We start from the raw sequence: 57,179 nt of genomic DNA, 5'->3' as shown, positions 1-57,179 counted from the left end.
GTAGGGCGAAGTAGCCGTTGCCACAGCCGATCTCTGCGACGCGGTCGCCCGGCGTCACACCCAGTCGCCGCAGTGTGTCTCCCGGCGTCGGCCAGAGTCGCCCCCACCAGTCCCAATCCGGCTGCCCCGTGTTCCGAAACCGGTCCATGCAAGACGTAGCGATCGGCCGCGCTTAGCGGTTCGGGTCCGGATCGAACGCGTCGAGTCCGACCCGCGAGTGGGAAGGGGTTTGTTCCCGGAGGCGAAACGGGCCTCTCAGATGTCCAATCGGGACGACCTGCGCGAGGCGGCCGACGCCCTCGCCGGCTCCGTCGTCGTCTGCGGCCTCGGCGCCTACGCCGACCGGCTCGCCGGCGTAACGTTTCGCGATGCCCGCTCCGCGACGGTGTCAGCGCTGCTCGCGGAGGCGAGCGACGACTCCGCTGGTGGGTCCCCGCCCGCGGCCGTCGTCGTCGCGCTCGATCCGGAGACCGTCGGTGAGGAGACGGACCCGCTCCGCGCGCTCAGCGGACTCGGCGCGTTCACGGTCGCCGTCGTCCCCGCTGGCGCCGCCGACGGCGACGCCCTGCCGGCGGTCCAGGACGCCGTCGACGCGGTGCTGCTCGCCGAGGGCGACGCCGTCGAGGCGGCGATCCGCGCGTTCCTCGCGACGGTCCAAGAGCCCGGCTTCGTCAACATCGACCTCACCGACGCCGAGACGGTGCTCTCGTCCGGCGTCGCCGCCCTGGGGACCGGGACCGCCGACCGCGACGCGCCGGGGACCGCAGTGGACGCCGCCTTCGGCGGGCTCCCGGAGGGGGTCGACGCGAGGCGCGCGAGCGCGGTGCTCGTGGACGTCGTCGTCGATCCGGACACGAGCATCGCCGCGGCGACCGACGTGATCGTGGCTGTCCGCGAGCGGATCGGCGCCGACGCCAACGTGATCTGGGGCGGCACCGTCGACGAGGCGGCCGCGGTCGAACTCGCCGTCAGGCTCGTCGTCGCCGGCGTCAGTCACGCACCGCCGCTCGCGGCCGGCGACCCCTGTCCGCGCTGCGGCGAGCCGTTGTCGACGTACCGGTTCGGGGCCCGAGAGACGCTCTCTTGTGACGGCTGTGGCTACTCTGGCATCGTGGTGCGGCGAGACTGACTCGTTGCGCCGGGACTGACCGGACCGTCGGCTTGTGAGAGCGGCGTTGCGCAAAGAATGAGCCGTTGGGGGTCCGCCGCAGCGGACCGCGAGTCAGTACGTGATCAGTCGTCGGACGGCGCCGACGAGCGAGTCTTCTGTGCGGAGTTGACCGCTTTCGCGTTGATGTCCTTTCGGCCGGCGTCCAGCTCCGAGAGAGCGTAGACGATGCCGTACAGGAGCACGACGCCGATCGGGAGCAGGATCAGCTGAGTGACGCCGGTGACGCCCCACGTCAGGAGCAGGAGCGCCGAGACGGAGAGGACGGTCACCGCGTAGTACATCTGCGTCCGCACGTGATCGATGTGGTCCGACCCCGTGAACGTCGACGCCAAGATGGTGGTGTCGGAGATGGGCGAACAGTGGTCGCCGAAGATCGCCCCGCTGAAGATCGTTCCCACGGCAACGGGGAGCAGCACAGCGGTCTCGCCGCCGACGCCCCACGCCAGCGGGATCGCGATCGGCGTCACGATCGCCATCGTTCCCCACGACGTACCGGTAGAGAACGCGACGAGCGCGGCCGCGAGCAGGATCACGATCGGGAGCAGCGTCGGAGTGACGAACTGCTCGGCGACGTTGGTGACGTACACGCCCGTGCCGAGGGCGGTCGTGACCGTCCCGATGGTCCACGCCATGACGAGGATCGAGAGCGCGGTCAGCATCATACTGAAGCCGTCGATGACCGTCTCCATGGCTTCGTCGAGCGAGGCGAGGCCGCTCGCGACGCCGAGCGAGAGCGCGACCGCGACCATGGTGAAGGTCCCCCACAGGAGCGCGTCGACGAACGCGGCGTTGCCGACGATGGTGAGGGGATCGGCACCGGCCTCAGAGGCCGAGAATCCGGTGTAGGCCGCCCCGCCGAAGACGACCGCGATGAGCGCCCCCACTGGAACGAGGAAGAAGCGAAGCTGCGGCGAGTCGGTCAACACGTCGCCGAGGCTCTCCTCCGCGCTCTGCATCGGAACCGCGTTGTCTCGGAGCAGTTTCCCCTCGGTCCACGACCGGTGCTCGGCCGTGAGCATTTCGCCGAAGTCACGCCGCGTCAGGACGATGATCCCAACCATCGCCACCGCCAGGATGCAGTAGACGTTGAAGGGGATGCTCTGTAAGAACAGCGCGAACGCGCCGGGGACGCCGTTCGATCCGGCGGAGATCCCCGCCGCTTCGTACCCCTGCCGGATCATACTCAGCTGGTAGACGACCCAGCTGGAGATACCGAACGTGGCGACCGGCGCGGCCGTCGAGTCGATAATGTACGCGAGCTTCTCGCGGGACATGCGCATCTCGTCGGCCATCTCGCGCATCGTCGTGCCGACGATGGCGGTGTTGGAGTAGTCTCCGAAGAACCACAGCATGCCGAAGATCCACGTCGCGAGCCCGACCTTCCGCTGGGAGTCGAGCCGCTTCGTCGCGGCGTTCGCGATGGCGGACGCCCCGCCGAGCCGCCAGATCAGCGCGACGCCCGCTCCGAGGAACAGGACGATCAGCATGATCTTCGCGTTGAACGTGCTATTACCGATCGAGTCGACTATCCAGTTGAGCGACTGGACCACGCCGATGTTCGCGGCGAATATCACGGCGCCCGACCAGATGCCGAGGAACAGCGAGAGAACCGGTTTACGCGTGACCATCGCGAGCACGATGGCGAACAGCGGCGGGAACAGCGAGATCGCCCCGTACGTCTCAACCGCCATGAGACACCCCACGAACAGAACGATTGTCAGGATCGGCACGGGCGTTCGTCGACTCCGCTCTCGAATCGTAACACGTACCAACTAGCATTTCAACCCTGAGTCGCGGTTTGTAAATTATAAGTGTGTTCATAGCTAGTGTGACACGTGGTAATATGTATTATTATAATATTAATACATTATAGATACGAGAGGGGTGACTCCGCTCCGCGCACAGGTTCGGTGAGTAAGTGGGCTCATCGCCCGCCACCGGTCTGAGTCAGCGTGCGCTCACGGGGCACCCCTCGGCCAGTCGAGGAAGGCTCGTTGATTCAGTCGTCGCCCACGGCCCCCGCAGGTTCGGCTGTCACGACCCTACCCTCACGCGGTGCGGTCGCTGACGGTCTGCGCAGCGCCTCGATGCCGTCGTCTGCGTAGAAGGATGAGCCGAGCAGGTCCGTGACTTCGGCGTCGATGGCGTCGGTCAGCGTTGCGTGTCTTCCGGCGCGTCTCGCTGCCCGTGGTGCGGAGTGGCCTCTTGCCGTGCGGGACCCGCCTCGTCGCGGTACATGCTGAGGAGCTCCTCGAGGACGACCGCGTGGCGGTCGCCTGGGACGTACTGGTGGTCGATGAAGTCCTCCGCGTCGCTGACGTTCCCGCGGAGCGCGAGTTTCCTGACGAAGGCGACAGACTCGAAGAAGGGCGGATGCTCCGCGTCGGCGTCGGCGTCGCCGCCGAAGTTGCGCTCGGTCCGAGGCATCACCTCTGCCCGGATGTCCTCGTAGTCGATGGTCTCCGGCTCGTACTCGTCGAGAATTTGATTCAACACGTAGTCGGTCGAGAACCGGTAGAACTCGGACTTGCTTTCGAACTGGCCCCCTTCGACCAACGACTCGATTTCGCCAACCATCGACTCGGGAAATCGAACCGTACTCTTGACCATGCGTTGACGAGACACCCCCACCGGTATTATCTTTTTGTCAGGTCCTCGAATCTTCCCGTCGACGATCCGCAACCAAGGCGGCCGCCGAACCGACTCCGTCGGGGCCGCTCGACGCCGGTGCAGCGGCTTGCACAGCCGACAGACGGGCAACTAATTTATACTGCTGAGTAGATGAGCATCCGTGTCGTACTCACGAGACCGAATTCGTCCCCAACAGGGCGTCTACGCGCTGGGGGCGCTCTGCTTCGGACTCGGGGTCGCGCACCTCCTGACGGACGGCGAGGGCGTGGGGACGAGCCTGGAGGCGTTCGTGATCTGTGCGATCGCGCTCGTCGTCGTCGTGACGGGGTACGAGCTTCCGGACCGGCCGATCTCTCGGTCGGGACGGTGGCGAGCCGTTCGGATCATGGTCACGGTGGCGGGATCGTTCGCGCTGCTCGCGCTCGCCATCTGGCTCATCTGGTACCTCGAAGGCGACCCGACGGAGTTCGGGTTCCTCGTCTCGTTCGCGACCACGCTCGGATCGGCGGTTGGCGCCCGCGGCGGGCTGTACGCGGTCGAGGCGGACGAGCGGCTCAGCGAGGCCGATGACCTGACCAAACTGTTGACGATCAACCAGCGCGTGCTCCGCCACAACCTCCGGAACGACCTCTCCGTCGTGATGGGCACCCTGGACAACATCGAGCGGCGCACTCGCGATCCGGAGACGATTGAGGACGTCCAGACCGCGCGAACTCACCTGCAGACGCTCCTTGAAACGACCGATCGCACGCGTGAGATCGTCTCTATCTGGAACGCAAAGCGACAGGAGACGTTCGATCTCCGGCCGCTCCTCCGAGATCAGATCGCGACGGTCGGATCGGCGTACCCGGACGTGTCGATCGCAGAGCGGTTCGACGGTGACTGTCACGTGGAGTCGCACGCGGCGCTTCCGCTGGCGATCGAGGAGGCGCTCCGGAACGCAGTCGAGCACTCGCCGACCGACGCGACGGTGACCGTCGGCCTCGACGCGACCGAGACGGGGGTGGCGGTGGTTGAGATCAGCGACCTCGGGGCGGGGGTCCCGAAGTTCGACGCCGACGCGATCGGGAGCACCGAAGAGACGCCGCTCGTTCACACCCAGGGGCTGGGGCTTTGGATCATCTACTGGACCGTCGAGATGTCGGGCGGGAGCTTCGAGTTGTCGGAGAACGAGCCGACCGGGACTACCGTCCGGATCACCCTGCCGACCGTGGCGGGGCGTTGACTCGTCCTAACGAGTCGGCGCGTATTCGTCGCAATCACGCGCTCTCGAGCCTGAGTCTCCGGATTTTATAATATTGGGAATATAGTACAATAGTAAGTAATCCCGGTGCCAACGTACGCCCATGGTAGCGATAGATGCCGACGAGACCGTCGACGCGAGAGGAGCCGCCTGCCCCGGTCCCCTGATGGACCTCATCGGAGCGATCCGGGGCGCCGACTCCGGCGCAGTGATCCGACTCCTGAGCGACAACGAGCAGTCACTCACCGACGTGCCGGAGTGGGCCGAAGAGGCGGGGAACGACCTGCTCGAAGTCGAAGAACACGACGACTACACCGCGTTCTACGTGGAGAAATCATGACCGAGCGTATCGTCATCGTCGGGGGTGGGACCGGCGGCTCGGTCCTCGCGAACGACCTCGCCGACCGGCTCGAACCCGAACTCGACGCCGGCGACGTCGAGGTCACCCTCGTCAACGACGGCCCGGAGCAGGTTTATAAACCGGTGTGGCTGTACGTCCCGTTCGGCCAGCGCGAGCCGGCCGACGGGCGGCGCCGTCTGGACGAACTCGTCGACGACGCCGTCGACCTCCGGATCGATCGCGTGACCGCTATCGACACCGACGCCAAGCGGCTCTCGTTCGACGACGGGCCGTCGATGGCGTACGACCGCCTCGTGCTGGCGACCGGATCGACGCTGGCGCCCGAGGCGATCCCTGGTCTCGCAGAGGGCGGACACGACTTCTACAGCGAGTCCGGCGCGATCGACCTCCGCGAGGAGTTGCTGTCGTTCACGGAGGGTGAACTCGTGTTGAGCGTGATCGGCACGCCGCACATGTGTCCCGCGGCGCCCCTCGAGTTCGTCTTCATGGCCGACGACTGGTTCCGCCAGCGCGGGCTTCGCGAGGACGTCGACATCACGTACACCTACCCGATCCAGCGCGTTCACGGCAACCCTCACATCGCCGAGTGGGCCGAGCCGATCATGGACGAGCGCGACATCGACGTCGAGACGTTCTTCAACGCCGAGTCGGTCGCTCCCGACGCGAAGACGATCGCCTCGATGGAGGGGACCGAACTCGACTACGACCTCCTCGTGACGATCCCGCCGCACGCCGGCGTCGCCCTGATCGAGGAGGCGGGGCTCGGCAACGACGGCTGGGTCGACGTCGACAAGCACACCTTGGAGACCGAGGGCGCAGACGACGTCTACGCGCTCGGCGACACCGCGGCCACCGGCGTGCCGAACGCGGGCAGCGTGGCGCACTACCAGGCCGGCGTCGTCGGTCGGCGGCTCGCCAGCGAGGTCCGCGGGCGCCCGGCGACGGCGACGTACGACGGAAAGACGCTGTGCTTCATCGAGACGGGGATGGACGCGGCCTCGTTCGTCGAGTTCGACTACGAGAACCCGCCGTCCCCGGCTCCGCCGTCACAGAAGCTCCACTGGTCGAAGCTGGCGTACAACGAGTCGTACTGGCTCACCGCGCGGGGGTTGCTCTGACAATGTCCGGGGACAGCGTCTCAGAGGAATCGGTCTCGGAGCGGAGCGACCTCGAGGCGGCGATCGAGCGGAACCCGGAGGCCGTCGCGGGCTTCGTCGAGCGGCTCGACGCGGTCAACGAACTGCTCGACGTGCTCTCGCTCGGCGAGAACGCGCTCGACGACGAGATGGTCCGCGAGCTGTCGGCGACGGGCGCGACGCTCGCGGAGTCCGCGGACGGGATCGCGACCGACGAGACGGTCGGGCTGGCCGCGGCGGTCGGCGAGAACGGCGACGAACTGCGGGACGCGCTCGAGACGCTGGTCGCTCTCCAGCGGAGCGGTACGCTGGACGAGCTGGCCGAGATCGCGGAGGTCGGCTCGCTGCTGACCGCCGCGCTCGACGACGAGATCGTCGCCTCGCTGGTCGGCACCGGCGCCGCGCTCGGTGAGGTCGCGCAGACGGCCGCGGACGACGACGCCCGCGACGGCGTCGAGACGCTTCTGCGGAGTCTCGGTGAGGCGGAAGGCGAGCCGGCCGAGCAGGTGGGTCCCGTGGGCCTGGTCCGCGGGCTGCGGGACCCCGACGTCCAGTACGGGTTCGGCTACCTGCTCGCACTCGCCGGCGCGATCGGTCGCGAGCGCGGCGGGGGGGAGAGCTGACGCGAACCGCGGGCCGAACGGTGCAGGGAGCGGGGCAGAAAAGCGGTATCGGTGCGAGGTGGGGGACTGAGCGGCGGTCGGTGGCGATTCAGACGAGGAGCTGGATGTCGGCCTCGACCATGTCCTGCAGGGCCGTCGCAGCGCCGACGCCGGTGGTGACGCCGTCGTAGAAGTCGTCCTCGTCGTAGCCCATGAGGTCGATGGTCATCTGACAGGCCTGGAACTCGACGCCCATGTCGAGGCTCGTCTCCAACAGTTCCTCGATGGTTGCGGTCTCGTTGTCCGCAATCCGTTTTTCCATCATCCGCGTCGTCACGCGGTCCATGCCGGGGAGCGCGGCGATGGCGTTCGGAACGGGCATGTTCGGGTTGCCGACGGAACTGAGCTTGAGGCTCTTCGACCGCTCTTCGTGGAGGATGTCGAGCCCCCAGAACGTGTGGAAGACGGTCACCTCGTAGCCGAACGCGGCGGCCGTGCTGGCCAGGATGAGCGGCGGGTACGCCATGTCGAGGGTCCCCTTCGTCGCGATGATGCTCATCTTCTTCTGGTCGTCTTCGGCCGTGGCCTCGGCGAGCGACGCCTCCAGTTCGCCGACGCGCTCGGCGAGTTCGGCGCGGGAGGGGACGTCGTCCATCGACGTGTCGGCTGCTTCCTCGGCCGGGGTGTCCGTGCTCATCGTTACTCCGTCTTGCGGACGTAGTGTTTGTACACGTCCCCGCCGTCCTCCTGGCCGAGGAGCTCGACGCCGGCGGTTCCCGAGGCCCAGCCGTCGATGTCGCTCATACTTCCCGAGTCGGTCGCCAGCACTTCGAGGACCTCGCCCGCGGCCAGTTCGTCGATAGCGCCCTTGGTCTTCACGACCGGCATGGGACACGATGCGCCTTTCACGTCGAGCGTCTCCGCGATGTCATATTCGGAACTCATTGATATCTGCTCCGTTGATCTGTATTGGAGCTACCACACAATATTCTCTCGGCAGTTAAAAGAATGTTGTTTCTTGGATGTGACGCGAACAACCGCTTTCGAACCGGATCCGAGAACACCGATAGAGCAGACTCGCTACACGTGTGAGGCCAAGTAGCCGTCCCTGATCGGACTCCTATATTGTGTGTATACTGAATTACTATACAAACTCTTTTGTACGCCCGACCGGTACCATGGGGTGTACGATATGGACGCTGAAGATTTCCCGACGCCGGACGTCGAAGTCGAATCGATCGCACCCGAAGCGCTGAAAGACAGCATCGACGCGGGCGAGGAGATCACCCTCCTCGACGCGCGGATGGGCTCCGACTACGAGGAGTGGCGCATCGACGGCGAGACGGTCACGTCGATCAACGTCCCCTACTTCGCGTTCCTCGACGACGAGATTGACGCCGACGTGCTCGATCAGATCCCCGACGACCGCGAAGTGACCGTCCTGTGCGCGAAGGGCGGCGCCAGCGAGTACGTCGCGGGCACTCTCGCAGAGCACGGCTACGACGTCGATCACCTCGAAGACGGGATGAACGGCTGGGCCAGCATTTACGAGACCGTCGAAGTCACCGGCTACGACGGCGCGGGCACGCTCCTGCAGTACCAGCGCCCCTCGTCAGGCTGTCTCGGGTACCTCCTCTACGACGACGGTGAAGCGGCGATCATCGACCCGCTGCGCGCGTTCACCGACCGCTACCTCGACGACGCCGAGGAGTTGGGCGTCGACCTGCGGTACGCACTGGACACGCACGTCCACGCCGACCACATCTCGGGCGTCCGCGACCTCGACGCAGCGGGCGTCGAGGGCGTCATCCCCGCGGCGGCGGTCGACCGCGGCGTCACGTACGCGGACGATCTGACCACGGCCGAAGACGGCGACACGTTCGCGGTCGGCGACGCGGTCATCGAGACCGTCGCCACGCCGGGGCACACGACCGGGATGACCTCCTACCTCGTGGACGGGAGCCTGCTCGCGACCGGCGACGGGCTGTTCGTCGAGAGCGTCGCGCGCCCCGACCTCGAGGAGGGCGACGACGGCGCGCCGGACGCGGCGCGCACGCTCTACGAGTCGCTCCAAGCGCGCGTCCTGACGCTCCCCGACGACACACTGATCGGGGGTGCACACTTCAGCGACGCCGCTGCGCCCGCCGAAGACGGCACCTACACCGCGTCGATCGGCGACCTCGTCGCTGAGATGGACGCGCTCACGATGGAGGAAGACGCGTTCGTCGACCTGGTCCTCTCGGACATGCCGCCCCGACCGGCCAACTACGAGGAGATCATCGCGACGAACCTCGGACAGAACGCCGTCGACGACGAGGAGGCGTTCACGCTCGAACTCGGACCGAACAACTGCGCCGCGAGCCAGGAGTCGCTCGCGGGTGACTGAGAGCGCCATCGATGCTTGATCCACTCCTCGCACAGACGGCCGCAGAGCTGTTCCCCGACGGGATCAGCCGCTACGCAGTCGGCGGACTGCTCGTCGGTCTCGGCGCGGTCGTCATTTACGTCGGCACCGGAATCTCCGCCGGCGCGAGCACGTTCCTCGAGTCGACGCTCTCGTACGTTTCGGACCAGTCGCGGTTCCAGCGGTACGTGGGATCTCGCGACTGGCGGCTCGTGTTCACGCTCGGGATCGTCCTCGGCGGCGCGCTGTTCGCAGCGACGGTCCAGTCCGGCGTTATCACGACGTCGCTCTATCACCCCGGCACGACCGGGCGCACCTACGAACTCGCGGGCCTGACCCTGTGGCTAACCGAGGTGCAGCCGTGGCGACTGTTCGTCGGCGGGGTCCTCGTCGGCGTCGGGACCCGAGTCGGGAAGGGATGTACGTCCGGGCACGGCGTCTGCGGCATCGGATCGGGGTCGAAGACGTCGCTCGTCGGCGTGGCAACGTTCCTCGCGGTCGCGATCGGGACGGCACAGGTGGTCGCGGCCCTGGGGGTGAGCCCGTGATGAGCGAGGACCGACATCCCCTGTTCATGCCGCTGATCCTCGTCGGCGGCCTGATCTTCGGATTCGGACTCGGGTTCAGCCAGATGGCGCGTCCGGAGGTCGTGCTGAACTTCCTCACATTCGAGGACTTCGGGCTGCTGTTCGTGATGTTCGGTGCGGCCGTCGTCTCCGGAATCGCCTTCGCGGTGATGCCGCGGATCTCGGACGCCGCGCCGCTGACCGGCGACCGGTACGAGAGACGGCTGAAGTCCTTCGACAGGAACGTCGTCATCGGCGGCGCCATCTTCGGCGTCGGCTGGGGGCTGTCCGGCATCTGTCCCGGCGCGGCCTACGCGAGCCTCGGCGTCGGCAACATCACTATCCTCTGGGCGATCGGCGGGATGTTCGTCGGTGCGTATATCCAAGGGGTCTGGCGGAGCCGGACGCCCGCTCGCAGCGCCGCGCCCACGAGCGGCGACTGAACCGGAGTCGGGCCGCTTCGCGAGAGGTTTTTAAATAAGGTGTAACGGACGAGTGGCTACACCGGCGCGAGCGTTCGAGCGGTCCGTCACCCGACACTCGCGGCGAGCGGCGGGCTCATCGATTCTTCGAGTAGAGCGTCGCCGGTCACCGGTTCGCCGCTCGTCCGCCGGTGACTCGCGGGTCGAGCAAATCGCGTCTCGACGGCCGTAACCAACTCATAAGTTATGGATGGTTGCGAGGAGGCCATCGGAATATAGTATTGTACAGTGTGTTCAAAACCGTTATATGGGCACGCCGGGTAGGATGGGTTGAGCAGAAATGTGCCAACAGCGAAATAGTGCGGATCGATATCGGAGGGTGAACTGATGGCCGGGTTAGAGATTCCGTCGTGGGACCCGCAGACGGCCCTGCTTATCGGGACGATCCTACTGGAAGCGATCGTCCTGTATGCGGGGTACGCCGGGCTCGAACGGCTCCTCGGTCCGCATCTGATGCGGTTGTTAGTCGGAGGTGACCGGAGTGGTCAGTAGCGCGTTCGAACTGCTCGGAAGCGGGTTCGGGATTCTCGACGTGGGGCCGGAGATGCTCGCGCTGTTCGTCGGGTTCGGCCTCGTCGTCGGGGTGCTGTTCGGCTTCTTCGGGATGGGCGGGTCCTTCCTCGTCACGCCGGCGCTGTTGATGCTCGACTACGAGCCGTCGGTCGCTGTCGGGAGCGGGATGGCGTTCGTCTTCGGAACGGCCGTCATCGCGACGCTGAAACACCACGACCTCGGTCAGGTCGACTACAAGCTCGGCGCGATCATGATCACCGGGACGACGATCGGAATCGAAGTCGGGCGCGCGAGCGTCTACTACCTCCAGTCGATCGGCCTCGCGGGCGCGCTCATCAGCGTCGCTTACGTCGTCCTCCTCGGCGGCGTCGGCGCGATGGTCACCAGAGACGCGTTGAACGGCGACGGCGGCGGCGTGGACCACGAGACCACCGATAAGAGCCTCGACGAGTACGAAATCCCCGAAACCGCGAAGAAGATCCAGCGGACGATACGGATCCCGCCGATGGTCTCACTCCGTGGTGACGTTCGCGTCTCCGTGTGGGTCATCACCGCGGTCGCCTTCGCGACGGGGCTCTTGTCGGGGTTCCTCGGCGTCGGCGGCGGGTTCATCAGGATGCCCGCGATGATCTACGCCATCGGCGTCCCGGTGCCGGTCGCCGTGGGAACCGACCTCTTCGAGATCGTCTTCTCGGGCGGTCTCGGGAGCTATCTCTACGGACAAGGCGGCGGCGTCGACCTCGGCATCGTCGTCCCTCTGCTGTTCGGGAGCGCGCTCGGCGCCCGCGTCGGCTCCGCCGCGACCGCCGTCGTCGACGCCGACGGCATCAAGGTCTACTTCGGCGGCATGCTGCTCGTCGGTGCGATCGCGGTCGGCATCGGTGAGATCGGGACCTATCTCGGGAGCCCGACGTTGGAGATGGTGGGACTGGTCCTCGTCATCGGCGCGGCGGTCGTCGTCGCGGCCGCGATCCTCTACACCTCGGTCGTCTCGCTCCGCACGACGCAGAATCGACAGGCGACGACCGCGGACTGACCGCCCCGTCCAGCGTCGAGATCTTGCGGCTCCGTGAGCCCGTGAGAGTGCCTGATTCTCACGAAATTGTGCGATCCATACACAAATCTTTTACGTGCACGATGCGTACTTTCGCCTCATACGATGCCTGATTCGATGTCCGAACAACTCCAGCGAGATATGGTGTGCGAGGGGCTCCTCGAGTGTTTCCACGGGCTCAAGCAGCTCGACAAGCGGGTGTTCCGCGAACTCGTCCAGACCGAGACGCCGCTGACGATCGATGAAATCGCCGAGGAGGTCGACCGCGAACGATCGACCGCGTACCGCTCCGTTCAACGGCTCCTCCAGGCCGGCTTCATCCAGAAAGAACAGGTGAACTACGATCAGGGCGGCTACTACCACGTGTACAGGCCGACCGACCCCGAAACTATCGCCGACGACATGCAGCGGATGCTCAACGACTGGTACGCGAAGATGGGACAGCTCATCCGAGAGTTCGAGGACAAGTACGAGCGCCCCGAGGGCTCGACGCCGACGGTCGAGAGCTAACCCCTCCGACGTTCGCCGGCGTGCTCCGAGCGGACCGTCGCCGACCGATCGACCGCTAACTGCGGTGAGCGTGGGACTAATCTGTAAATCTGTAAATCTGTAAGCCGTCACTGCTTTCTCTTCAACCGATCGGTCCGTGACACGAGCACCGTCCGTGAACACCCGACCGTCTGATCGGTCGGACGACCGTGGACTTTAGCCAGCGGGCGCCGCTATGTTATACCATATACATGTCGGACACCGACCGATCCCACGACGTCGTCGTATGGGGAGCGACCGGGGTCGCGGGGCGCCTCGTCGCCGCGTACCTCACCGATCGATACCGACCGACAGACCTCTCGGTCGCGCTCGGCGGCCGGAACGAGTCCCGCCTCGACACCCTCGCGGCCGACCTCCTCGACCGTCGCGAGGGATGGGACGACCTCCCCGTCGTGCTCGGCGACGCGACGGATCCGGCGAGCCTCCGCGACATCGCTCGCGACACCCGCGTCGTCTGTACCACCGTCGGCCCGTACACGAGATACGGAACACCGCTCGTCGAGGCCTGTATCGATGCGGGGACGGACTACTGCGACCTGACGGGCGAAGTCAACTGGGTCCGCGAGATGGTCGATCGGTACCACGACGCCGCCGTCGCGGCCGACGCGCGGATCGTCCATAGCTGCGGGTTCGACTCCGTGCCGGCGGACCTCGGAACGCTGCTCGTCCAGTCGTTCGCGCTCGAGCGACACGGCGTGCCGTGCGATGCGGTCCGCATCTACCTCGAATCGGGCAGCGGCGGCATCAGCGGCGGGACCCTCGCAAGCACGGCCGAACTGTTCGAGGCCGCGGCGACCGACCCGCTCGCGCGGCAGGCGCTTCGGAACCCCTACTCGCTGGCGCCGCCCGGCGAGCGAAGCGGCGTCGACGAGGGGATGCACCAACGCCCCCGGCGAGACCTGCTCCGTGGCGAGTGGACGGCACCGTCGCCGATGGCCGCGACCGACGAGCGGATCGTCAGGCGCAGTAACGCGCTCCTCGGGTATCCGTGGGGGCGCGAGTTCCGCTGCTCAGAGGTGATCTCCACCGGAAGCGGCTTAAAAGGGGCAGCCGGCGCGACGCTCCTGACCGGCGGGCTTGGACTGTTCGCGGCCGCGATGTCGGTCGGCCCGGTCCGAAACGCGCTCCGGCGATACGTGTTCCCCGCACCCGGCGAGGGACCGACCGAAGAAGAGGCCGAGTCGGGGAATTTCAGGGTCCGACTCCTCGGGCGCGGCACCGCTCCGGACGGTCGCTTCACGGTCGATGCGACGGTCGGCGCCGACCTCGACCCGGGGTACGGGGCGACCGCGCGCATGCTCGGCGAGACCGCGGTGTGCCTCGTTCGCGAGGACGTCGACTCCCCGCTCGACGGCGGCGTGTTGACGCCAGCCTCCGGCATCGGGCTCCCGCTCGTCGAGCGGCTCCGCGACGTCGGCTTCACCGCGACCGTCGGCGACGCGGCGACGGGGAACGCGGACGGCGCGTAGCCGACGCCCGCCGAGGACGAGGCTCGTGGATGCTCCCCAAACGGGTGAGCTTAGTCGGCTTGCGGGTCCCTTGCCGATTCATCTACCCACCAGTGGAGGGTGAGGCTGACGGCCCTGTCGAGCCCGAAGACACCGGACGTTCGGCCGATACTCGCGGTGTGCGGGTTCCCGAGTACGACCCGAGACCCGTCGTCGAACTGGATCACGATTCCGGAGTTGGTTTCGTCGACGGTGTCCACAATCGAATCCAGTCGCTCGATCAGTTCCAACCGGGACACGGTGGATTCGCTGTGCCCCGACCACCGGGCCACCCCGCCGAACACCGGGTCAACGTCGACGTCGCTGGAGCGGTTCGAGAACACCGCGTTGATCGCCGCTCCGACCAAGAGCAGCAGCCCGATGATGTAGAGCCACGTCAACAGGACGAGGATGCTCGCGACGAGGTTGCCGCCGGTCGCCCCGGATTTAAAAACCGTAAACACAACCTGGGCGATCGCGACGCCGACCGCGGCGAACGCCGTCCCGGGGACGATTTCCCGGGCGCTGACGTCGGTGTCCGGAAAGATGTAGTACATCGGGTAGAACACGACGAACAACCCGACAACGGTCGCGAGGATCCGAAGGCCGATCCCGACGAGTCCCGCTTCGACGACTGGGAAGCGGCTCCCGATCACGCTGGCGGCCACGATGGATATTGTCACCGTGACGAGCAGGATCAGTCCGTCGCTGAGTTGGTCGGTGAGGGTGTTCTCCGTCTCGGTCTCGTAGATGTCAGAGAACGCGGTGTCCACCCCCCGGAAGATACGCATGGCCCCCCAGATGAGGAATGCCGCCCCGAGCAGCGAGACCGACGCGTCCGCCTCGGACAACCCTTGCTGGATGAGCGCGCTCGCTTCGGCCGTGAGGGCCGCCTGCATGACCCCGACGATGGAGTCACGGAGAGCGGCGTTCTGCGTCCGCTGGACCAACGTCAACACCAGCAGCATGAGCGGGAGGATCGAGATGAACGCGTGGTAGGCGATCGATCCCGCCACGAACGTGAGCTTCTCGACACGTATCTCGTGGACGACCGCGCGAAGGAGTTCGTCCGCCCGGTTTCGATAGCGTCGCATGGAGCGGTAGTCGGCGACACCGAATAAGAAGCTACGGACGGGGAACGGAAACCGACGGCGCTCGGAATGCGGACCCGCCGGACCGGCGCGGCGGGATACGCTCAAGCCGTCACAGTGCCTAATAGTGACATGGAACAGAGCCAGTACCAATCCGGCATCGACCCGACGACGGCGGACGAGATCGTCAGCGCGGCGCGGACCGGACTCGGGGACACGCTCCGCAGCATCGTCCACTTCACGCCCGCGGCGTTCGACGTGTTGTACGTCAGGCGGGACCTATCCGGCGACGGCGACGCGGCCCACGAGGCGAGGTCGCGGCTGGTCGCGATCGAGCGGTCGGGATTCGCCGAGAAACCCCTCCGGACCGCGCTCGGCGAGGGATCGCTCGAGCGGGGGTCGGTCGGTCCGTACCGCTTCACTGTGCGGTTCCACGACGACGGGTTCGTCGTTCGGGTCATCGAAGGCGACCGCGGCGTCCTGCTCACGGCCGACGAGATGGATGTGCGAGACTTCGAAGAGGCCGCTATCGCTATTCGCGGAATCTTGAGAGAGTGACCCTTGGGAGAGAGATCGTCGGCCGCGCTGGGGAATCACTGAAGCCGCTCCTCCCCGTTGGGGACGTTCGAGCGTGTCCCCCGTAGACGACCGCCGTCACGTCGACGAGACCGAGCACCGATTCCCCGCGTACGGGCCGATAGAGGCGGGGCTCGGCTACCTGCTGTTCTACGTCCTCGTCAGTCGCGTGACGCCGGTCGTCGTCGCGGCGTTCGACGAAACGGTGCCCGGTCTGTCGCCCTCGGTCGTCCGGTTCGGGCTCGCGGCCGCCCTCTGGTTCGTCTTCGCCGTGACCGCGATCGATCAGCTCCGGCGCCAACTTGCGGCGCTCGGCGTCGGGACGTACGACGACAATCGGATAGGCGTGTGGTCGCGCGTCACCTCACCGGCGCTACGCACGAGCGGATACCTCCTGGCCCTGATCGCCGGTAGCGCCGTCGCCGCGGCGACGTTCGACCGCGCGATAGCGGGTCTGCTGTCGCTGATATCCGTCTTCTCGACCCTCGACGGGTTCACCGTCGATCCCCTCGACGTGGTCGTGCTGGTCGCCTTCTTCCTCGCGTACAGCCTCGCGGCGCATTCGCTCGACAGGCTGGTGATCGGCGCGATCAGAGCGCTGGTCTCAGAGTGAGCCGTCGTCGACGGACCGCTCCGGTATAGCCTGACGGAGGAGGCGCGCGGAGGTCGGCGAGATCCCGCTGACGAGCAGGAACCCGACGAAGATGACGCCGAATCCGACCAGCGACAGCGTCGGGATGGTCTCCCCGAGCAGCGCCCACCCGCCCACCGCTGAGACGACGGGGACGAAGTAGAACAGCAGGTTCGCCCGCGTCGCGTCGGTCTCGTCGATAAGCGCGAAGTACGCGAGGTAGGCGACCGCGCCGGAGAAGACGCCGACGTACACCAGCGCTGCGAGCGCGACGGGGGGCACCGACAGTCCGGAGACGGACTCGCCGGCACCGATGCTCAGCGCGTGCGAGAGGACGGCAGCCAGCGGAACGCCCCACACGGTGCGGGCCGTGCTCGAAAGCGTCGCGTCGGCGCGACGGATGACCACGGCGCCGAGCGCGCTCGTCACGGCAGCCCCGAACAGCAACGGCACGCCGAGTCCGCCGCCAAGCAGAGCCGACGGATCGGGGTTCGCCACGAAGGCGACGCCGAGCAGCCCCAGCCCCATCCCGACCGCGCCGCGGACCGACAGCCGACCGTCGGAGAGGATAACGGCCGCGAACACGGGCGTGAGGATCGGGTTGAGGCTGAAGACGACGGCCGCGACGCCGCTGGTGACGTCCTGCTGGCCGAGGAACAGCAGCGCGTTCGTCAGGCCGATGACGAGCACGCCGGTGGCGAAGATGCCGACGGCGTCTCCGACCGTGCGGGGACGCAACTCCGCCTTCGAGAGCGTCGTTGCTGCGAAGACCGCGAGGACGACGGCGCCAATGTCGAACCGGAGCGCCACGAAGAACAGCGGCGGAAAGTACGCCAACCCGGCTTTCGCCGCGATGAACGTCCCGCCGAAGAGGACGGCCGAGACGACGAACAGGAGGGCGGTGCGGCGCGAGAACACGTTAGTCGAGCCTCCGCAGCGGGGCGTTGCTCGTGTGGTCAATTCTCGTCGCACGCTCGGTCATATCACCAAGTTTGGGTCGCTCCCGTATAACGAACGTCGTGAAATATTCGGCGCGTCGAAACGGATGACCGAGGCGATACCACTGAGCGCCGTGAAACTCTTTCACGCCACTACGGCCGATCGATACCGGGTGCGGACCGCGGCGGGGTCGACGGAGGAGCGCAGCGTCCCGAGGGCGGCGACGAGCGAAGCCGGTTTCACGCGGCGCCGACTGGAGGGCGTATGGAGGCGCCGCTTGAGGAAATTGAGTTTCTCGCTCGCTCGCAGAACCGCGTCGAGGTGTTGCGCCTCGTGGCCGCCGAGCCGCGGACGCGGCAGGAGCTTGCAACGGCGACCGGAGCGTCACAGGCGACCCTGGGGCGGATCCTCGAGGACTTCGCCGATCGGTCGTGGGTGAGCAAAGAGGACCGGCGACACGCTGCCACGGCTACGGGCGAGTTGGTGGCCGACGGAATCAGCGGGCTGATCTCGGTGCTCGAAACCGAACAGAAGCTCCGCCCGCTGGTCGCCTACCTGCCGACCGAGGAGTTCGGGTTCGACCTCCGGCACCTCGCGGACGCGACGGTCACTGTGCCGACGCGGACGCGGCCGAGCGCCCCGCTCCAACAGGTCCGCACCGCAATCGAAGGGGCCGACACGCTGCGAGCGTTCTCGCACACGCTCAACGAACAGACGCTGTCGACGGTCCACGAACAGGTCACCGGGGGCGACTACGCCTTCGAGGCCGTGCTCTCGCGGAGCGCGCTCGAGGCGCTCGCGGCCGACGCGAGCCTGTGGTCGCAGGTCCGCGAGCTGAGTCGCCGTTCGAACGCGACGATCCGCGTCTCTGAGGGCGAGATTCCGGTCGCCGCACTCATCGCCGACGGCACGGTCTCCCTGCTGGTTCGGGACGAACACGGTATCCTCCGGGCGTCGCTGAGCACGGACTCGGCGGCCGTGAGAGAGTGGGCGACCGACCGCTTCGATCGCTACTGGGAGCGTGCGAACCCGTTCAGTCCGTTGGACTTCAATTAAAAATAAGAAGCTGAAGCGGGGGATCCAGTGCTAGTCGTCCGACTCGAACTGCGCGTCGTAGTCGTTCTGGATCTCGATCGTCGTCTCGCGGCTCACGTCGTCGAAGTCGTGGCCGTAGCGGTCGTTGGCGATCTCGTCCCGCGTCTGAATGCCGGCCGGCCCCGTCCCCTCGGGGAACGGCTGTCGGTTGTAGATCGCCTGCACCTCTCCGGCAGTCTCGGTGCTGAGGTCCGCGAAGTCCTGGCCGTACTTCGCCTGCGAGATCTCGTCGAGCGTGTACGCCGGATCGGACGGGAGCGGGCCGAACTGGGCGTCGTAGTCGTTCTGGATCTCGATCGTCGTCTCGCGGCTCACGTCGTCGAAGTCGTGGCCGTAGCGGTCGTTGGCGATCTCGTCCCGCGTCTGAATGTCGGCCGGCCCCGTCCCATCGGGGAACGGCTGCCGGTTGTAGATCGCCTGCACCTCTCCGGCGGTCTCGGTGCTGAGGTCCGCGAAGTCCTGGCCGTACTTCGCCTGCGCGATCTCGTCGAGCGTGTACTTGCCGTCGTTGGCATCACCGTCGTCGCCATCATCGCCATCGCCTGCATCGCCATCATCGCCATCGCCTGCATCGCCATCATCGCCATCGCCTGCATCGCCATCATCGCCATCGCCTGCATCGCCATCATCTCCGTCGTCGCCACCGTCGTCAGACTCGACCGTGATCGAGGCGTCCGTCGTCTCGGTCACGGTGTACGATTCGCCCTCTTCGGTGCCGAGTGCGTCGACCGCGAGCGACAGACCGCTCGTTCCGGGAGCATCTCCGGTGACGGTGGCCGTCGCGATGGTGACGCTTCCCGTGTCACTGGTGTTCGCGAGCGCGGCCGACACCGACACCGACGAGCCGTCGTCGGCGAACGTCGCGTTACTGGTTGCCGCGGACGGGTCTCCGCCGAACTCGAGATCCGTGACGGAAGCCACCGACGGGTCGTCGACCGTGATATCGAAGTCGTACGCACCGACACCGCCGTTAGCCGTATCGACGACTACGTCGTACGTCGTCGTCTCGCCGACGGTGACCGTCGATTCCGCCGGTTGGAGGCTCACCGCGGTCTCCAGATCTGCTTCGTCGTCGCCGTCGTCTGCACCGTCGTCGCCGTCGTCTGCACCGTCGTCGCCGTCGTCTGCACCGTCGTCGCCGTCGTCTGCACCGTCGTCGCCGTCGTCTGCACCGTCGTCGCCGTCGTCTGCACCGTCGTCGCCGTCGTCTGCACCGTCGTCGCCGTCGTCGGCGGCCTCGATGGTGATCGTCGCGGTCACGTCGCCGTCGTCGGTGAAGACGCCGTGGGCGTAGTCGCTGGGCGCGAGGCCGCTCGTGTCGAGGTCCTCAAACGTAACCGTCTGCGTTTCGCCGCCGTCAAGCGTCACGTCCTGTGAGGTGAGTGCCTCGTCGTCTTCGAGCGTGCCATCGCTATCGAGGTCGAGTCTGAACTCAACCGTCTGCGTTGCCTCCTCGTCACCGTCGTTAGTGACGTCGGCGGAGACGGTTATGTTCTCGCCCTGGGTCGCGCTGTCCGGTGCGTCCAGATTCGACACCTGGAAGCTCGCCGGGTCCGGTTCGGGTTCCGGTTCCGTGTCGTCGGCCTCGACCGTGATCGAGGCGCCCGTTGCCTCGGTCATGGTGTACGAGTTGCCGGCTTCGGTGCCGAGCGCCTCGACTGCCAGTCCGATGTCGCTGGTTCCCGCGTCGTCGCCCTGGACGGTGATAGTCGCGACCGTCACGCTGCCGCTGTCGTCCGTGTCGGCCAGCGCGGCCATCACGTCGGCCGAGGACCCGTCCTCCGCGATCGAGACCTCGGTCGTCTTCTCGCTCGGGTTCCCGCCGACGGCGACGTCGGATATCGAGGCGACGCTCGGATCGTCGATACTGACGGTGAAGTCGTACGCGCCGACGCCGCCGTCGGCCGTGTCGACGACCACGTCGTACGTCGCCGTGTCGCCGCTGTCGACGGTCGCGCTACTCGGCTCGAGACTCACCGCCGTCTCCAGCGGGTTCTCCTGCTGTGCCGCCCCCGTCTGCAGGGCTGCGTCCGGGCCAATTCCCATGGCAGCCCCGCCGATACCGAGGGCTGTAATCAGCGCTATCGCCGCGATAACGGCCGTGCTCTGGGCCTGGATCGTCGCACCGATATCTGCGGCACTCATCGGTCAGGCACCTCTGTGAACAGCTTCTGCACGTCGACGACGTCGAGCGTCTCGTCGCCGTTGAAGTCGAACATGTCCGGGTTGTCTTCGACCGTCTCGTCGTCGAGGTTGGCGAACAGCGCCTGAACGTCGACGATATCGAACTGGCCGTCGCCGTTGACGTCCTCGTAGAGACCGTCGTCGTCCGGGTCGGTCGGGGGCTGCTCGAAGTCGCCGACAGACGGCGGTCCCTCCGCTTCTTCGACCGAGAGGGTCGTGGTCTCGGAGTCGTCGTCGGTGAAGACGCCGTGGACGTACTCGCCGGCGTCGAGACCGCCAGTACTGACGTCGGTGAACTCGACGGTCGTCGACTCTCCGGGATCCAACTGAACGTCCTCAGAGATGACCACGTCGTCGTCGTCGCCGAAGCCGTCGCCGTCGGCGTCGAGCCGGAACTCGACCGTCTGAGTGGCCGCCTGTTCGCCGTCGTTGCTGATGTCCGCGGCGACGTCAATGGCGTCGCCCTGCGTCGTGGTGTCCGGGGCGTTCAGGTTCGACACCTGGAAGCTCGCCGGATCCGGCGTCGGCTCGTCGCCCTCGACGCTCAGCGTCGCGTCGTTCGTGCCGGTCACGTCGTACCCGGTGCCGGTTTCGTCGAAGATCAGCACCGCGTCGTTGCCCGCCGTGGGTTCGAGACTCACGTCGGTGGTTCCGTCGCTGACGCCCTGCACGGTTACCTCGGCGACGGTGACGCTCCCGGAATCGGCCGTGTCTCGGAACGCGTACTCCAGGTCGACTGACGACCCGTCGTCGGCGATCTCCGTGTTCGTCGCTCCCGGTCCGAGGACCTCGACGCCGGTGATCTCCGCGACGCTACTGTCGACCGCCACGCCGATCTCGGCGGCGCCGACGCCGCCCTGCGACTCGTCGACGACCACCTCGAACGTGGTGCTCTCTCCGACGTCCACGCTCGCGTCCGCGGGAGCGATACTCACGCTGGTCGCGCCGGCGGCCGCCACGGGCGACGCGGCGGCGGGGGCGAGCAGCGACAGTGCGACTACGGCGACGATGAGACGTCGCCAGCTTCCGGTTTCGAGCGAGTTGGTTTCAGACATCGTTATCCGGTCACCTGGTTGAACAGCGCCTGCGCGTCGCCGGTGTTCACCGATCCGTCGCCGTTGAAGTCGAACGCCTCGATGTTGTTCTGAACGGCCGGCGAATCGCGGTTGCTGAACAGCGCCTGTGCGTCGCCGGTGTTCAGTTCCCCGTCGCCGTTGACGTCCTCGTACAGTCCGTCACCGTCCAGGTCGCCGGGGAGAAGGCCGTCGCCGTTGACGTCCGGCGGGGTGAACTCTATCTCGGCAGTCGCGTTGTCGGCGGCCGTGAAGACGCCGTGCTGGCGCGGGCCGAACGACGCGTCTTCCGGCACGGAGACGGTGAACGACACCTGGGCCGTCTCTCCGGCGGCTATCGTCTTCGATTCGGTTTCGACGGTCTCCAGTTCGCCGTCGGCGTCGACGTCGATCTGGAACTCGACCGGCTGTGTGCTCTCGACGGCGCCGTCGTTGGTGACGTTCGCGGTGACCGTGACGTCGCTCCCGACGGCGGCCTTCTCGGGCGCCTCGAGGTCGTCCACGAGGAACTGCACCGCCTGCACGTCGAGCGTCGCGCCGTTCGTGCCGGTCACGTCGTATCCGAGGCCTTCCTCGTCGAAGACGAGTACCTCGCCGTTGCCCTCGGTCGGCTCGAGCGACAGGTTCGCGGTTCCGGCGCCGCTTCCCTCGAGTTCCACCGTCGCGATCGTGACGCTCCCGGTGTCGGCGGTGTCGGCGAACGCGTATTCGAGGTCGACCGACGAGCCGTCCGCGGCGATGTCGACGTCTTCGCTCGTGTTCGCGTCGATGGCGCTCGCGTCGGTGATCGTCGCGACACCGGGGTCGTCGACGGCCACGCCGACCTCGGCCGCACCGACGCCGCCGTCCGCGTCGTCGACGACGATGTCGTAGGTCGCGGTGACGCCGACCGCGGTGGTCTGGTCGGCGGGCTGGAGACTGACGGTCGTCTCCTTGTCGCCCGGCGGCTCCGGCGGCGCTTCGATCGTGATCTGTGCGGTGGCGTTGTCGTCCGCGGTGAAGACGCCGTGAGCGTAGTCGCCGGGCGCGAGAGCGCTCGTGTCGGCGTCGGTGAACTCGACCGTCGTCGACTCGCCGCCGGTGAGTTCGACGTCCGTACTGAGAACCACGTCACCGGAGTCGCCGAACCCGTCGCCGTTCGCGTCGACGCGGAACTCGACGGACTCGGTCGCGGTCTGTTCGCCGACGTTCTCGATGTCGGCGGAGACGTCGATGGCGTCGCCCTGCGTCGCGTTCTCGGGCGCCTGCAGGTTCGACACCTGGAAGTCCGCCGCCGCGGGCTCGTTAACCGTGATCTGTGCGGTCTCGGTGTCGTCTACCGTGAACACCCCGTGCGTGAGGGTGCCCGAAAGCCCGCTCGTGTCGACGTCCTCGAAGGTGACGGTCGTCGATTCGCCGGGGTCCAGCTCGACGTCCTGCGAGGCGAGCGCGCTCTCGTCGTCGATCGAACCGTCGCCGTCCGTGTCGACGCGGAACTCGACGGCCTTGGTCGCGGTCTGGCCGCCCGTGTTCTCCACGTCCGCAGAGACGTCGATGGCGTCGCCTTCCGTGACGCTACCGGGCGCCTGGAGGTTCGACACTTGGAAGTTCGCCGCCTCTGGCTCGGACGGTTGGACGGTCACGCTGACCGAGTCGGTGTCGGTCGCTCCGGCCGTGTCCGTGACCTCCACCTCGAAGTCGAGCGTGGTGTCCTCGGAGACCTCCGGGGCGGTGAACGTCGGAGTGGCGGTGTCGGCGTCACTCAGCGAGACGCCGGAAGCAGAAGTTTCGGTCCACTGATAGCTCAGCGAGTCGCCGTCCGGGTCGTTCGACGCGGTCGCGTCGAGTTCCACCGTCTCGCCCTCGTCGACGGTCTGATCCGGGCCCGCGTCCGCGTCGGGCGGGGTGTTGACCGTCAGCGTCGCAGTGCCGACCTCGTCGAGCGTGTAGCCGGCGCCGTTCTCGTCGAAGACGGCGAGGAAGCCGGTCTGACTGTTCTCGACGACATCGACGTCTGTCGTCCCGGCCGAAGCGCCCTGGACGGTCACCTCGACGATGGTGACTGCACCGGTGTCCGCGCTGTCGGCGAAGGCGTACTTGACGTCCGCCGCGGCGCCGCCGCCGGTGATGTTGTTGTCGGTGTTCCCGGGCTCATTCGGGATCGTCACGTCGGTTATCGTCCCGACCCCGGGGTCGCTCAGTTCGACGCCGAGCTCCGCGGCGCCGACGCCGCCGTCGGCGTTCGCGACCGCGATTTCGACGGTCGTCGTCTCGCCCGGTGCGATCGTGTCGTCTGTAGTCGATACCGTCAGGTCCGTCGTCGACGCTGCGCCCGCGAAGCCGGCGGTCGCCGAGAGGGCGACCATGGCCACTACCAGCAGGGTCAGCGTCTTCCGTTGGATTGGTGTTGTTTGTTTCATCGGTTTTCTGTCGTCGTCTGTGGTGTCGTGCGTCGGTCGGTGCGTGGTCTGTCCGGGAGCGCCCGGCCCGATTGGGTGCCGCACCTCTGGAGTGGCACCGGGCCGGAGCGCGGAGCGGCGGCTGATCAGGCCTCCGTCCCGTCGTCGTCGCCGGCCGCTAGTCCGTTGGCGAACAGCGCCTGTGCGTCGCCGGAGTTCACGAACCCGTCGCCGTTGTAATCGAACGCGGCGGTGTTGTTCTGGACGACCGGGTCTTGGCTATTCGCGAAGATCGCCTGTGCGTCGCCGGAGTTCACGAACCCGTCGCCGTTGACGTCCTCGTAGAGGCCGTCGCCGTCGGGATCGGTCGGCGGGTTCTCGAAGTCGCCGATTGGCGGAATCGGCTCGTCCTCAAGCGATTCGACCTTGATCGCGCTGATCTTCGCGTTGTCGTTGGTCACCGCGAAGTCGACGTTCAGCGTGCCGTCGGTCACCTCGACCGTGTAGGTCTTGTCGGTGGCCGTCAGCGGGCCGACCTCGGAGTAGATGTCGTAGTCCGTGAGGACCTCCTCTCCCTCGACCGTCGCGCTGAACAGCCGATCGTTCTCGTTCGTCCCGTCGGTCGGTCCGTCGGAGTCCGGCGAATCGGTGCTAGCGACGCCCTGGTAGATCTCGGCGAACCGGAGCGTCACCTCGTAGGTGCCGTTCTCGACGGGCACGGCGGCGTTCGGCGCGCCGTCTCCGCCGCCGTACAGCTCGGTCTGGTACAGCGTGTCGTCCTCGGTGTCTGCGATGTCCTGCGTGACGCTGTACGTCGAGCCGCCGGTGAACACGTCGCTGTTCGCGCTGGCGACGTACTCGGCCCCGTCGGCGGCGGTGTAGTTGCTACCGCCGGCGTTGACCGCCGCGACGACCGTTCCGTCTTGGTCGGGCTCGTCGACGTACACCGCGAACGACTCGCTCGCGGTCGCGTTCCCGTCGTCGGCGGTGACGGTCACGTCGTAGGTACCGACCGTGTCAGTCCCGGGCGCGATGGTTATCGTCCCGTTCGCGTCGTCGGCACTGACGAACGACGGGCCGCTGACCGACAGGTCGAGCGCGTCGCCGTCCGCGTCGGACGCCGGCACGTCGACGGTCAGGGACTCCCCTTCGGAGACGCCCTTGTCGGTGATGCTCCCCATCGTCGGGGCGGTGTTCTCGGGCCCCTCCGAGAGCTCGAGCACCGCGTAGTCGGAGGTGGGCCCGGTGTCGCCGTCCGGCTCCTCGACGGCGGCGACGAAGTAGTTCAGGCCGCCCTCGGCGGTGGAGTTCGTCAGCGTGACGTCCACCGTGGCCGCGCCGGTGTCGTCGGTCGTCGCCGAGTAGTACTGAACGTCGACCGCCTTGTTCGCCTCGTACTCCTCGATGTCGTACGGATCGGGGACGTTCGAGAGGTTCAGTTCGCCCTCGACGCGGAGGAGCGTCACGTCCGCGTTCGCGGGCGCACCCGAGATACTGACTGTCTGGTCGGCCGCCGAGACGGTCGCGGCAGTGTGCCGGTCGGACAGCGTCGTCGACGAGAGCGAGACGCCGTCGACGGAAATCGTCGGCTTCGTCTCGTCGGTGTCGTTCAGCACGGTGGCCTGCGAGCCACCGGCGCTGCCGTCGCCGACGAGCGTCGCCTCGTACGTATCGATCTCGTCCGCGCCGACCGACACGGTGCCGCCGGCCAGTTCGAGCCCGGAGACCGGGCCCGCGGCCTGCGAGCCGAGGTCGGTGCTGCTGATGCTAGTCGGGTCGTTGTCGATGGAGAACGACATCGTCTCGCCCGGCTCGAACTCCGAGAGCGTGACGATCAGACTGTCGTATCCGGCGCTGTTGTTCTCCCCGTTGTGGAAGTTCGCGTACTCGACGTTATCGACGGTGACGTCGCCGCCGTCGAGCGTGAACTCCTTGCCGACGTTGTCGCCGGCGGTGTTGAACGGATCGAACACCATGTCCGGGAGGACCGTCTCGTTCAGGTCCACCCGGACCGTCGTGATGTTCGTCTCGCCGGTGTTGGTCACCTGGTAGGAGCCGGCGCCGTAGGTGCTGGCCTCGATACCGCCGCCGGGCGTGAGCGCCACGTCGGCGCTGGTGTTGCCGGAGACCGAGGTCGATTCGTACTCCAGCGCCACCGTCTGCGAGACGGCCCCGTTCGAACCGGGACCGTCCTGCACGGCGGCCTGGTAGTAGTTCAGGTTCGTCTCGTCGAGCGTCACCTGGACGGTCGCCTGCCCGTTCGAGTCGAGGCTGACCGTCTGGTTGCTGACGGCTTCGGCGTTGTCGGCCTCGTAGGCGTCCACGTCGTAGCCGTCGGTCGGCGGTTCGCTCGCTTCGATAGTGAGCAGGTTTACGGTCTCGCCCGCGGGCCCGCTCAGCGTGAGGCTCTGCTGCTGGTCGCCGACTGTCGCGGCCTCGTGGGCCGGGAAGTCGGTCGCGCCGAGCGTGACGCCCTCGACGCCGAGCGCGGGTGCGGCCGAGGAGTCGGCGCTCACGTTGGCCTGTGACCCGCCGGCGGAGCCGTCGGTGTACAGATCGTTCGAGACCGTGGCGCTACTCGACGACACGGTGACCGCGGAGCCTGAGAGTTCGAGGCCCGAGACCGATCCGGCGCCGCCGGTCGTGGAAGCGCCCTTGATCGTCGTCGGGTCGATGTCCGTCGAGAACGTCACCGTCTCGCCGGCCTCGAAGTCGGTGAACTCCAGCGTCAGCACGTCGTAGCCTTCCGCGTCGTCGACGCCGTTGTGCGGCTGGCTGAACACCGTTCCGCTGTCCGTCGTGACCACGCCGGCGCCGTCGCCGGACTCGCTGTCGATGACGACGCCCTTCGCAGTCGCGTCACCGGCGGTCCCGTTGGGGTCGAACACCGCGTCGGGGATGGCGCTCTCGCTCAGGTCTATCTGGACCGAGGAAAGGCTCTCCTCGCCGGTGTTCGTGACGCTGAAGGAGCCACCGTTGAACGTACTCGCGCCGATGGCGCCGCCTTCGGTGACCGTCACGTCCGCGCTCGTGGACGCGGGCGTCACGTCACCGGTGTCCTGCACGGTCACGTTGACCACGTCGGTGTCGGACGCCTGGCCGTCGGAGACGCTGACCTCGAAGGTGAGCTCGGTCTCCGAGTCGACGTCGGGCGCGGTGAACGTGAGCGTCTCGCCGTCGTTCTGGCTCGGGCTCACGTCCGGACCCGCCGTCTGGGTCCACGTGTAGCCGAGCTGGTCGCCGTCCGGATCGTCGGAGCCGGACGCGTCGAGCGTGACTTGACTGCCCTCGTCGACCGTCTGGTCCGCGCCCGCGTCAGCCGTCGGCGGCTGGTTCTCGGGCGCGTCCACGTAGTCGACCGAGATGTCCGTCCACGTCGCCGAGAACGTCGAACTCGCGCCGTTGGACGTCGAGATGACGCCAACCGCGAGACCGCTTCCGTCGGAGGTGTCGAGCCAGCTTGCGGGCATCGCACCGGTCCCGACCTCGGTCGTGTTGCCGTCGACCACGTACTCGGCAGTGACCGCGACCTCGTCGACACTGTTACTGGTGTCGGGGTCGGTCGTCGGGTCAACCGTCATTCGGAGCGTCGTGGTCCCGCCTGCGACGGCGCTGTCACTCACGACGTTCGGCGAGGTCGGATGGGTGAACGAGTCGTCGACCTCCTTCGCGAACTCGATGCCGCCGTTGCCGCCGTCGGCCGCGGCGACCAGTTTGACGTAGTTGGACTGGTCACCGGGGCCGATCTGGATCCCGGCGGACTGGTAGTTTTCCGGATTGTCCGGGAAGGAGGCGACCGTCGTTTCGACGGTGAACGGCTCTTCCGGCGGGTTTACGCCGAACTGGAACGCGTACTGCTGGTCGTTCGGGGTCTGGTAGGCGTCGCCCTCAGGCACCTCTTCGACCGTCAGGACCTCCGCGGCCCCGCCGATCGTCATCTTCGTCGGGTCGTAGAGGTCCTGGTAGTCGTCCTGTCCGTTCGTCATCACGCCCGTCCAGCCCTGTCCGTTGTCGCCGAACAGGCTCAGCTCGGAGAGGTCGTGCTGGACCGGCAGGCTCGTCGTGACCCCGTTGTCCGGGTCGACCGCGAACGGGTCCACGCTGTCGTTTAGGCCGTCGTTGTCGTCGTCCGGATCGTTCAGGTTCGACTCGCCGTCGTCGTCGAAGTCGGCGGGCGTCGAACTCGACGAGCACGGGTCCGTGCCCGCGTCGATCTCGTCGGCGTTATCGTAGCCGTCCTCGTCCTCGTCGAGGGACGGATCGTCTGCGCCGGTACACTGGTCGCCGTCCCCGCCGCCGTCACCGAAGTCGTTCGGCTCGAAGACGGTGACGTCGTTGCCGCCGTGGTTGGCGGTCCAGACGGTGCCCTCGAACGCCTCGTCGTCGTCCTGCGCGGTGATGCCGAGCGGACCGCCGGTGTTGAAGATTGTCTCGACGTTCGTGGCCGTCTGGCCGTCGGCGCTCAGTTCGACGCGCTCGACGTCGCCGCCGAGCTCCACTTGGAGGATGTCGCCCTCCATCGCGCCGCCGAAGTTCGAGGCGGTGTACTCGGTGGTTCCGCCGGTCGGACCGAACAGGACCTTCTGTCCGCTCGTGGTCTCCATCGTGTTCGCGCTACCTGCGGGTGCCCCCGGGTCAGGCGATCCGCTCGTCGGCGGGATGTAGTCGGCCTCGACCGGGTTCACCATGCTCGACGGGACCGGGGAGTTCGACTCGTTGATGTCGAAGACCACGTTCCCGTCCGCGTCGTAGATGTCCGCCTGCGTGGGGTTCGCTCGGATGGGCGCCGCGTGTCCGGCGTACTCGCCCTCGTTAGCCGCGATGAGCTGGTCGTTCGTCGAGAAACTCCCGTCCTCGTTCGGGTGATTAGTCACCGACGCCGCGTCGGCCACGGTGTTGCCGTCCGCGTCGGCCGGCTGGCCGCCCCAGCCGCCGTTCGGACCGTGGTCGCTGACGTAGAGCTGACCGCTCTCCGCGAGGACCAGGTCGTAGGGGTTCCGGTAGCCGGGCGAGTAGATCTGCACCGGGCCGCCCTCGACCAGCTTCGCCTGGTTGATCCCGTCGTTTCCGCCGAACGGCAGGTCGCCGCCCTGAATCGTCGGGATCGAGTAGAAGTAATCGAGGTCCGGATACGCGCTGTTCTCGCTCTGGAGACTCTTCGGCTGGTTCTCGCTCTCGATCTGTGCCAGGTCGATCTCGAGGACCGCCGCCGACAGCGCGTACTCGGGCGTGTGCCCGAAGTTGTCGCCCGGCGCGCCCTTGTTGGTGTGGCCGCCCTGCGCGACGTACAGCGTGTCGCCGTCGGGCGTCAGGTCGAGACCGTTCGTCGCGTGGTTCTCCTCGGAGCGCGGCAGCCCGAGGACCAACACGTCGTGGGTAACCTCGCTCGCCTGGAGCGTTCCGTCGCTCCCCGGGTCGATCGTCAGCCGGGAGATCGCCCCGGAGTTGGTGTCCGTGTCGTCGTCGTCCTGCCCGACGTCGATCTCGGGGTCGCTGGAACCGACGTAGACCACGGGTTGGTCGGCGGTACCGCCGACGGTCAGGCCCGTGATCTGCCGGTTGCTCTCCGACTCGACGTTACCGAAGTCGTCGTGGTTCGGGATGTCCTTGATCGCGCCGATCGCGACCTCGTTGTTGACCTGGTAGCTGTCCTCGCCGGTGCGCTCAGCGTCGAGCGCGTACACCATTCCGCTCTGCGTCGAGACGTAGGCGCGGCCGTCCGGGCCGATGTCGATGGCCGTCGGGTTGCCGGCGCTGAAGCCCTGGAGCGTGGATTTGCTGAATCCGACCGGGACGTCGCTGACGCCCTCACCCGAAAGGTCGACCGTCAGCGGCGAGGTGGTGTTCTCCGCGTCATGGCTCACCTCCAGGCTCGCCGACTTCGTTTCGGTATCGGACGGCGAGAACATCACCGAGACGTCGGTCGTCTCGCCGGGCGCGAGCGTCACGCTCCCGGAGAAGTCCGTCGAGAAGTCACCGGCGTCAGTGCCGGTCACCGAGGCGCCGTCGACCGTGATCGACTGGTCACCGCTCTCGCCTTCGTTCGAGAGTGTGACGGTCTCGGTCGCGCTCTCCCCGGTGACGACCGTCCCGAAGTTCACGTTGTCGGGACCGTCGAGTACCCCGGGCTCGGGCGCGGCCTCGACGACCTCGATGGCTGAGACCTTCGCGTTGTCCACTTCCGTCGTGAACGAGACGTCGAGCGTTCCGTCGGTCGGAGTCACCTCGAACGTCTCCACGGTCGCCGTTGCAGCACCGCCGGTCTCGGCGGCGATGTCGTAATCGTTCAGGACCTGCTGTCCCTCGATCGACGTGTCGAAGACACGGTCACCCGTGTCCGCGCTCGCCGTATTCACGCCGTGATAGACCTCGGCGAAGTAGAGCCGGACTTCGTACTTGGTCCCGGAGCTCACGTCGAACGACCACGAGTGGTCGCCGTACCGCTCCGTGAGGAACGCCTCCGAGGGCGCGTCCGTCGGATTCGTGATGTCCCCCGCCGACAGGCTAGTCGCCGTGTAGGTGGAGCCGCCGGTGCTGTACGTGCTCCCGCTACCGTCGGCCGTCCAGTCCGGTCCGGACGATGCGCTCACGCTCGGACCGCCCGCGTTTACTCTCTCGATGACGTCCCCGCCCGTCTGCGCCTGCGCGACGCCGGTACTTCCTATCACCCCGACCCCCGCGGCCGAGACCAACATCAGCACGGAGAACGCGACCGCGAAGAACCGCGTGGTTGCGGACGCGCTCACTGTGATCTCGTCTCCGATCTCGACAGAATCGTTTCGTCACTGTGCCTCATCCGCCGATATCCCTCCGGACGTGTACACGCGTCACAAGCTGCCGCGCGTACGAGGACAGGCTGCTGCTTTCTACGGAGCATCAGACATGTTGAGGAAACAACCAATAATTGTTATGAGTACGACAATAAGATTCAGGAAGTGATCGGAACGATTACATCTGACCTACTACTCGGGCCGTGTACAGTTCCGATTTCAGACCGCTGGAGGTTATTTCATATGATGTGTTTTATTAATAAATATGGGAATAACACGCGTTCAGGACGGTGTTGAATCCATGGTAAATACACATAAACACGGTCGTCTGGAGGCCTGAAAGTGGAGATCTCATCGCTCGTCAGAACGGTGCGCGAAGCAGGACAGTTCGATTCGAACGGTCGCGTTCGGTAGGCGGCGGGTCGTCCGCGGTGTCCGATATCGAGGTGGACATTCGCTCGGTGAAACGCTCGATCAGTTTGAGCGTCCGTCCTGTGGTCGCTCGGCGCGAACCGTCGCCGACGCTCTCCGGAACGCTCCGACGACGTCACGCATCGAACCGATCAGGTGCGGCCCACGCGTCGGCGGACGCCACACGGCGGTCGTCGTGGACGCCGTCAGCGGACGCCGAGAAGCGCTGCGAGCCGGTCCGGGAGCTCCGCACGGCTCGTCCGCTCGGTCGCAACCGAGTCACCGTCGGTGCCGAATTCTTTGAACCCCGTTCCGGTCGGGATGAGGACGACGTCATCGTCGTCGGCGATCTCACCGCGTTCAGAGAGGACGGACGCGCCCGCGAGCGACGCCGCCGACGCCGGCTCCACGCAGAATCCGCCGTCGACCGCGAACCGCCGCTGTGCCGTACGGATCTCGTCGTCGTCGACGGAGACGACGGCGCCACCGGTGTCGCGGACCGCTGCGAGCGCGCGGGAACCGCTCGGCGGGTCTGGGTTCCCGATCGAGTGGGCTATCGTCTCGCTGGTCTCCTCGGGGGAGAGGGGCGTCGGGTCGGTCTCGCCGGCGTCGAACGCCCGTGTTATCGGGTCGCTCGCGGCGGTCTGGACGAGGTGGATGCGCGGGGGATCGTCGAGCAGACCGGCCGTCTCGAGGTCGCGAACGCCTCGCCAGATCCCCGAGGCGAACCCTCCGGAGCTCGTCGGCAACACGAGCGCATCGGGCGCGTCGGGCGCGAACGCCTCGCAGATCTCGAACAACGCGGTCTTGTACCCGCTGATCCGCGCCGGGGCGTCGCTCACGAGGATCGCTATCGGGAGTTCGGTCGACAGGTCGAGCGCGTCGCCGTAGAGGGCCCCGTAGTCGCCGTCGACCCGGACGATGGTCGGGTCGTACTGGTCGATGAGCGCCAGCCGAACCGCCGGAATGTCGTCGGGGACGAGCACGACGCACTCACGCCCCAGACTGGCGGCGTGTGCGGCGGTGCTCATCGCCATGTTCCCGTACGAGACGGTGCCGACGGCGTCGCCGCCTGTCTCGACGGCGTGCGGGACCGCTACGGCGCTACCCCGGTCCTTGTACGCCCCGGTCGGCTGTTCACCCTCGTCTTTGACGTACACGCGACACCCCGCGGCGTCGTCGAGGCGCCGGCTCCTGACCAGCGGGGTCCCGCCCGCGGCACGCGCGACGCCGTCCGGCCGATCGATCGGCAAGAGCGGTTCGTATCGCCACATACCGTCGTGGTCCCGACAGTCCGCCCAGGCGAAGGCCGTCGTGTCGGGCTCGAACCAGAGTGGCTCCCCGCACGCACAGCGGACGCGGGTCGCGTCCTCGTACCGCTCGTCGCACCGATGACATCGCAACACGGGAGACATGGAAGCCACTGCGGCCCGCGGTCAGGTATACGCTCCGGCCGCGGACGCGACTCCGCACCGAGGGAGACGGATCGCGACCGCCGGCGATCGTATCAAGCAGCAGTCTTTTCAATGTCCTTCATGAACGATGTGTATGGATGTCGACGCAGCGTTAACCGACGTCTGTGACCGTCAGTACCCCGTCGCGTACGAGACCGTCGTCCAAGAGTGCGACGAGGGCGTCGTCGAGTTCGCGAACGGCGAACGGATGCCGCTTCCGGAGATACTGGAGGTCATCGACGACGAGCCCGAGACGTTCCGGTCCGAGACCGAACTGGAGGCGTTCGTCACCTCGCTGCTCCCGGAGGACGCGGTCGGACGGAAGGGGTACGACGACCGTGGGAGCGCCGCCACCGAGTCGGACGAGACCTCGTTTTGAGCGGTCCGGCCCGCCACCGTCGGGGAGACGGGGAGGCCCGGTCGACGACGCCGTCGGACCGAACAGCCGGTGCCGACGGGGTGGCCCATCGGCCACGGTTAAGTGTCACCACCGCCTTGGCTCCGGAGAGATGCCCCACGACGCCCGAGCCGACCTGACCGAACTCCGGCGAGCGTTTCACCGCCACCCGGAGCCGGGGTGGCGCGAGTTCCGAACGACCGCCCGCGTCGTCGAGGAGCTCGAGCGTATCGGCGTCGACGACATTGCGGTCGGTCGCGACGCGCTGGCGACCGACGAGCGAATGGCCGTCCCCGACGACGACGAGATCCAGCCGTGGATCGACCGCGCTCGTCGTGCCGGGGTCAGCGAGGACCTCCTTGAGCGCACGGCGGGCGGTCACACGGGCGTCGTCGCGACACTCTCCCGGGGCGAGGGGCCGTGTATCGGGCTCCGGGTCGACCTCGACGCGATATCGATCCGGGAGTCGGACGCGAGCGACCATCGACCGGCCGCGGAGGGGTTCCGATCCGAACACGACGGGTACATGCACGCCTGCGGCCACGACGCGCACCTGGCGATCGCGCTCGGGACGCTGGCGGCGGTCGAGAGGAGCGCGTTCGACGGTACGTTCAAAGTGTTCTTTCAGCCCGCCGAGGAGCTATCCGGCGGCGGAAAGGCGATGGCCGAGAGCGGCCACCTCGACGGCCTCGATTACCTCTTCGCGCTGCATATCGGGCTCGGACATCCAACCGGCGAAATCGTCGCCGGCGTGGAGAGCCCGCTGGCGATGGCGCACCTGACGGCGACGTTCGAGGGGGCGAGCGCTCACGCGGGGAAGGCGCCGAACGAAGGGGCGAACGCCATGCAGGCCGCCGCGGCCGCGATCCAGAACGCGTACGGGATCTCGCGTCATCGAGACGGGGCGACGCGGGTGAACGTCGGACGGATCGAGGGCGGCTCCGCGAGCAACGTCATCGCCGAGGAGGTGACAATCGACGCCGAGGTCCGCGGCGAGACGACCGCGCTGATGACGTACGCGCGCGACGAGCTCGAACGGATACTGTACGCCGCCGCCGAACTGCACGACTGCGACGTGACGCCGCACGTGATCAGCGAGTCGCCGTGCGTCGACAGCCATCCGGCGCTGCGTGAGCTCGTCGGGACCGTGGCGTGGAACGTCGACGGCGTCACGCGGGTGATTCCGTCCGAAGAGCTCGGCGTGAGCGAAGACGGGACGTACCTGATGCAGCAGGTCCAAGACGCCGGCGGGCTGGCCTCGTACCTCATCGTCGGCACGGATCATCCGACGAGCCACCACACGCCGACGTTCGACATCGACGAAGAGAGCCTCGAAATCGGGACGACGCTGCTGTCGGAGACGATAGTCGAGCTCTCGCGTCGCCGGCCGTGACGGGACGCGAACGGCCATACTTCGGCGTCATCGACGGCGCACATCTACGGAATCAGTACTGTTAATCCGCTGGCACGGCGTGGTGGGGGCATGAGCCAGAACGACGTGCCGGAGTCGCTGGAGGCGGCGGCCGAGTCCGACCGGCCTCGCGGCATCTTGACTCCCTCCGACCGTGACTTTCTGCTCGGTCGAAAGACCGATTACACGGACCACTCGCGGAAGCAGAAGCGGAATCGGATCCGGCGCCGCGTCAGGAACGCGATCCTCGATTTCAGTATTCTCTTCGAGTGCCTGGAGGAGCGCGACCGGAAGACGGTGTTCGACCCGGACGACGAGGACCGCGATGCGTACACGCAGGGGATTACCGACATGCTCGCGTTCCTCCACCTCGGGACGATGGGGTACCACACGCCGTTCAAGGACATGCTGTCGGAGGGCGTCGGCAAGGCGGAACAGCAGCTCGCCGGGTCGAACTACCGGATGGTCAACGTGGATTTCAACGTCGAACCGGTCGGCCAGATCGACGTCGACAGAGTGGTCGAAAAGCTGGAAAACGACGAGTTCGCGGAGCTCACCGACGAGGAGCTCCGAGCGTTCGTCCGCCTGCTGACCATGTCCGAGTCGTTTTCCCCGGAACAGGCCGGCGAGGAGATCAAAGACCGCGTCGACGAGTTCGCCGAGAAGCTGACCGAAAGCGCCGCCGCTCACGAGCGGACGATCGAAGAGCTCACGAACTGACGGCCGCGATGCGTCCGGCCGCCGCACGGTATCAATTATCGGTAACACATGCGACGCGAGGGCCGCGGACAAACGTCACACTGGTTCCGGAACCGAATCCGCACTCGTTGTCTGTGAACCGAGTTCGAGCGTGGGTTCGCCTGGTGACCCGTCGTCTCTCGTTACTCAGTCCGACTTTTGGCGTGAATTTCTGCTGATTTAGACAATATGTGTGACGGAACAAATTTCGTCGAGTCGATATCCGAGTTGCATGAGTCAGGTTGATTGTCGCATTTTGAGAAACACTTATTGTGTATTACACGTATCACCCGCTCATGCCATCACTTGGCATGGTACTCGACCGGCAGAGACAGCGTAGGTCAGATGGTCGCCGTCGTCGAGGAGGTGTCACCTGATGAGCGGCTCCGAGCCGGGCATGATAGAGGAGTTCCGAGAGGAAATCGACCCGATCGTCTTCGCGTTCGGCGCCCTGTTGACCGTGGGCGTGATCGCCGCGTTCTTCATCAGCCCGTCTGCCGTCGAGAGCGGGATTTCGTCGCTCAACAACCAGCTACTTGGCGCGTTCAACTGGGCGCTGCTGTTGATCGTGTTCGTGATCGTGCTGTTCCTCCTCTTCCTTATCGTGGGTCCGTGGGGGAGTATCAAACTCGGCGACGAGTCGCCGGAGTACAGTTTCCTCTCCTTCTTCGCGATGCTGTACTCCGCCGGGTTCGCGGCCGGCGTCGTGTTCTGGGGACCGACCGAGGCGCTGTTCTACTACAACAACCCCTCGCCGCTGTTCAGTGGCGTCGAAGCGGGGACGGCGGAGGCGATGACGGTCGCCGTCCAGCAGACGCTGTTCCACTGGGCGCTGCCGCAGCTCGCGGTGTTCACGATAATGGGCATCGCTATCGGGTACTTTGCGTATAATTACGACAACGTCCCACTGCGCGTCTCCTCGGCGCTCACGCCGATCATCGGCGCCGACAACCTCGACGGCCCGGCCGCGAAGGTCGTCGACATCCTCGCCGTCTTCGCGACGATAGGCGGCGTCGCAACGTCGCTGGGCTTCATCGGGAGCCAGTTCGTCACGGGACTCGACTACCAGTGGGGGATCAACATGGGCGATCTGGGCATCCTGCTCGTCGTCACCATGATGACCCTTCTCTTTACGACCTCGATGGTGCTCGGAGTCGACAAGGGGATCCGTCGGCTCTCGAACTTCAACATGATTCTGTTCGTCGTGTTGATGTTCGTGACGTTCATCGTCGGCCCGACGCTGTTCCTCGTGCTGCTGGGCACGCAGGCGTTCGGCGGTATGGTCACCGACTTCGTCTCGATGAGCCTCTTCACCGGCGCCGGGCCGATGGGCGCCGGCGATATGGGCGCGACCGGCTGGATGAACGCGTGGACCGTGTTCTACTGGGCGTGGGCGCTCTCGTGGTCGCCGTTCGCGGGGCTGTTCATCGCGCGGATCTCCAAGGGACGGACCGTCCGTGAGGTCGCGTTCACTGGTATCGTCGCGACCTCCGGCGCCACCATCCCGTGGTTCACCTTCGTCGGCGGCACGGCGGTCTGGGCGCAACACAACGGTATCGCCGACTTCAGCGCGGTGATGTCCGGTGAGGCGGGAGCGGAGGTGTCCGGCTTCATCCTCTTCGAGGCGCTGAACTTCTCGTTGAACGTCGGCGGCGCGTCGATGACAATCCCGATCGGCTCCGTGCTGATCTACGCGTTCATGATCCTCGTGACGACGTTCTTCGTCACGTCGGCGGACTCCTCGACGCTCGCCGTCTCGATGATGACCACCGGCGGGAAGGCCAAGCCGTCGAACATCAACCGCATTTTCTGGGGCGTCGTCCTCGGAATGACCGCGGCGATCCTGATGATTCTCGGCGGCACTGGCAGCGCGAACACGCTCCAGCAGGCGGCGATCATCACCGGGACGCCGTTCGCCTTCGTCTGCTTCCTCGCGATGCTGTCGCTGATCAAGGACTTCGGCAAAAACTACGACCAGGTGCTGTTGCAAAACGAGACGGTGCTGTACGGCAAATCGAAGAAGTCGGACTCGCAGTCGAGCGCGTCCAAGTCGATCGGCTCGGACGACGACTGAGGACCCGTCGTTCCGGCCGCAACCCCATTTATAACAAGTTTTAATGGATGGTGTACACGTAAACCGTGTATGGATAGGGATACGGCCGAACCCGCTGCGGACGCACTCCCCGGCCCGAACGCGCAGCGCTGGGTCGACTTCCACCAGCAGCACGCCGCCCCCAGCGAGTACTCCCACGAGTTCGTCTGGGACGTCACCCGCGAGGCCGACGGGCCGTTCGTCACGGACGTCGACGGCAACGTCCTGCTCGATTTTACCTGTCACATCGGCGCCGCGCCGCTCGGCTACAACAACGAGAAGGTGCTCTCGAAGATCCGGGAGTTCGACCTCGTGGAGCCGTTGAAGATCGCCGGGCAGGACATGTACTACGGCTCCGGGCCGAGTCCGGAGGAGGCCGACATCCCCGGGTCGAGCCACCTGATGGACCGGTTGATCGACGTCTCCGATCAGTACGGGATGGACACGGTGTTCCTTTCGAACTCCGGCGCGGAGGCGATGGAGAACGCGATGAAGATCACGCACGATCACCGCTCGGCCGCCAAGTACGGGGTGGCGTTCAGCGGGAGCTTCCACGGCCGCACGCTCGGGACGCTGTCGCTGACGAAGTCGAAAGACGTGTACACCCGCCGATACCCGGAGATCAGCGGTATCGAGACGGTGCCGTTCTGTGCGGACCGCGGCTGTGACGCCGAGAGCTGCGACTGCGGCTTCTTTGCGGGCGAGGGGTCGCGGCTCCGGAGCATGCTGTCGCCAGAGGGCGGCCACGTCGACCCCGCCGAGATCGCGTTTCTGACGCTCGAACCGATTCAGGGCGTCGGCGGCTACCGCTTCCCCAGTGAGGCGTTCATGGACGAGGTGGCGGCCGTCACCGACGAGTACGACATCCCCGTCGTCGTCGACGAGATCCAGTCGGGCGTCGGTCGGACCGGGGAGATGTGGGCGGTGGACCACTACGCCATCGAGCCGGACGTCATCGCGGCTGCGAAGGCGCTGCGGGTCGGGGCGACGATCTCCCGGTCGGAGGTGTTCCCGACCGAGAAGAACCGTCTCGGCTCGACGTTCGGCGGTGGCGACATCCTCGGGTCGATGATGGGCGCGTTCACGCTGGAGGCGATCCAGGAGCACGACCTGCTGGCCAACGCGACGCACCGCGGCCGGCAGGCGATGGAGATCCTCACCGACGAGACGCCCGACACCGTGGTCGACGTCCGCGGCAAGGGCCTAATGCTCGCGGTGGAGTTCGACACGGCGGACCGACGCGCCGCCGTGATCGAGGCGGCGCTCGACCGCGGCCTGTTGACGCTCGGCTGCGGGAAGAAGACGATCCGACTGTTACCGCCGCTCGACGCGACGGAACGCGAGATAGCGCTCGGAACGGGTATCTTCCTCGACGCGATCGACGCTGTCAGTCCGAGCGCGGCGGCCACCTGAATCGATTCGGCCGTCGACATCTGGCGGCGCAACCTCGTCGCGATGGTGTGCCGCGACCGACGACGGTTGCCATCGGACCGATCGGGTCGCAAGACACCTCGCCACCGGTGCGACGCCTTACCGCCGAATTCCGTTCTTTAGCGTCGCTTTTGAGCGTGTTCGCGCGCGGCGTCGGAATCCGACAACTTCAGGCTGTGGACGCGTTCGGCACCGCACTTGGGACAGGTGTGGTGGTAGACGATGGTCGCACCGTCTGTCGACGCCTCCCACGTCCCCGCTTCGTCTTCGAATCCGCACTCCTGACAGACGAGTTCCGCGTGGTCGTAGTGCTCCTTGAGCCGTTCGAACGGCGACCGGGGCTGATGAGACGTCATATCACACGCTTCATTTTTGATACATAAAATAGTGTGGGTTGAGAATTCGTAATCAGTAATATACATCCACTATAGGTTCGGAAGACTGAACAGCAGCAGTGCCAATCAATATCACGCTACGTGCACAATGGCTTTGCCCGGGTGGCCGGTACGTACGGACATGACTTACCGACCCGACGAGATCGACCGCCGTATCCTCTATTACCTCGGGGGGAACGCGAGGGACACGTCGGCCCCGATGATCGCCGAGGAGGTGGATGTCACCCCCGCGACGGTGCGCAATCGGATCACTCAGCTGGAGGAACACGGACTCATCCGTGGCTATCACGCCGACATCGATTACGAGAGCTTGAACGGGAAGGTGACCACCCAGTTCACCTGCACGGCTCCGGTGAGCAAACGGTCGGCGCTCGCCAACGAAGCCCTGTCCACCCCCGGAGTGATACACGTCAGGGAGCTCCTCGCCGGGAAAGAGAATCTCGAGATCACCGCCGTCGGCGAGGACACGACCGACGTCAACCGCATCGCTCAACAGCTTTCGGCGGCGGGCTTGACCATCGACCGCGAGGGCATCGTGCTCGACGAGACGTTCCAGCCGTATCACGGGTTCGCCCCCGAGGAGGACCGAGCGCCGTCTGCCGTGACCGACTTCCAGACCGTCGTCGGCGGCGGCGAGGTCGTGGAGTTCACCGTCTCCGAATCCGCGGAGATTGCCAGACTGACGCTGAACGAGGCCAACGAGCAGGGGCTGTTACCCGACGAGGTGCTGGTCGTGGGCGTCGAGCGCGACGGGGATCACATCACGCCCAACGGCGACACACGGATCAAACCGGGGGACCTCGTCTCGGTGTTTTCGCCGGAGGCGCTCCCGGAGCCGCTCGTCACCGCCTTCGACAGCGAGCCGCGGCCTTCGAACGAGCGGCTATGAATCGGGGGACGACACCCCCCGGACACCGGCTGGTGAGAACCCACGGCGAGCGGTCTACTCGGTGAGCGGAAGGGCGATTCCGAACACGAACGGCGAGAGAAACGCGATGAGAATGCCGACGCCCGCGAGCGCCAAGAACAGTCTGTGCTCCCAGGCGGGGACGGACATCCCGGCGGTTCTGAGACCGACTTCTCCGAGCTCACCGGCGAGAAACATCCCGAGGCCGAGTGAGAAGCTCAAGACCGTGAGTCGCGAGTAATCGAGGTCGCCGTATCGGCCCTTCATACGCCTATATCGATCGTCCGCTAATAAATAGATTTTCGTTCGGTAAATTTGAAGCCCGTTCATTCATGATCCGCAAACAGACATGAGATCGATAGTCGAGATACTCCCGGAAGCGATCGAACTCGTCGCGGTCAGCCTCGGTTCAGTAGGCCTCTCCGTGGCGGGACTGTTCATCGAGCGGTTCGCACTCGCGTCAGCACAGAGCAGCCAAACCGTTCTCGCCGGGTGGGCCGCTGGCATCGGGTGCGTCGTTCTTCTGTCGGCGTACTTCCTCGCGACGGACAGAGTCGCCGACGGTCTCAGAGAACTCAGACGCGACGTCCTCGACTCGGTCGAGTAACGCCCCTCGACTGCAACGCCGTTTTGACCGTCTGAAGGGGGCTCACCTCGTCGGTCCAGCCCCGATCGATCACTCCTCTCGACGGATCGCCGCTTCGTCGTCGACCTGCGGGACGGGGTGTCGGCGTTCGAGGTCGCGGATCGTCCCGACGAGCACGTCCACGCCGTGTCGGAGGCTCCGCTCGTCCACGTCGAACGTCGGCGTGTGGTGGCTCGTCGGGTGGTCCGTGCCGACGATCATGTACGTCGCCAGTCCGCCTTCCTCTTGGACGCGTTCCATCAGGAACGTCGCGTCCTCACTCGCGCCGAAGTCGGCCGCCGGACGCACGGTGTCGATCCCGTCGACGCCCTCGGCGATCGCCGACACCAGCGCCTGCAGTTCCGGGTCGCTGTCCGCACGGGGTGACTCGCTCACCACGTCGACGGTCGCGCGGCACCCGTGCATCGTCGCGGCGGCGTTCACCGTGCGCTCGAAGCGCCGCTTCACGTACTCCATCAGTTCGGTCGTCTCGCCGCGCGCCTCGGCCTCCATGTGGGCCCGCTCGGCGATGATGTTGCTCGCGGTTCCGGCCTCGGCCTTGCCGACGTTAACGCGCGTCATGCCGTCCGCGTGCCGGGGGATCCCGTACGCGTTCACGATGGCGGTCCCCATCGCGTGCATCGCGTTGTCCCCCTCGTTCGGCGCTTTCCCGGCGTGTGCCGAGGTCCCCTCGATCGTCGCGTCGAGGTGAGCCATCGCCAGCGGTTTCTCGATCCCCGCGACCACCTCTCCGGTCGGGTGATCGAGGCCGACGTGAACCGCGAGCAGGTAGTCGAGGTCGTCCGCGTACGCGCTCTCGGCCATCGGGTGACCGCCGCCGCCGGTCTCCTCGGCCGGCTGGAAGAAGACGACCAGTCGCCCCTCGAAATCGCTCTCGGCGATGGCTTCGAGCACCGCGAGTCCCCACGTCATGTGGACGTCGTGGCCGCAGGCGTGCATCGTCCCGTCGATCTCGGAGCGGAATCCTTCGGCGGCCGGATGGTGGCCCGAGTCGGTCGACTCCTCGATGAACAGCCCGTCGATGTCCACGCGGAGGCCGATCGCCGGTCCCTCGCCACGGTCGAGGACGGCGACGGCGCCGGTGTTGCCGCCGGTCATGCGATCGAGTAGATCCGCGTCCGCGCCGAGGTCGCGGGCGCGCTCGATCCAGGGTCCGAGGTCCGCGTCCGGAACGGCCATTCGGTCGGCCGGATCGTAGGCGTCGGGGCCGATCGCGAGTTCGTCGACGCCTATCGATCGGATCTCCTCGACGAGCGTGGCCGTCGTGAGGAACTCGCGCCACGCGGGCTCAGGGTGCCGATGGAATCGTCTGCGGACGGTGGCGAGCCGATCGCCAATCGGTTCGTTCATGGGTGTCACCCTCTCGCTCGACCGACTTAATTGTACACAATTGTCGTGTACACGAGATACACAAAAGGCTAAGAAACACCCTCGTAATGATACGCCAACGCGTCGCTTCGACGCGCCCACCGCTCATGAGCTCACCACAGACCGCGGATCCCGATATCGTCGTGCTGCGAGAGGGAACGGAAGGACTGTCGATGGCGTCGTACGCGGACGCGCTCCGCGACCGGCTCCCGGACCGGACGGTCGCGCTCGCTCGCACGCCCGCCGAGGAGCGCGCGCTCGTTCCGAAAGCGCGCGTGGTGACCGGCATCACGCTCGACGCCGACCTCCTCGAGCGCGCCGACCGACTGGAGCTGTTCGCGTGCACGTTCGCCGGCACCGACCACGTGCCGACCGACGCGCTCCGCGAGCACGGCGTCACCGTCACCAACGCGGGCGGCATCCACGCCCCAGGGATCGCCGAGCAGAGCATCGCCAACATGCTCGTGTTCGCGCGGAATCTCCACGAGGGGTTCCGCCGGAAGGGCAACGGGGAGTGGCGTCATTTCCAATCGCACGAGTTCACCGACAGCACGGTCACCGTCGTCGGCCTCGGCTCTATCGGCCAGGCGGTCGTCCAGCGGCTCGCGGGGTTCGAGGTGGAGACGATCGGGATCCGCTACACGCCGGAGAAAGGCGGCCCCACCGACGAGGTGCTCGGGTTCGACGACGGCGACGTCCACGAGGCGTTCGCCCGGAGCGACTACGTCGTACTGGCGTGCCCGCTCAACGACCTGACCCGCGGGATGGTCGGGGAGGCGGAGCTCGCCACCCTCCCGCCGAACGCGGTCGTCGTGAACGCGGCTCGGGGCGGGCTCATCGACACCGACGCGCTCGTCTCCGCGCTGCAGACCGAGGGCATTCGCGGCGCCGCTCTCGACGTCACCGATCCCGAGCCGCTTCCGTCTGACCACGTGCTCTGGGATCTCGAAAACTGCCTCATCACCCCACACACCGGCGGGCACACGCCGAAACACTGGGATCGACTGGCCGACATCGTCGCCGGCAACGTCGACGCGCTCGACGGGGACGGGGAGCTGGAGAACGCGGTCGCGACGCCGAACGCGGACGGGTAGTCGGAGGACTCCCGATCAGGCCGTGAACAGATCGCGCGGGAAGTCGGCGAGCGTCTCCGCGCCGGTAGAGGTGACCCGGAACGTCTCGCTTGTCTCCATGCCGACGTCCGAGGTCCAGATGCCGGGGATCATGTGGAACGTCATGTCCTCCTTGAGGACGGTGTCGTCGTGCGGACGGATGCTCGCGGTGTGTTCGCCCCAGTCCGGGGGGTAGCCCAGTCCCACCGAGTACCCGATGCGGTCCTCCTTTTCGAGCCCGTACTGTTTGATGGTGTTCCGCCAGGCCTTCTCGACGGTCTCGCACGTGACGCCCGGTTCGACGGCGTCGAGCGCCGCCGCTATCCCTTCGGCCACGATGTCTGCGGTCTCCTGCAGTTCGGCCGGCGGGTCGCCGACGAACGTCGTCCGGGCCAGCGGCGAGTGGTAGCGGTGCCGGCAGCCCGAGAGCTCGATGATCACCGGATCGCCGTCCTCGTACCGCCGATCGGTCCACGTGAGGTGGGGAGTCCCGGTGTGGTCACCCGACGGCATGAGCGGGACGATCGCCGGGTAGTCACCTCCGTACTCGTCCGTCCCATCGATGAGCTGTTGATACACCGCGGAGGCGACCTCGTACTCCGGGACGCCTTCGCCGACGGCGTCGAGGCCGGCCTGCATCGCGTTCTCGGAGATCCGCGCGGCCTGCCGCATGTACTCGAGTTCGGCCTCCGACTTCCGCACCCGGATCCAGCCGACGAGCAGCGTCGTGTCCTCGAACTCGGCGTCGGGGAGATTCCCCTGGAGGCGCGTGTACGACTTCGCGGTGAAGTAGGCGGCGTCCATCTCCAGACCGACGCGGCCGTCCGCGACCTCCAGCTCCTCGAGCACGCCCGCGACGTAGTCCATCGGGTGGAGGTCACGTGGCGACTGGACGTGGTCGTCGCTGTACGCGCGGATGCTCTCCTCGGCGAGGTGTGTCGTCGCTCGTGCGCCGTCGCCGTCCATGTCGCGGCCGATCCAGATCGGCTCGTCGCGGTCGGGCGTGACCACGACCGCCTGATGGACGTAGAACGACCAGCCGTCGTAACCGGTCAGGTAGTTCATGTTCGCCGGATCGCTGACCACGATCGCGTCGAGATTTCGCTCGCGCAACTGCTCTTTCGTCCGGGCCACTCGCCGCTCGTACTCGGCCTCGTCGAAGATGTGTTCCCGTGGCATGATAACAGGCGTCTACGGAGTCGATCCGCCAGCAGCGCCATAAATTTACCGTGTACGTTAACAACGCATACTGTGTACGAACAGGGCCGCGTATCCGGCGAAGACGCGGGGTAGCACACCGTTACCGAGCGGAGCGATCAGACCGACATCCTGCGGTAGGGCGGCGAAAAACCCGCTTCATTCCGCTTCGGGGAGGATTTTTGTACTGCCTCCTCGGATCGGATACCATGCTTCACAGTACCGGGCCGCTGCTGTCGATCGACGTCGGGGCGCAGGCGACGTCCGAGACGGACATCACGGAGGTTCAAGAGCGATACATCGGGGGGCGGGGCGTGGGGACGCGACTGGCCCACGAGCGGATCCCGTTCGACGCGGACCCGCTCGGCGCGGAGAACCGCGCCGTCTTCACTACGGGTCCGATGCAGTCGTCGCAGATGAGCTTCACGGGCCGGACGAACTGCACCGCGGTGTCGCCGCTGACCGACGGGCTCCTGTCGTCGAACGCCGGCGGGTTCGTGTCTCGTCACATCGCGGCGACGGGATACGGAGCGATCGAACTGGCCGGCGCGAGCGACGAACTCGTCGTCGTCCACGTCCGCGACGACGGCGTCGAGTTCGAACCGGTCCCGGACCTCGCCGGGGCGACCGTTCCGGAGACGACCGGCTATCTTGAGAAGGAACACGACCTCTCGGCCGATCAGACCGCCGTGATCGGACCCGCGGGCGAGAACGAGGTCCGGTTCGCCTCGATCATGACGACCGAGGAGCGCGCGTTCGGCCGCGGCGGGTTGGGTGCAGTCCTCGGGTCGAAGAACGTCAAGGCCGTCACGTTCGGGGGCGACTCGGCGCCCGAATACTCGATCGACGCGACCGCGAAGGACATTCACCGCGAGGCGGCCACCGACGACCACATCATGAAAGAGCAGGGGACCGTGGCGGTGATGGATCTCGCGAACGAGATGGACGGGCTCCCGTCGTACTACTTCTCCGAGCGCTCCTTCGAGGGCGTCGAGGGGATCAACGGCGCGGCCGTCGCGGACAAGAAGTACAAGAAGGGGACGTGTTCGGCCTGCGCGTTCGCCTGTAAGCTCCCGACCCGTGACGAGGCGCGCGGCGTCGAGACCGAGGGGCCCGAGTTCGAGGTGGCGATGGCGTTCGGCTCGAACTCGGGAATCGACGACATCGTCGACGTGATGAAGTCGAACCAGCTCTGCGACGACTACGGGCTGGACGCGATTTCCGCGGGGAACACGATCGCCGCGTACCTCTCCGCGGAAGACGAGTTCGGTAACCGCGAACTCATCTGGGACCTCGTCGAGCGGATCGCGCACCGCGACGGGGTCGGCGACCACCTCGCGGAGGGGATCGGTCGGATACACGACGACCTCGGCGTGGAGAACTGGTCGGTGAAGAACATGGACTTCGCGGGCCACGACGGGCGACTCCTCCACGGGCAGGCGCTCTCGTACGCGGTCGCGAACCGCGGCGCCGACCACATGTACGCGACGTTCTACTCCGTGGAGTACCCGCTCGTCGAGGAGGACGAGGCCATGGAGCCCGCCGGGTTCGAGGGGAAAGCCGAGCGCCTCGTAGAACGCGAGAACCTGATGGCGCTCAACGACAGCGGCGTCGTCTGCAAGTTCTCTCGGGACTTTATGACGCCGGAGCGCTACGAACTGCTGTTCGACGCGGACTTCGAGGACCTGCTCGCGGTCGGCGCGCGGACGGTCACCCTCGAGCGCCATTTCAACAACCGACGCGGCATCGACGGGGAGGATGACCGCCTCCCGTACGAAGGCGAACTCCCCGGCCTCGACGACGCCATCGCCTCGTACTACGAGGTCCGCGGGTGGAACGCGGACGGGACGGTTCCCGAAGCGGCGCTGCCGGCGTAAGAGACGGACTCGGTCACGGCGCGGCCACTTCCTTGCGGAACGGCGTCGGTCGCGACAGCCATTCGTCTCTTCCGAATCGACGAGACGACACGCGACCCGGACCGCACAAACGCTTTACTCGGGCACCGAAGACGTACCGGCATGGGAAACGAGTACGACGCTATCGTCGTCGGTGTCGGCGGGATGGGGAGCGCGGCAGTCTACCATCTCGCGAAGCGGGGGGTCGACGTGCTCGGTCTGGAACGGTACGACGTTCCGCACGCGCACGGCTCCTCGCACGGCGATACGCGTATCTTTCGACTCACGCAGCCGGAACACCCCGAGTACGTTCCGCTGGCGAAGCGCGCCGGCGACCTCTGGCGCGAACTGGAGGCCGAGTCGGGGCGAACGCTCCTCACGACGACGGGGTCGGTACACGCCGGACCCGCAGGCGGCGACAAAGTCGCCGACGCAGCGTCGTCGTGCGAGGCCTACGACCTCGACCACGAGGTGTTGAGCAGTCGAGAGCTGACCGAGCGGTTCCCCGGGTACGACCTCCCGGAGGGGCACCGGGGCGTCTACCAGCCCGACGGGGGGTTCCTCGCGTGTGAGCGCGCCGTCTCCACGCACGTGAATCGGGCACACGCCCACGGCGCCACGGTGCGGGCCCGAGAAGCGGTTCGGGACGTGACCCTCCGGGAGACGGGTGTTACCGTCCGAACGAACCGCGGCGAGTACGAGGCTGGTCACCTCGTCGTGGCCGCTGGCGCGTGGGCCGGCAAGCACCTCAACCTCCTCGACGGCGCGCTCGATCCGCAGCGGCGCGTCATGGCGTGGCTTCACCCCGAGGAACCGAGTCGATTCACGCCGGATCGGTTCCCGGTGTTCAGCGTCGATGTCCCTGAGGGGAGCTTCTACGGATTCCCCGTCTCCGAGCGACCGGGGTTCAAGTTCGGCCGGTCGCCGGACATCGCAGAGAGCGTCGACCCCGACGAGTGGGACGACGAGCCGACGATTCGCGACGAGGAACTGCTTCGGAAGCTCACCCGGAATCACTTCCCGGACGCCGACGGGCCGACGATGCGGCTCGCGACCTGTCTCGTCACCCGCTCCGTCGACGGTCACTTCTACCTCGACACGCATCCGGAGTACCCGCACGTCTCGGTCGCCGCGGGGTTCACCGGTCACGGGTTCAAGTTCTCCAGCGTCGTCGGCGAAACCCTCGCCGACTTCGTCACGAGCGGTACCACCGATAATCCGATCGACGTCCATCGTTTGGACGGGCGACTGAACGTGCCCTCCGCTCCGTCGAATGGGTGATCCGCTCCGCGACGGTCGGTCGAACGCGGACGGCCCGCGGCGGTGATAACCTGTTCGAAGATGTCGAGCAGCGGGTCGCCGTTCGAGTCGTAGTCAGCGAGGATACCAACTGGGAGCGCGCTCGCGAGGCAGTCCGGGTCCGGTTGTTTTGACAGACGATGTTGAGTTCGGTGTCGCCCTCGAGCAGTTCGGACAGCCGGTGTGGGATGCTTCTTCGTTACACGAACTCCGGTTTCGACCCAGTTAGGGTGGAGGCCCACTCGGGTTTATACCGGGTCGTGAGAGAGGGTTTCGCATGACGACGTCAGAGAGGGACGGAGGCGAGGCCGCTCGACTCGGGTCGGTCGCGGCGATTCACCTTGCCTCCGAAACCGGGGGTGATCCCGAGCCGTGCGACTCGGTCGACGCGGTCACGGCTCTCGCTGGAACGATGAGTCGAACATCCGCGCCGACATCGGTGCCGGGTCGCCCTCGGTGAGGTTGTACGCCGAGAACTCCGTGACGCCGGCCTCGCGGAGCAGTTCCTCGTCGTAGAAGCTGTTCCCCGTGCATTCGGACGGATCGCGAGCAAGGATCTGACACACCGCGTCCGAAACGATCTCCGGGCTTCGCCAGTCGTCTTCGGTCCCGAGCCCGAAGTACCGCGTCGCGCGAGTGTCGATGGCGGTCACCGGCCAGAACGTGTTACATCCGACGCCCGTCCCCGCCAGTTCCTCGGCGAGCGAGAGCGTGATGAACGACATCCCGAGTTTCGACCACGCGTACGGCGCCTTCCCCGGCGACCGGTCGGTCGTGACCGGCGGCGAGTTCGACAGGAGCCACGCTTCGTCGAGTTCCGCGAGGTGATCGGCGAAGGCGTGCGCGACGAGGTGGGTCCCGCGGACGTTCACGTCGGTCAGCAGGTCGAATCGGTTCGCCGGCACGTCGGCGACGTTCGCCAGTTGGATGGCGCTCGCGTTGTTGATGACGATGTCCACCTCACCGAAGTGGTCGATCGATTCCTCGACGACCGCCTCGACGCGGTCTTCGTCTCGGAGGTTGAGTTCGAGCGCGAGCGACTCCACTCCGCGCTCGCGCACCTCGCGAGCCGTCTGCTCGATGGTTCCCGCGAGGTCGGTGTCGTCGTCGTCGGTCGTCTTTCCCGTTGAGACGATGTTACAGCCGCAGTCAGCGAGTGCGAGCGCGAGCCGTTTTCCGATGCCGCGGGTCGTCCCGGTGATAAAGGCCGTCGACCCTGAGAGGTCGGGTGTTGTGAGCGCCATACGCTACGTTCGGCCAACCGACAGATAACTTCCGGTGGCGGTGGCGCGGAGATTCCCGTCGGGTCAGCGACCGATGGTTCCCTGTCGGGTGATCGGGGCGTCGGGGTCGATACAGAACGCGACGAGAGTCGAGTCCTCGGCCGCGGTGACGGGGACGCCCTCACCGTCGGTCACGAGGGCGCTCTCGGTGTATCCCACCGACTCGTCTCCGACGTCGACCGCACCGTCGAAGACGTAGAGATAGGTGTCCCACCCCGGTCGAGACGGGAGCGCGGTCGTCTCGCCGGCGTCCAGGCGGCAGTCGTGGAAGTCGACGTCGTTGCGGACGGACAGCGGGGCGTCGGTCCCCTCGGGGCCGAACAGGTGCCGCCACTCGTTCGCGACCGGCTCTGGGATCGGTTCGTGCTGAATCTCCGGGTCGAGTCCGAGGCTGTGCGGACGGACGAATATCTGGAGCATGCGCAGCGGCGGGTCGTCTGCCAGCGTCTCCTCGGCGTGCCAGAAGCCGCTGCCGGCGCCCATCACCATCAGGTGGTCCGAGTCGGTGACGAGTTGGTTGTCCTGGCGGTCGTCGTGACGCATCACGCCCGCGGGTACCCACGAGATGATCTCCTCGTCGCGGTGTTGGTGCATCCGGATGAGCGTTCCCGGATCCATGAACGACTCGACGACCGTTGCGAGCGGTCCGTAGCCGTGGTCGTCGTGATCCGGGACCGCTTGACCGGGGAAGTTGAGGTGGATCCGGAACTTCCCCTGGTTCTGTGACACCTGAGTCCGTGGCGCCGTGTAAATGCGAGGCTGCGTCCGCGCGGAAGGCGAGTCGTCCATGGCCCGTCGTAGTCGCTCGGCCGATAAATGGGTTCTGCGCGGGGGTCACGACGAAGGGTCTGTGACGGTTCGGTCGCGTGGACGGCGGCGGTCAGTCGCGCTCGCATCGAGATGAAAACGGATTCCGTATACAGTATCATTGATTGCTGGTTGCATCAATCATATGTGGACGTATGGTATGGGTTGAGTCATGACCGGACCGCCGATCCACGAACTGCACTTCGCGGAGGAGCCGAGCGTTGACAAAGTCCCTGGTCCGAACTCGCGCCGTCTCCTAGATAAACAGGAGAACGTCGACAGCAGCGCGGTGGCGTATCCGAACGACATTCCGCTCGCGTTCGAGGAGGGGCGCGGTGCGACCCTGAAAGACGCCGACGGCAACGTGTTCCTCGACTTCTTCGCCGGCATCGGCGTGTACAACGTCGGCCACGCTAACCCGTACGTCAACGAGGGCGTCCACGAGCAGATCGACAAGCTCACTCACTCCGTCGACTTCCCGACGGAACCCCGCCTCGATCTCATCGAAAAGCTCGATGAGATTGCGCCCGGTAACCTCGCCGGCAACAACCGGTTCGTCTTCGGTGGCCCCACCGGCAGCGACGCAGTCGAGGCGTCGATCAAGCTCGCGAAGTACAACACGGGCGGCAACGGGCTGATCGCCTTCAGGAACTCCTACCACGGGGCGACGGCCGGCGCCATGAGCCTCACGGCGAATAAGAAGTTCAAGCAACCGTACGGCCCGCTGCTCTCCGACGTGGTGCACGCACCGTTCCCGTACCCGTTCCAGGAGGGGCGCAGCCCCGAGGAGTCGGTCGAGCACGCCCTCCGCGAGGTCAGAGCCATCGTCGAGGAGCCGTACGGCGGCCTCACGGACCCGGCCGGCATCTTCGTCGAGCCGATACAGGGCGAGGGCGGCGTCATCGCCCCGCCGGACGGGTTCCTCTCGGGACTCCGCGAGATCGCCGACGAGAACGACCTCCCGCTGATGTTCGACGAGATTCAGGTGGGTATGGGACGCACCGGCGAGTGGTGGGCGTCCGAGCACTACGACGTGACGCCGGACGTGATGACGACCGCGAAGGCGCTCGGGGGGAACGGCCAGCCGCTGTCGGGGACGATGTACCACGAGGACCTCGACACGTGGGGACCGGGCGATCACGCGGGCACGTACCGCGGCCACGTCCCCGCGATGGTGGGTGGCCTGCGCGCCATCGAATACATCCAGGCGCACGACCTGCTCGACCACGCGACGGAGGTCGGCGCGTGGATCCGCGACCGCATCCGCGACGCCGGCGACGGCGACCCGGGAGTCGGACAGGTCCGCGGGAAGGGACTGTTCATCGGCGCAGAGTTCGTCGACGCCGCCGGCGAACCGGACGACGACCGAGTCGACGCCATTCAAGAGTACTGCTACGAGCACGGCGTCTTGGTCTGGACGGCGGGCCAGTACGGCAACGTCCTGCGGCTGCTCCCGCCGCTCGTCCTGACCCAGAAGCAGGCCGAGGTCGGGACCGAAATCATCGCGGACGCCATCGAGGCGACCGCCGAATTAGCGGTCGCCGAATAGAGCGTCGCCTTACAGGGTCAGCAGCGGTGACCCGTTGCGTCCGATCGTCAGCAATTCTATCAGTTCGCCGATCGCTCCTCCTCGACGACCGCGACTGCCACCTCGTTTCGTCGCATAAACGGTGGTGTCCACGGGTCGTTGTATCGGAGGAGAGCGGGCTCGCCCGCCGGTTCGAGACCCTCACGGTCGAGCGCGGACAGCAGCTTTCGCGTTCATCGTTCGACCCGCCACGCCGGAGCGTACCAGGAAAATCGATCTACGGCGACGGTCTTCGGTGGCTCGGTAACGAGTGTGACCTCGGCATCCGTCGGTTCGGGTGCCGTTTCGGGACCGTACTTGGAAGGGAGATAAAACGCCATCCGGACCGCCTCTGCATCGGTCCCGGCCGCCGCCGATCGGATCGGAGCGACCGACTCGATTGTGTTCCCGGATCGAGTCTCGACAGGAGCCGTCATCGATATCGACTCGTCGCCTCGGTTGGCTCCCGAAATGTATCTGAAAAGCCGCCGAAACGCGGTCTGCTCCGTCGGTGCCGTCGTTTCGACGCGAGCCGTCTGCGGATAGCGACGAATCTCGATACCGTGTACCGTCCGCCGTTCCTCATACGGGATCGATTCCGCCTCCCGAGTCGAGTAGACGCCCCACCCGACCCACCCGGCGAATGCCACACCAGCGCCGACGAGTATGGTCTTCGTGAGCGGTCGCATACGGTACGTACCCGCTTACAGGTATTAACGAATTCCCCCGACAAACGTGGGGGTTTCCTTTCGGTGCTGTCGTGTGCGACTACCACACCGAGACTGACGAATATTCCAAGCATGAAAAGTACGATGACGATGGCCGTGACGACAGCCAGCGGCGTGTTCTCCATTGTCCTCTCGTAGAACGGAATCGAGGCGTACTCCTCGCGGAACGCGTCCCGGTTCTCCTTGTCGTAGAAGTACTTCTTTTGAACGCGATGCGTTCGGTCACCGCGCATCCAGTGCAGACGGGACTTCCGTCTACCTGCTCGGTCTTGTTATGCGAGTGGCAGTTGATGCTCCCGCCGTTTGCACAGTACGTGTAGCCGTCGTCGGGGCTGGCCGCGTCGCAGTGGTGCGCCGCAGCAGTATTTCGGCGACAATTACCTAGAACGACGTCTGGTCCGATTCCCGCCACGGCAGTCCGTCACAACCGTTCGCCGTCCACCACGTGAGCAACGGCTCGACGAACGGAGCTTTCAGCTCGGGTGCTGTCTCCGGTTTTGTCCCGAAATCGAGTACATTCTGAAAGGCGTCAAAAAAGGCCGGACGACTGTCAGGATACCCGGGAAAATCCACTGAGTGCGTGCCGATAAATAGCGCCCCCGAGTCAGTGCCTCCGTGTACGATGTCGCCATCGAGAACAGATTTGCGTTCCCGAAGAGGACGTGCAGTGTCGGAATCTCATCGCCCTCCAGTTCCGCGTCAGAAACGTTTACACTGCACTCGTCGCACTTTGCTAGAGGAAAGCTGGCGACTTACTATGATGGTCGACTGCTTGATCGAGCCAATCGTTGACCAGTTCGGTCGGTTCATCAAGGAATTCGAAGGGGTCCCCGGTTCCATACCCCTCGAGATCGACTGTGCGACCTAGAACACCCTCGAAGACACCAAGCGTAGCGAACGAGAGGTGAGAGGGCTGATAGCCACCTTCTTGAATCAGTGCGAGCGCACCGTCCGCCGTCTCATCGGCGAGCTGTTGGACCCTTTCGCCCATTTGCCGGAATCCCTCGCGGGTCACAATATTCCGACCGTTCATATCCGACGGTCCAGCATCCTGGCCAGCGCTAACGAGGATGAGGTCCGGGTCAAACCCAGTAACCGCCGGAGTAACAATCCGTTCGAAAAACGCCTCGTAGCCTCGGTTGCCCGTACCCGGCGGAAGCGGGACGTTGAGCGTGTACCCTTCACCGTCGCCCTCTCCGAATTCCTCAATTGAGCCCTCTTGTGGGTGGTACTCGGGATGCCAAGAACCGTGATCATTGTGCGCGCTCACGAAGAGCACATCATCGCGGTCATAGAATGCCTCCTGTGTGCCGTTCCCATGGTGGACGTCCCAGTCAATAATCGCAACTCGGTCGGCTGTGATGTCGGCCGACCCGTCAGTGGCGAGCGCAGCCTCCGCTGCGAGCGCGACGTTGTTGAGGAAACAGAATCCGTCGGCGCAGTCGGGCTGGGCGTGGTGGCCGCTGGGGCGACACAGCGCATAGGGGAGCGCCGCTTGGCCATTGCCTTTGGACTCGTCAAGCGCTTGCTCGGCGGCAGCGATGGCAGCCCCGGCTGAGACGCGAGCGGCGTCGTACGTGTGCTCGTTCAATCCAGTCGTCGTGTCTTCGATGCGGCCGCCGCCGTCAGCACAAAACTCGACGAGCCAGTCAAGATAGTCGGGCTCGTGGACGCGTTCGATCGCTTTCCGGCTTGCTTGGTCCGGCGAGACTGTCTCGGAGATGTCGCCGAAGGCATGGTCAAGCATCGCCCGGATGTTCTGGACGCGTTCACGACGGTCCGGATGTACTTCAGGAACCGCGACAATAGGTGTAGAGGGGAATTTGAAGGCCCCCTTCGGCGGTTCGTGGTCAAGCATTCGATCGTCCCAGTAAACGGTAATATCAGTTGTCATGGTGTGTTGATGGTGTTATTTTTCGATTGGTTTGGTCTATCGACTCCAGAGGGAACCGCGAGGTGTGGTTCCCCTTTACTCCTCTATTCCGCAGTACTCGATAGCGATCGAGGCGATGGTCGTCGCGGTCTCCAGAAGCGAGGGTACAGTCGTGTGTTCGTCCGCGCCGTGAAGGTTCGCTCCAGTCGGGCCGACAGAGACTGCGTCAACGTCATAATAGAGGTCGTAGAAGCGTTCGTCGAGTCCCGCATTCCCACCGACGAACGAGCCGGAACGACCTGTGACCTCCTCTCCGACACGTTTGGCGAGCGTCGCAAGCTTGCCGTCGCTGTCAACCTCGTGAGGTTCGGCCTGCCAGCCGAACCACTCGACGGTCGGCGGATGGTCGGCGAGCCACTCATCGTTGGCGGCGGCTTCGGCAATCGTCTCTTCGATTTGTGACCGAACCTCGGCCCGACTCTCTCCGGGCGGCCAGCCGATCCGCCCCTCGAGGATCGCTCGTGAGGGGAGCGTAGACGGCCAGTCCCCCGCCTCGATCGTCCCAATGTTGAGGTTCGTGACGTTCCCCTTCAGGCCAGGATTCGCCCGGTAGGCCGGCTCGAAGTCGATCCGCGCTTTCCGTTCGGTATCGAGCTCTTCTAAAGCGCGGTAAATTGTGGCGGCGTTCCCGATCGCGTTGACTCCCTCATGGCCCCACGCCGCGTGAACACTCTTTCCGGGAACTTCTACCCGGAAGTACATCACGCCCGCACCGGCGATCCCGACGTTCGGGAGATCGAAGGGTTCGATGATGACCGCCGCGTCGGGAACGTATCCGCGCTCAAGGACCGACAATGCTCCGCCGACGCCCCCATCTTCCTCCTCAATCGTCGACTGGAAGAGGAGGTCGCCGGCGAGGTCTATCCCGTGTGAATCGAGTGCCTCCATTGCGATTATGGCCGCTGCGAGCCCTCCCTTCATATCCGCACTGCCGCGGCCGTAGAGGGTGTCTCCTTCTCGCGTTAGCGACCACGGATCGCGTGTCCACTCGTCTTCGGTCACGTCGACTACGTCGATGTGACCACCGATCGCTAGAGTCGGACCATTGCCACCCTCAACGCGGGCGACAACGTTTGGACGCCCTTCGTACCCGTAAGCTTCGTACGAGGACGTCTCAAAATATCCTTCGTGGTCTGCGAGGTCGTCGGCCGACGGCTCCCAGACATCCGGCTCAAGACCCATTGTCTCAAGTTGATCGATGATCACCTCCTGTCCCGGTGCCTCGTCGCCGGTCACCGTTTTCGCGGCCACGAGATCGCCGAGCAGGTCGACGAGGTCTGATTCTTTCGATTCGATTGTTTCCGCCAGTGTGTTTTGATCTGGCATAGTGTGTGTCGTTTAGTTGTGGTGTGTTCGTCTATCGATACCGCCGCCGCATCGTAACTGCCAGGTCGGGAGGTGGTCGACCGAACGACCACCGGCCCCGGTCACTTCCGGTCGAACATTTCACGGAGTCGTTCACGCGGGTCAAGTGAACTCCCAGCGAGCCCTTCCGGGAAGTAGATCGTGACGACGACCAAGAGCGCGCCCCAGATGACAAGTCTGACTTCCCCAAGGTCACGGAGTCCCTCGGAGAGTCCGAAGACGATCACGGCCCCGAAGATTCCGCCGCCGATTGTCCGGAGGCCGCCGATAATGCCCATCGCCATGAACTCGATCATTCTGTTGACCTCGATCATCGGTGGTGAGATGATCAGAACGGTATGGGCCTGTAGCCCGCCGGCGACGCCGGCGATCGCGGATCCAATTATGAATCCGGTGAGCTTGTATCTCGGGACATTGTTCCCCAGCATCCGCGCTGCGTCGGGGGCTTCGCGTATCGCTCGCGCCACAAGACCGAAGCGATTGACCAGCAGCCCGTACTGCACGACAAGCAGTGCGGCAACGAGCGCGAACACGAAGTAGTACAACGCTATCCGATTCCCGCCGAACAGGGCCGGGAACCCGGTGTAGCCGGTCGGGCCACCAGTGACTTCGCGGAAGACGATCACCAACCGGTAGACGATCTCCGCGAACGCCAGTGTGACCATTCCGACATATGCCCCTGACAAGCGGAGCACCGGGAGCGCGATCGGGATGCTAAAGATCCCGGCGACGACACCACCGAGGAGCACCGCGATGATGGGGTGTATCCCCAACTCGCCGGCTAGCAGAACCGCCGCGTACGCGCCGATCCCGTAGAGGGCGGCGTGTGCGAAGCTGAACATTCCGAAGTAGCCCGCGATGAAGATCCAGCTCGTGACAACGAGGACCAGAATGATCAGCTGCATCACCAGATCGAGGGTGTAGCCGCTGACCAGCACAGGTGCCAGCAGCCCCAAGACGCCGGCGACCACGAAGGCAGCGCCGTTCCGTGAACGGGCGTCTTCGGTCAGACGCTCGGCGGTTCGGGCGATCCCGGTCCGGAGCGTGTCGATCGCGGTCATTCGAGATACCCCCCGATTCCGTCTGGGTACACGGCAAGTACGAGTATCATGATTCCGAAGAGGATGACCATCGCCATCTCACTGGAGACCCAAATAGTACTGACGCTCCGTATGATCGCAAGCCCCATCGCCGACAGCAGTGTCCCCCGAACGCTCCCGAGCCCACCGACCATCACGACAACGAACGACAGGAGGAACGGATACCATCCAACCGAGGGATAGACGGCGAACAGCGGGGCCAACAGGACTCCCGCGAGCCCCGCGAGCGCAGCACTGATTCCGAAGGTTATCGCGTAGATTCGGTTCGGGCGAACGCCCATCAGGAGCGCCGTGTCGTTGTCTTGAGAGACGGCGCGAATACCGAGTCCGAGTTTGGTTCGGGCGATGACGTAGAACAGGAGCCCCAGAGCCACGAGCGAGATGACGAAGATTAGCACCCGCTGTGCGCTTAAGTTGATTCCACCAACGTTCCAGACCACGCTAGTGAACCGCGGGAACGACTCACGTTGTGAGCCGATCCAGACGATGAAGGCGTTCTCAAGGAAGAACGCAAGTCCGAGGGTGACCACCATTGATGGGATTCCGAACTCTTCACGGTCACGAAGGGGTCTGATGAGTGCGACCTCGGTCAGGTATCCGAGAGCGAAGACGACGAGGGCCGCAGAAACAACTGCCACGACTATGCTTCCGGTCGCACCGAAGGTGAAGAAGCCGACAAATCCGCCGACCATGAACATCGCCCCGTG

49 protein-coding genes and 1 pseudogene (2 of these 50 only partly in view) are annotated in these 57,179 nt (G+C 65.9%); 26 read left to right on the top strand and 24 right to left on the bottom strand.

Annotation, left to right across the window (positions count from 1 at the left end):
• Positions 1-148, bottom strand: the 5' end (the start) of a protein-coding gene (locus tag ACNS84_RS09355; RefSeq protein ID WP_435074572.1) for a class I SAM-dependent methyltransferase. Its footprint begins 446 nt before the window's first position; only the first 148 of its 594 coding nucleotides appear in the window; it begins with the start codon at positions 146-148; its stop codon lies beyond the left edge, outside the window.
• Between the two features lie 111 nt (positions 149-259).
• Between ACNS84_RS09355 and ACNS84_RS09350 the strand changes: the two genes are divergently transcribed.
• A complete protein-coding gene (locus ACNS84_RS09350; protein WP_435074571.1) occupies positions 260-1,129 on the top strand; it encodes a hypothetical protein in 870 nt (289 codons plus the stop codon).
• 104 nt (positions 1,130-1,233) lie between these two features.
• Here the strand turns inward: ACNS84_RS09350 and ACNS84_RS09345 are convergent, their stop codons facing one another.
• Both ACNS84_RS09345 and ACNS84_RS09340 read right to left on the bottom strand, forming a co-directional pair.
• Positions 1,234-2,862, bottom strand: a complete 1,629-nt coding sequence (locus tag ACNS84_RS09345; protein WP_435074570.1) for a Na+/H+ antiporter NhaC family protein — start codon at positions 2,860-2,862, stop codon at positions 1,234-1,236.
• A gap of 460 nt (positions 2,863-3,322) precedes the next feature.
• Positions 3,323-3,781 (bottom strand): ribbon-helix-helix domain-containing protein, encoded by a 459-nt coding sequence (locus tag ACNS84_RS09340; RefSeq protein ID WP_435074569.1) that lies wholly within the window; start codon positions 3,779-3,781, stop codon positions 3,323-3,325.
• Positions 3,782-3,962: 181 nt separating this feature from the next.
• On the opposite strand from ACNS84_RS09340, the gene ACNS84_RS09335 reads away from it, so the two are divergent.
• The 4 genes from ACNS84_RS09335 to ACNS84_RS09320 all read left to right on the top strand — a co-directional run bounded on the left by ACNS84_RS09335 (position 3,963) and on the right by ACNS84_RS09320 (position 7,165).
• Complete coding sequence (locus ACNS84_RS09335; protein ID WP_435074568.1) at positions 3,963-5,027, top strand: sensor histidine kinase; 1,065 nt, start codon at positions 3,963-3,965, stop codon at positions 5,025-5,027.
• A gap of 121 nt (positions 5,028-5,148) precedes the next feature.
• Positions 5,149-5,385, top strand: a complete 237-nt coding sequence (locus ACNS84_RS09330; RefSeq protein ID WP_435074567.1) for a sulfurtransferase TusA family protein — start codon at positions 5,149-5,151, stop codon at positions 5,383-5,385.
• Positions 5,382-6,524, top strand: a complete 1,143-nt coding sequence (locus tag ACNS84_RS09325) for an NAD(P)/FAD-dependent oxidoreductase (RefSeq protein WP_435074566.1) — start codon at positions 5,382-5,384, stop codon at positions 6,522-6,524. The genes ACNS84_RS09330 and ACNS84_RS09325 overlap by 4 nt, the downstream gene beginning before the upstream one ends.
• Positions 6,525-6,526: 2 nt before the next feature.
• Positions 6,527-7,165, top strand: coding sequence for a helical membrane plugin domain-containing protein (locus tag ACNS84_RS09320; protein WP_435074565.1), 639 nt, complete (start codon positions 6,527-6,529; stop codon positions 7,163-7,165).
• Between the two features lie 88 nt (positions 7,166-7,253).
• Here the strand turns inward: ACNS84_RS09320 and ACNS84_RS09315 are convergent, their stop codons facing one another.
• Together ACNS84_RS09315 and ACNS84_RS09310 are read right to left on the bottom strand one after the other, a co-directional pair.
• The gene (locus ACNS84_RS09315; RefSeq protein WP_435074564.1) at positions 7,254-7,841 is read right to left on the bottom strand and encodes a DsrE/DsrF/DrsH-like family protein; all 588 of its coding nucleotides are present in this window, start codon (positions 7,839-7,841) and stop codon (positions 7,254-7,256) included.
• A 2-nt stretch (positions 7,842-7,843) separates the two neighbouring features.
• Complete coding sequence (locus ACNS84_RS09310) at positions 7,844-8,089, bottom strand: sulfurtransferase TusA family protein (protein ID WP_435074563.1); 246 nt, start codon at positions 8,087-8,089, stop codon at positions 7,844-7,846.
• 247 nt (positions 8,090-8,336) lie between these two features.
• Between ACNS84_RS09310 and ACNS84_RS09305 the strand changes: the two genes are divergently transcribed.
• From ACNS84_RS09305 to ACNS84_RS09275, 7 genes are all read left to right on the top strand, one after another.
• Positions 8,337-9,530 (top strand): MBL fold metallo-hydrolase, encoded by a 1,194-nt coding sequence (locus ACNS84_RS09305; RefSeq protein ID WP_435074562.1) that lies wholly within the window; start codon positions 8,337-8,339, stop codon positions 9,528-9,530.
• 11 nt (positions 9,531-9,541) lie between these two features.
• Positions 9,542-10,096, top strand: a complete 555-nt coding sequence (locus tag ACNS84_RS09300; protein ID WP_435074561.1) for a YeeE/YedE family protein — start codon at positions 9,542-9,544, stop codon at positions 10,094-10,096.
• Positions 10,096-10,557 carry a YeeE/YedE family protein gene (locus ACNS84_RS09295; RefSeq protein WP_435074560.1) on the top strand — a complete coding sequence of 154 codons (462 nt, stop codon included), beginning with the start codon at positions 10,096-10,098 and terminating at the stop codon, positions 10,555-10,557. Before ACNS84_RS09300 ends, ACNS84_RS09295 begins: the two co-directional genes overlap by 1 nt.
• Positions 10,558-10,923: 366 nt before the next feature.
• Positions 10,924-11,088, top strand: a complete 165-nt coding sequence (locus ACNS84_RS09290) for a DUF7512 family protein (RefSeq protein WP_435074559.1) — start codon at positions 10,924-10,926, stop codon at positions 11,086-11,088.
• Between the two features lie 10 nt (positions 11,089-11,098).
• Positions 11,099-12,145 carry a sulfite exporter TauE/SafE family protein gene (locus ACNS84_RS09285; RefSeq protein WP_435074726.1) on the top strand — a complete coding sequence of 349 codons (1,047 nt, stop codon included), beginning with the start codon at positions 11,099-11,101 and terminating at the stop codon, positions 12,143-12,145.
• 123 nt (positions 12,146-12,268) lie between these two features.
• A complete protein-coding gene (locus ACNS84_RS09280) occupies positions 12,269-12,673 on the top strand; it encodes a helix-turn-helix domain-containing protein (RefSeq protein WP_435074558.1) in 405 nt (134 codons plus the stop codon).
• Positions 12,674-12,903: 230 nt separating this feature from the next.
• Positions 12,904-14,181: a saccharopine dehydrogenase family protein gene (locus ACNS84_RS09275; RefSeq protein ID WP_435074557.1), complete on the top strand. Its 1,278-nt coding sequence runs from the start codon at positions 12,904-12,906 to the stop codon at positions 14,179-14,181.
• Positions 14,182-14,231: 50 nt separating this feature from the next.
• On the opposite strand, the gene ACNS84_RS09270 is transcribed toward ACNS84_RS09275, so the two are convergent.
• Positions 14,232-15,293 (bottom strand): YihY/virulence factor BrkB family protein, encoded by a 1,062-nt coding sequence (locus ACNS84_RS09270; RefSeq protein WP_435074556.1) that lies wholly within the window; start codon positions 15,291-15,293, stop codon positions 14,232-14,234.
• A 129-nt stretch (positions 15,294-15,422) separates the two neighbouring features.
• On the opposite strand from ACNS84_RS09270, the gene ACNS84_RS09265 reads away from it, so the two are divergent.
• Positions 15,423-15,848, top strand: a complete 426-nt coding sequence (locus ACNS84_RS09265) for a DUF7522 family protein (protein ID WP_435074555.1) — start codon at positions 15,423-15,425, stop codon at positions 15,846-15,848.
• 73 nt (positions 15,849-15,921) lie between these two features.
• Complete coding sequence (locus ACNS84_RS09260; protein ID WP_435074554.1) at positions 15,922-16,479, top strand: hypothetical protein; 558 nt, start codon at positions 15,922-15,924, stop codon at positions 16,477-16,479.
• Here the strand turns inward: ACNS84_RS09260 and ACNS84_RS09255 are convergent.
• On the bottom strand, positions 16,471-17,415 hold the full coding sequence (locus tag ACNS84_RS09255; RefSeq protein WP_435074553.1) for a DMT family transporter: 945 nt from the start codon (positions 17,413-17,415) through the stop codon (positions 16,471-16,473). The two genes, ACNS84_RS09260 and ACNS84_RS09255, sit on opposite strands and share 9 nt — an antisense overlap.
• A 285-nt stretch (positions 17,416-17,700) precedes the next feature.
• Here ACNS84_RS09255 and ACNS84_RS09250 point away from each other — a divergent pair, with 285 nt between their 5' ends.
• Positions 17,701-18,492: a helix-turn-helix transcriptional regulator gene (locus ACNS84_RS09250; RefSeq protein WP_435074552.1), complete on the top strand. Its 792-nt coding sequence runs from the start codon at positions 17,701-17,703 to the stop codon at positions 18,490-18,492.
• Positions 18,493-18,522: 30 nt separating this feature from the next.
• Here the strand turns inward: ACNS84_RS09250 and ACNS84_RS09245 are convergent, their stop codons facing one another.
• The 5 genes from ACNS84_RS09245 to ACNS84_RS09225 form a co-directional block, all read right to left on the bottom strand.
• Complete coding sequence (locus ACNS84_RS09245) at positions 18,523-20,676, bottom strand: CARDB domain-containing protein (RefSeq protein WP_435074551.1); 2,154 nt, start codon at positions 20,674-20,676, stop codon at positions 18,523-18,525.
• Positions 20,673-21,770: a CARDB domain-containing protein gene (locus tag ACNS84_RS09240; RefSeq protein ID WP_435074550.1), complete on the bottom strand. Its 1,098-nt coding sequence runs from the start codon at positions 21,768-21,770 to the stop codon at positions 20,673-20,675. Before ACNS84_RS09240 ends, ACNS84_RS09245 begins: the two co-directional genes overlap by 4 nt.
• A 2-nt stretch (positions 21,771-21,772) precedes the next feature.
• Complete coding sequence (locus ACNS84_RS09235; RefSeq protein WP_435074549.1) at positions 21,773-24,187, bottom strand: PKD domain-containing protein; 2,415 nt, start codon at positions 24,185-24,187, stop codon at positions 21,773-21,775.
• 125 nt (positions 24,188-24,312) lie between these two features.
• Positions 24,313-30,912 (bottom strand): malectin domain-containing carbohydrate-binding protein, encoded by a 6,600-nt coding sequence (locus tag ACNS84_RS09230; protein ID WP_435074548.1) that lies wholly within the window; start codon positions 30,910-30,912, stop codon positions 24,313-24,315.
• A gap of 641 nt (positions 30,913-31,553) precedes the next feature.
• Positions 31,554-32,762, bottom strand: coding sequence for a threonine synthase (locus ACNS84_RS09225; RefSeq protein WP_435074547.1), 1,209 nt, complete (start codon positions 32,760-32,762; stop codon positions 31,554-31,556).
• 133 nt (positions 32,763-32,895) lie between these two features.
• On the opposite strand from ACNS84_RS09225, the gene ACNS84_RS09220 reads away from it, so the two are divergent.
• The 5 genes from ACNS84_RS09220 to ACNS84_RS09200 all read left to right on the top strand — a co-directional run bounded on the left by ACNS84_RS09220 (position 32,896) and on the right by ACNS84_RS09200 (position 38,852).
• On the top strand, positions 32,896-33,180 hold the full coding sequence (locus ACNS84_RS09220; RefSeq protein ID WP_435074546.1) for a DUF5789 family protein: 285 nt from the start codon (positions 32,896-32,898) through the stop codon (positions 33,178-33,180).
• A gap of 130 nt (positions 33,181-33,310) precedes the next feature.
• Positions 33,311-34,591: an amidohydrolase gene (locus tag ACNS84_RS09215; RefSeq protein WP_435074545.1), complete on the top strand. Its 1,281-nt coding sequence runs from the start codon at positions 33,311-33,313 to the stop codon at positions 34,589-34,591.
• A 90-nt stretch (positions 34,592-34,681) separates the two neighbouring features.
• Complete coding sequence (locus ACNS84_RS09210) at positions 34,682-35,329, top strand: DUF8102 family protein (protein ID WP_435074544.1); 648 nt, start codon at positions 34,682-34,684, stop codon at positions 35,327-35,329.
• A gap of 394 nt (positions 35,330-35,723) precedes the next feature.
• Positions 35,724-37,421 carry a BCCT family transporter gene (locus ACNS84_RS09205; RefSeq protein ID WP_435074543.1) on the top strand — a complete coding sequence of 566 codons (1,698 nt, stop codon included), beginning with the start codon at positions 35,724-35,726 and terminating at the stop codon, positions 37,419-37,421.
• 69 nt (positions 37,422-37,490) lie between these two features.
• The gene (locus tag ACNS84_RS09200) at positions 37,491-38,852 is read left to right on the top strand and encodes an aminotransferase class III-fold pyridoxal phosphate-dependent enzyme (protein ID WP_435074542.1); all 1,362 of its coding nucleotides are present in this window, start codon (positions 37,491-37,493) and stop codon (positions 38,850-38,852) included.
• A 137-nt stretch (positions 38,853-38,989) separates the two neighbouring features.
• Here the strand turns inward: ACNS84_RS09200 and ACNS84_RS09195 are convergent, their stop codons facing one another.
• The gene (locus tag ACNS84_RS09195; RefSeq protein WP_435074541.1) at positions 38,990-39,226 is read right to left on the bottom strand and encodes an HVO_0649 family zinc finger protein; all 237 of its coding nucleotides are present in this window, start codon (positions 39,224-39,226) and stop codon (positions 38,990-38,992) included.
• 160 nt (positions 39,227-39,386) lie between these two features.
• Between ACNS84_RS09195 and ACNS84_RS09190 the strand changes: the two genes are divergently transcribed.
• A complete protein-coding gene (locus ACNS84_RS09190) occupies positions 39,387-40,154 on the top strand; it encodes an Lrp/AsnC family transcriptional regulator (protein ID WP_435074540.1) in 768 nt (255 codons plus the stop codon).
• Between the two features lie 54 nt (positions 40,155-40,208).
• On the opposite strand, the gene ACNS84_RS09185 is transcribed toward ACNS84_RS09190, so the two are convergent.
• Complete coding sequence (locus ACNS84_RS09185) at positions 40,209-40,439, bottom strand: DUF7860 family protein (protein WP_435074539.1); 231 nt, start codon at positions 40,437-40,439, stop codon at positions 40,209-40,211.
• A gap of 82 nt (positions 40,440-40,521) precedes the next feature.
• On the opposite strand from ACNS84_RS09185, the gene ACNS84_RS09180 reads away from it, so the two are divergent.
• Positions 40,522-40,779: a DUF8151 family protein gene (locus ACNS84_RS09180; RefSeq protein WP_435074538.1), complete on the top strand. Its 258-nt coding sequence runs from the start codon at positions 40,522-40,524 to the stop codon at positions 40,777-40,779.
• Between the two features lie 69 nt (positions 40,780-40,848).
• Here the strand turns inward: ACNS84_RS09180 and ACNS84_RS09175 are convergent, their stop codons facing one another.
• Positions 40,849-42,168 carry an amidohydrolase gene (locus ACNS84_RS09175; RefSeq protein WP_435074537.1) on the bottom strand — a complete coding sequence of 440 codons (1,320 nt, stop codon included), beginning with the start codon at positions 42,166-42,168 and terminating at the stop codon, positions 40,849-40,851.
• Positions 42,169-42,293: 125 nt separating this feature from the next.
• Between ACNS84_RS09175 and ACNS84_RS09170 the strand changes: the two genes are divergently transcribed.
• Positions 42,294-43,280, top strand: a complete 987-nt coding sequence (locus ACNS84_RS09170) for an NAD(P)-dependent oxidoreductase (RefSeq protein ID WP_435074536.1) — start codon at positions 42,294-42,296, stop codon at positions 43,278-43,280.
• 15 nt (positions 43,281-43,295) lie between these two features.
• Here the strand turns inward: ACNS84_RS09170 and ACNS84_RS09165 are convergent, their stop codons facing one another.
• Positions 43,296-44,477 (bottom strand): M24 family metallopeptidase, encoded by a 1,182-nt coding sequence (locus ACNS84_RS09165; RefSeq protein ID WP_435074535.1) that lies wholly within the window; start codon positions 44,475-44,477, stop codon positions 43,296-43,298.
• A gap of 227 nt (positions 44,478-44,704) precedes the next feature.
• On the opposite strand from ACNS84_RS09165, the gene ACNS84_RS09160 reads away from it, so the two are divergent.
• Both ACNS84_RS09160 and solA read left to right on the top strand, forming a co-directional pair.
• Positions 44,705-46,372 carry an aldehyde ferredoxin oxidoreductase family protein gene (locus tag ACNS84_RS09160; protein ID WP_435074534.1) on the top strand — a complete coding sequence of 556 codons (1,668 nt, stop codon included), beginning with the start codon at positions 44,705-44,707 and terminating at the stop codon, positions 46,370-46,372.
• 141 nt (positions 46,373-46,513) lie between these two features.
• Positions 46,514-47,671, top strand: a complete 1,158-nt coding sequence (gene solA / locus ACNS84_RS09155) for an N-methyl-L-tryptophan oxidase (protein ID WP_435074533.1) — start codon at positions 46,514-46,516, stop codon at positions 47,669-47,671.
• Positions 47,672-48,081: 410 nt separating this feature from the next.
• Here solA and ACNS84_RS09150 read toward each other — a convergent pair whose 3' ends face one another.
• Together ACNS84_RS09150 and ACNS84_RS09145 are read right to left on the bottom strand one after the other, a co-directional pair.
• On the bottom strand, positions 48,082-48,933 hold the full coding sequence (locus ACNS84_RS09150) for an SDR family oxidoreductase (RefSeq protein WP_435074532.1): 852 nt from the start codon (positions 48,931-48,933) through the stop codon (positions 48,082-48,084).
• Positions 48,934-48,996: 63 nt separating this feature from the next.
• Positions 48,997-49,761, bottom strand: coding sequence for a pirin family protein (locus ACNS84_RS09145; RefSeq protein ID WP_435074531.1), 765 nt, complete (start codon positions 49,759-49,761; stop codon positions 48,997-48,999).
• Positions 49,762-49,951: 190 nt separating this feature from the next.
• Here ACNS84_RS09145 and ACNS84_RS09140 point away from each other — a divergent pair, with 190 nt between their 5' ends.
• Positions 49,952-51,328, top strand: a complete 1,377-nt coding sequence (locus ACNS84_RS09140; RefSeq protein ID WP_435074530.1) for an aspartate aminotransferase family protein — start codon at positions 49,952-49,954, stop codon at positions 51,326-51,328.
• A gap of 59 nt (positions 51,329-51,387) precedes the next feature.
• On the opposite strand, the pseudogene ACNS84_RS09135 reads toward ACNS84_RS09140, so the two are convergent.
• From ACNS84_RS09135 to ACNS84_RS09110, 6 genes and pseudogenes are all read right to left on the bottom strand, one after another.
• Positions 51,388-52,035: pseudogene (locus tag ACNS84_RS09135) on the bottom strand (SOUL family heme-binding protein).
• 420 nt (positions 52,036-52,455) lie between these two features.
• The gene (locus tag ACNS84_RS09130) at positions 52,456-52,647 is read right to left on the bottom strand and encodes a hypothetical protein (RefSeq protein WP_435074529.1); all 192 of its coding nucleotides are present in this window, start codon (positions 52,645-52,647) and stop codon (positions 52,456-52,458) included.
• Between the two features lie 160 nt (positions 52,648-52,807).
• Positions 52,808-53,968, bottom strand: coding sequence for an arginase family protein (locus tag ACNS84_RS09125; RefSeq protein ID WP_435074528.1), 1,161 nt, complete (start codon positions 53,966-53,968; stop codon positions 52,808-52,810).
• A 75-nt stretch (positions 53,969-54,043) separates the two neighbouring features.
• Positions 54,044-55,333 carry an ArgE/DapE family deacylase gene (locus ACNS84_RS09120; protein ID WP_435074527.1) on the bottom strand — a complete coding sequence of 430 codons (1,290 nt, stop codon included), beginning with the start codon at positions 55,331-55,333 and terminating at the stop codon, positions 54,044-54,046.
• Between the two features lie 101 nt (positions 55,334-55,434).
• Positions 55,435-56,433 carry a branched-chain amino acid ABC transporter permease gene (locus ACNS84_RS09115; RefSeq protein ID WP_435074526.1) on the bottom strand — a complete coding sequence of 333 codons (999 nt, stop codon included), beginning with the start codon at positions 56,431-56,433 and terminating at the stop codon, positions 55,435-55,437.
• A protein-coding gene (locus ACNS84_RS09110; protein ID WP_435074525.1) for a branched-chain amino acid ABC transporter permease crosses the window boundary here: on the bottom strand, positions 56,430-57,179 show its 3' portion. 123 nt of this gene lie beyond the right edge of the window; the window shows 750 of its 873 coding nt (coding positions 124-873); its start codon lies beyond the right edge, outside the window; its stop codon occupies positions 56,430-56,432. The genes ACNS84_RS09115 and ACNS84_RS09110 overlap by 4 nt, the downstream gene beginning before the upstream one ends.

This window comes from Halorubrum wangae (genome assembly GCF_051194135.1).
In the GTDB taxonomy this organism is placed as follows: Archaea; Halobacteriota; Halobacteria; order Halobacteriales; family Haloferacaceae; genus Halorubrum.
This window is presented reverse-complemented; position numbering and strand designations above follow the sequence as displayed.

Coding starts and splice junctions, on each gene's coding strand:
- ACNS84_RS09350 (WP_435074571.1), top strand. CDS start 260: ATGTCCAATCGGGACGACCTGCGCGAGGCGGCCGACGCCCTCGCCGGC.
- ACNS84_RS09345 (WP_435074570.1), bottom strand. CDS start 2,862: ATGGCGGTTGAGACGTACGGGGCGATCTCGCTGTTCCCGCCGCTGTTC.
- ACNS84_RS09340 (WP_435074569.1), bottom strand. CDS start 3,781: ATGGTCAAGAGTACGGTTCGATTTCCCGAGTCGATGGTTGGCGAAATC.
- ACNS84_RS09330 (WP_435074567.1), top strand. CDS start 5,149: ATGGTAGCGATAGATGCCGACGAGACCGTCGACGCGAGAGGAGCCGCC.
- ACNS84_RS09325 (WP_435074566.1), top strand. CDS start 5,382: ATGACCGAGCGTATCGTCATCGTCGGGGGTGGGACCGGCGGCTCGGTC.
- ACNS84_RS09320 (WP_435074565.1), top strand. CDS start 6,527: ATGTCCGGGGACAGCGTCTCAGAGGAATCGGTCTCGGAGCGGAGCGAC.
- ACNS84_RS09315 (WP_435074564.1), bottom strand. CDS start 7,841: ATGAGCACGGACACCCCGGCCGAGGAAGCAGCCGACACGTCGATGGAC.
- ACNS84_RS09310 (WP_435074563.1), bottom strand. CDS start 8,089: ATGAGTTCCGAATATGACATCGCGGAGACGCTCGACGTGAAAGGCGCA.
- ACNS84_RS09305 (WP_435074562.1), top strand. CDS start 8,337: ATGGACGCTGAAGATTTCCCGACGCCGGACGTCGAAGTCGAATCGATC.
- ACNS84_RS09300 (WP_435074561.1), top strand. CDS start 9,542: ATGCTTGATCCACTCCTCGCACAGACGGCCGCAGAGCTGTTCCCCGAC.
- ACNS84_RS09295 (WP_435074560.1), top strand. CDS start 10,096: ATGAGCGAGGACCGACATCCCCTGTTCATGCCGCTGATCCTCGTCGGC.
- ACNS84_RS09290 (WP_435074559.1), top strand. CDS start 10,924: ATGGCCGGGTTAGAGATTCCGTCGTGGGACCCGCAGACGGCCCTGCTT.
- ACNS84_RS09280 (WP_435074558.1), top strand. CDS start 12,269: ATGCCTGATTCGATGTCCGAACAACTCCAGCGAGATATGGTGTGCGAG.
- ACNS84_RS09275 (WP_435074557.1), top strand. CDS start 12,904: ATGTCGGACACCGACCGATCCCACGACGTCGTCGTATGGGGAGCGACC.
- ACNS84_RS09270 (WP_435074556.1), bottom strand. CDS start 15,293: ATGCGACGCTATCGAAACCGGGCGGACGAACTCCTTCGCGCGGTCGTC.
- ACNS84_RS09265 (WP_435074555.1), top strand. CDS start 15,423: ATGGAACAGAGCCAGTACCAATCCGGCATCGACCCGACGACGGCGGAC.
- ACNS84_RS09250 (WP_435074552.1), top strand. CDS start 17,701: ATGGAGGCGCCGCTTGAGGAAATTGAGTTTCTCGCTCGCTCGCAGAAC.
- ACNS84_RS09245 (WP_435074551.1), bottom strand. CDS start 20,676: ATGAGTGCCGCAGATATCGGTGCGACGATCCAGGCCCAGAGCACGGCC.
- ACNS84_RS09240 (WP_435074550.1), bottom strand. CDS start 21,770: ATGTCTGAAACCAACTCGCTCGAAACCGGAAGCTGGCGACGTCTCATC.
- ACNS84_RS09235 (WP_435074549.1), bottom strand. CDS start 24,187: ATGAAACAAACAACACCAATCCAACGGAAGACGCTGACCCTGCTGGTA.
- ACNS84_RS09225 (WP_435074547.1), bottom strand. CDS start 32,762: ATGTCTCCCGTGTTGCGATGTCATCGGTGCGACGAGCGGTACGAGGAC.
- ACNS84_RS09220 (WP_435074546.1), top strand. CDS start 32,896: ATGGATGTCGACGCAGCGTTAACCGACGTCTGTGACCGTCAGTACCCC.
- ACNS84_RS09215 (WP_435074545.1), top strand. CDS start 33,311: ATGCCCCACGACGCCCGAGCCGACCTGACCGAACTCCGGCGAGCGTTT.
- ACNS84_RS09210 (WP_435074544.1), top strand. CDS start 34,682: ATGAGCCAGAACGACGTGCCGGAGTCGCTGGAGGCGGCGGCCGAGTCC.
- ACNS84_RS09205 (WP_435074543.1), top strand. CDS start 35,724: ATGAGCGGCTCCGAGCCGGGCATGATAGAGGAGTTCCGAGAGGAAATC.
- ACNS84_RS09200 (WP_435074542.1), top strand. CDS start 37,491: ATGGATAGGGATACGGCCGAACCCGCTGCGGACGCACTCCCCGGCCCG.
- ACNS84_RS09195 (WP_435074541.1), bottom strand. CDS start 39,226: ATGACGTCTCATCAGCCCCGGTCGCCGTTCGAACGGCTCAAGGAGCAC.
- ACNS84_RS09190 (WP_435074540.1), top strand. CDS start 39,387: ATGACTTACCGACCCGACGAGATCGACCGCCGTATCCTCTATTACCTC.
- ACNS84_RS09185 (WP_435074539.1), bottom strand. CDS start 40,439: ATGAAGGGCCGATACGGCGACCTCGATTACTCGCGACTCACGGTCTTG.
- ACNS84_RS09180 (WP_435074538.1), top strand. CDS start 40,522: ATGAGATCGATAGTCGAGATACTCCCGGAAGCGATCGAACTCGTCGCG.
- ACNS84_RS09175 (WP_435074537.1), bottom strand. CDS start 42,168: ATGAACGAACCGATTGGCGATCGGCTCGCCACCGTCCGCAGACGATTC.
- ACNS84_RS09170 (WP_435074536.1), top strand. CDS start 42,294: ATGAGCTCACCACAGACCGCGGATCCCGATATCGTCGTGCTGCGAGAG.
- ACNS84_RS09165 (WP_435074535.1), bottom strand. CDS start 44,477: ATGCCACGGGAACACATCTTCGACGAGGCCGAGTACGAGCGGCGAGTG.
- ACNS84_RS09160 (WP_435074534.1), top strand. CDS start 44,705: ATGCTTCACAGTACCGGGCCGCTGCTGTCGATCGACGTCGGGGCGCAG.
- solA (WP_435074533.1), top strand. CDS start 46,514: ATGGGAAACGAGTACGACGCTATCGTCGTCGGTGTCGGCGGGATGGGG.
- ACNS84_RS09150 (WP_435074532.1), bottom strand. CDS start 48,933: ATGGCGCTCACAACACCCGACCTCTCAGGGTCGACGGCCTTTATCACC.
- ACNS84_RS09145 (WP_435074531.1), bottom strand. CDS start 49,761: ATGGACGACTCGCCTTCCGCGCGGACGCAGCCTCGCATTTACACGGCG.
- ACNS84_RS09140 (WP_435074530.1), top strand. CDS start 49,952: ATGACCGGACCGCCGATCCACGAACTGCACTTCGCGGAGGAGCCGAGC.
- ACNS84_RS09125 (WP_435074528.1), bottom strand. CDS start 53,968: ATGACAACTGATATTACCGTTTACTGGGACGATCGAATGCTTGACCAC.
- ACNS84_RS09120 (WP_435074527.1), bottom strand. CDS start 55,333: ATGCCAGATCAAAACACACTGGCGGAAACAATCGAATCGAAAGAATCA.
- ACNS84_RS09115 (WP_435074526.1), bottom strand. CDS start 56,433: ATGACCGCGATCGACACGCTCCGGACCGGGATCGCCCGAACCGCCGAG.